Source organism: Paraburkholderia sp. WS6, assembly GCF_030464835.1.
Classification (GTDB): Bacteria; Pseudomonadota; Gammaproteobacteria; order Burkholderiales; family Burkholderiaceae; genus Paraburkholderia; species Paraburkholderia madseniana.
In genome coordinates this window covers 1-48757 of sequence record NZ_JALQCK010000059.1, presented here as the reverse complement: position 1 = coordinate 48757, position 48757 = coordinate 1, and the positions used below count along the sequence as shown (strand labels likewise).

General features: G+C 61.8%; 46 protein-coding genes and 1 pseudogene. 21 read left to right on the top strand and 26 right to left on the bottom strand.

Annotated elements, in window-relative coordinates; translation table 11 throughout:
- Nucleotides 1-85: 85 nt before the first annotated feature.
- Both M0D64_RS40850 and M0D64_RS40845 read right to left on the bottom strand, forming a co-directional pair.
- The gene (locus tag M0D64_RS40850; RefSeq protein ID WP_171928508.1) at nt 86-280 is read right to left on the bottom strand and encodes a DUF2905 domain-containing protein; all 195 of its coding nucleotides are present in this window, start codon (nt 278-280) and stop codon (nt 86-88) included.
- A 22-nt stretch (nt 281-302) separates the two neighbouring features.
- Nucleotides 303-1493: a class I SAM-dependent methyltransferase gene (locus tag M0D64_RS40845; protein WP_266261833.1), complete on the bottom strand. Its 1191-nt coding sequence runs from the start codon at nt 1491-1493 to the stop codon at nt 303-305.
- A gap of 13 nt (nt 1494-1506) precedes the next feature.
- Here M0D64_RS40845 and M0D64_RS40840 point away from each other — a divergent pair, with 13 nt between their 5' ends.
- The 5 genes from M0D64_RS40840 to glmS all read left to right on the top strand — a co-directional run bounded on the left by M0D64_RS40840 (nt 1507) and on the right by glmS (nt 7193).
- Nucleotides 1507-2325, top strand: coding sequence for an SDR family oxidoreductase (locus M0D64_RS40840; RefSeq protein WP_266238872.1), 819 nt, complete (start codon nt 1507-1509; stop codon nt 2323-2325).
- 96 nt (nt 2326-2421) lie between these two features.
- Nucleotides 2422-2817, top strand: a complete 396-nt coding sequence (locus M0D64_RS40835; protein ID WP_074281934.1) for a dihydroneopterin aldolase — start codon at nt 2422-2424, stop codon at nt 2815-2817.
- A 3-nt stretch (nt 2818-2820) separates the two neighbouring features.
- Nucleotides 2821-3819, top strand: coding sequence for a tRNA 2-thiocytidine(32) synthetase TtcA (gene ttcA / locus M0D64_RS40830; protein ID WP_266261832.1), 999 nt, complete (start codon nt 2821-2823; stop codon nt 3817-3819).
- Nucleotides 3820-3953: 134 nt separating this feature from the next.
- Complete coding sequence (gene glmU, locus M0D64_RS40825; RefSeq protein WP_266261831.1) at nt 3954-5315, top strand: bifunctional UDP-N-acetylglucosamine diphosphorylase/glucosamine-1-phosphate N-acetyltransferase GlmU; 1362 nt, start codon at nt 3954-3956, stop codon at nt 5313-5315.
- 60 nt (nt 5316-5375) lie between these two features.
- A complete protein-coding gene (glmS, locus tag M0D64_RS40820; protein ID WP_266261830.1) occupies nt 5376-7193 on the top strand; it encodes a glutamine--fructose-6-phosphate transaminase (isomerizing) in 1818 nt (605 codons plus the stop codon).
- 81 nt (nt 7194-7274) lie between these two features.
- On the opposite strand, the gene M0D64_RS40815 is transcribed toward glmS, so the two are convergent.
- From M0D64_RS40815 to M0D64_RS40805, 3 genes are all read right to left on the bottom strand, one after another.
- Nucleotides 7275-7865 (bottom strand): hypothetical protein, encoded by a 591-nt coding sequence (locus M0D64_RS40815; protein ID WP_266261829.1) that lies wholly within the window; start codon nt 7863-7865, stop codon nt 7275-7277.
- A gap of 97 nt (nt 7866-7962) precedes the next feature.
- Complete coding sequence (locus M0D64_RS40810; RefSeq protein ID WP_054040872.1) at nt 7963-8223, bottom strand: DUF6723 family protein; 261 nt, start codon at nt 8221-8223, stop codon at nt 7963-7965.
- Nucleotides 8224-8436: 213 nt separating this feature from the next.
- Entirely contained in the window at nt 8437-9084 is a 648-nt protein-coding gene (locus tag M0D64_RS40805) for a glutathione S-transferase family protein (RefSeq protein ID WP_266238874.1), read from the bottom strand.
- Between the two features lie 101 nt (nt 9085-9185).
- Between M0D64_RS40805 and M0D64_RS40800 the strand changes: the two genes are divergently transcribed.
- The 4 genes from M0D64_RS40800 to M0D64_RS40785 all read left to right on the top strand — a co-directional run bounded on the left by M0D64_RS40800 (nt 9186) and on the right by M0D64_RS40785 (nt 12874).
- Nucleotides 9186-10169: a YafY family protein gene (locus tag M0D64_RS40800; RefSeq protein WP_266261828.1), complete on the top strand. Its 984-nt coding sequence runs from the start codon at nt 9186-9188 to the stop codon at nt 10167-10169.
- A gap of 193 nt (nt 10170-10362) precedes the next feature.
- Nucleotides 10363-10989 carry a lytic transglycosylase domain-containing protein gene (locus M0D64_RS40795; RefSeq protein ID WP_154566331.1) on the top strand — a complete coding sequence of 209 codons (627 nt, stop codon included), beginning with the start codon at nt 10363-10365 and terminating at the stop codon, nt 10987-10989.
- 167 nt (nt 10990-11156) lie between these two features.
- Entirely contained in the window at nt 11157-11843 is a 687-nt protein-coding gene (locus M0D64_RS40790; RefSeq protein ID WP_266261827.1) for a DUF2242 domain-containing protein, read from the top strand.
- Nucleotides 11844-12622: 779 nt separating this feature from the next.
- A complete protein-coding gene (locus M0D64_RS40785; RefSeq protein ID WP_154566333.1) occupies nt 12623-12874 on the top strand; it encodes a hypothetical protein in 252 nt (83 codons plus the stop codon).
- 34 nt (nt 12875-12908) lie between these two features.
- On the opposite strand, the gene M0D64_RS40780 is transcribed toward M0D64_RS40785, so the two are convergent.
- Nucleotides 12909-13844, bottom strand: coding sequence for a DMT family transporter (locus M0D64_RS40780; RefSeq protein WP_154566334.1), 936 nt, complete (start codon nt 13842-13844; stop codon nt 12909-12911).
- A gap of 159 nt (nt 13845-14003) precedes the next feature.
- Here M0D64_RS40780 and M0D64_RS40775 point away from each other — a divergent pair.
- The 3 genes and pseudogenes from M0D64_RS40775 to M0D64_RS40765 all read left to right on the top strand — a co-directional run.
- Nucleotides 14004-14414: pseudogene (locus M0D64_RS40775) on the top strand (epimerase); the annotation flags it as partial.
- Nucleotides 14415-14521: 107 nt separating this feature from the next.
- The gene (locus tag M0D64_RS40770) at nt 14522-15274 is read left to right on the top strand and encodes an IclR family transcriptional regulator C-terminal domain-containing protein (RefSeq protein ID WP_097390619.1); all 753 of its coding nucleotides are present in this window, start codon (nt 14522-14524) and stop codon (nt 15272-15274) included.
- A gap of 226 nt (nt 15275-15500) precedes the next feature.
- Nucleotides 15501-15713, top strand: a complete 213-nt coding sequence (locus M0D64_RS40765) for a hypothetical protein (RefSeq protein ID WP_054040885.1) — start codon at nt 15501-15503, stop codon at nt 15711-15713.
- 154 nt (nt 15714-15867) lie between these two features.
- On the opposite strand, the gene M0D64_RS40760 is transcribed toward M0D64_RS40765, so the two are convergent.
- Both M0D64_RS40760 and M0D64_RS40755 read right to left on the bottom strand, forming a co-directional pair.
- Nucleotides 15868-16146, bottom strand: coding sequence for a hypothetical protein (locus tag M0D64_RS40760; RefSeq protein ID WP_154566336.1), 279 nt, complete (start codon nt 16144-16146; stop codon nt 15868-15870).
- Between the two features lie 137 nt (nt 16147-16283).
- Complete coding sequence (locus M0D64_RS40755; protein ID WP_154566337.1) at nt 16284-17039, bottom strand: Mut7-C RNAse domain-containing protein; 756 nt, start codon at nt 17037-17039, stop codon at nt 16284-16286.
- 94 nt (nt 17040-17133) lie between these two features.
- Here M0D64_RS40755 and M0D64_RS40750 point away from each other — a divergent pair, with 94 nt between their 5' ends.
- Together M0D64_RS40750 and M0D64_RS40745 are read left to right on the top strand one after the other, a co-directional pair.
- The gene (locus M0D64_RS40750; protein ID WP_266261826.1) at nt 17134-18003 is read left to right on the top strand and encodes an NAD(P)-dependent oxidoreductase; all 870 of its coding nucleotides are present in this window, start codon (nt 17134-17136) and stop codon (nt 18001-18003) included.
- Nucleotides 18004-18197: 194 nt separating this feature from the next.
- Complete coding sequence (locus M0D64_RS40745) at nt 18198-18833, top strand: LysE family translocator (RefSeq protein WP_154566339.1); 636 nt, start codon at nt 18198-18200, stop codon at nt 18831-18833.
- A 281-nt stretch (nt 18834-19114) separates the two neighbouring features.
- On the opposite strand, the gene M0D64_RS40740 is transcribed toward M0D64_RS40745, so the two are convergent.
- From M0D64_RS40740 to M0D64_RS40715, 6 genes are all read right to left on the bottom strand, one after another.
- A complete protein-coding gene (locus tag M0D64_RS40740; RefSeq protein ID WP_154566340.1) occupies nt 19115-19939 on the bottom strand; it encodes an OmpW family protein in 825 nt (274 codons plus the stop codon).
- A gap of 173 nt (nt 19940-20112) precedes the next feature.
- Nucleotides 20113-21360 (bottom strand): DUF2957 domain-containing protein, encoded by a 1248-nt coding sequence (locus M0D64_RS40735; protein WP_266261825.1) that lies wholly within the window; start codon nt 21358-21360, stop codon nt 20113-20115.
- A 100-nt stretch (nt 21361-21460) separates the two neighbouring features.
- Complete coding sequence (locus M0D64_RS40730; protein WP_266261824.1) at nt 21461-22819, bottom strand: DUF2957 domain-containing protein; 1359 nt, start codon at nt 22817-22819, stop codon at nt 21461-21463.
- Nucleotides 22820-23308: 489 nt separating this feature from the next.
- Nucleotides 23309-24256 carry an N-acetyl-gamma-glutamyl-phosphate reductase gene (gene argC / locus M0D64_RS40725; RefSeq protein WP_266261823.1) on the bottom strand — a complete coding sequence of 316 codons (948 nt, stop codon included), beginning with the start codon at nt 24254-24256 and terminating at the stop codon, nt 23309-23311.
- A gap of 289 nt (nt 24257-24545) precedes the next feature.
- Nucleotides 24546-25118 carry a flavodoxin family protein gene (locus tag M0D64_RS40720; protein WP_266261822.1) on the bottom strand — a complete coding sequence of 191 codons (573 nt, stop codon included), beginning with the start codon at nt 25116-25118 and terminating at the stop codon, nt 24546-24548.
- 274 nt (nt 25119-25392) lie between these two features.
- Nucleotides 25393-25995: a YbhB/YbcL family Raf kinase inhibitor-like protein gene (locus M0D64_RS40715; RefSeq protein ID WP_154566345.1), complete on the bottom strand. Its 603-nt coding sequence runs from the start codon at nt 25993-25995 to the stop codon at nt 25393-25395.
- Nucleotides 25996-26259: 264 nt separating this feature from the next.
- Between M0D64_RS40715 and M0D64_RS40710 the strand changes: the two genes are divergently transcribed.
- Nucleotides 26260-26949, top strand: a complete 690-nt coding sequence (locus M0D64_RS40710; protein ID WP_171928498.1) for a response regulator — start codon at nt 26260-26262, stop codon at nt 26947-26949.
- 100 nt (nt 26950-27049) lie between these two features.
- Here M0D64_RS40710 and M0D64_RS40705 read toward each other — a convergent pair whose 3' ends face one another.
- Entirely contained in the window at nt 27050-27736 is a 687-nt protein-coding gene (locus M0D64_RS40705) for an orotate phosphoribosyltransferase (protein ID WP_154566346.1), read from the bottom strand.
- Between the two features lie 412 nt (nt 27737-28148).
- Between M0D64_RS40705 and M0D64_RS40700 the strand changes: the two genes are divergently transcribed.
- Together M0D64_RS40700 and M0D64_RS40695 are read left to right on the top strand one after the other, a co-directional pair.
- Nucleotides 28149-29381: an MFS transporter gene (locus M0D64_RS40700; protein ID WP_266261821.1), complete on the top strand. Its 1233-nt coding sequence runs from the start codon at nt 28149-28151 to the stop codon at nt 29379-29381.
- A gap of 347 nt (nt 29382-29728) precedes the next feature.
- The gene (locus tag M0D64_RS40695; RefSeq protein ID WP_171928496.1) at nt 29729-31999 is read left to right on the top strand and encodes an NADP-dependent malic enzyme; all 2271 of its coding nucleotides are present in this window, start codon (nt 29729-29731) and stop codon (nt 31997-31999) included.
- 183 nt (nt 32000-32182) lie between these two features.
- Here the strand turns inward: M0D64_RS40695 and M0D64_RS40690 are convergent, their stop codons facing one another.
- Together M0D64_RS40690 and M0D64_RS40685 are read right to left on the bottom strand one after the other, a co-directional pair.
- On the bottom strand, nt 32183-32635 hold the full coding sequence (locus tag M0D64_RS40690; RefSeq protein ID WP_266261820.1) for a hypothetical protein: 453 nt from the start codon (nt 32633-32635) through the stop codon (nt 32183-32185).
- A gap of 34 nt (nt 32636-32669) precedes the next feature.
- Complete coding sequence (locus M0D64_RS40685) at nt 32670-36269, bottom strand: indolepyruvate ferredoxin oxidoreductase family protein (protein ID WP_266261819.1); 3600 nt, start codon at nt 36267-36269, stop codon at nt 32670-32672.
- Between the two features lie 349 nt (nt 36270-36618).
- Here M0D64_RS40685 and M0D64_RS40680 point away from each other — a divergent pair, with 349 nt between their 5' ends.
- Nucleotides 36619-36825: a hypothetical protein gene (locus tag M0D64_RS40680; RefSeq protein ID WP_154567282.1), complete on the top strand. Its 207-nt coding sequence runs from the start codon at nt 36619-36621 to the stop codon at nt 36823-36825.
- Nucleotides 36826-36963: 138 nt separating this feature from the next.
- Here the strand turns inward: M0D64_RS40680 and hppD are convergent, their stop codons facing one another.
- Complete coding sequence (gene hppD / locus M0D64_RS40675; protein WP_121108780.1) at nt 36964-38061, bottom strand: 4-hydroxyphenylpyruvate dioxygenase; 1098 nt, start codon at nt 38059-38061, stop codon at nt 36964-36966.
- Nucleotides 38062-38223: 162 nt separating this feature from the next.
- Here hppD and M0D64_RS40670 point away from each other — a divergent pair, with 162 nt between their 5' ends.
- The gene (locus M0D64_RS40670; protein ID WP_054043236.1) at nt 38224-38721 is read left to right on the top strand and encodes an Lrp/AsnC family transcriptional regulator; all 498 of its coding nucleotides are present in this window, start codon (nt 38224-38226) and stop codon (nt 38719-38721) included.
- A 70-nt stretch (nt 38722-38791) separates the two neighbouring features.
- Here M0D64_RS40670 and M0D64_RS40665 read toward each other — a convergent pair whose 3' ends face one another.
- The 8 genes from M0D64_RS40665 to paaA form a co-directional block, all read right to left on the bottom strand.
- Nucleotides 38792-39460, bottom strand: a complete 669-nt coding sequence (locus tag M0D64_RS40665; protein WP_266243286.1) for a GNAT family N-acetyltransferase — start codon at nt 39458-39460, stop codon at nt 38792-38794.
- A gap of 242 nt (nt 39461-39702) precedes the next feature.
- Nucleotides 39703-40311 carry a TetR/AcrR family transcriptional regulator gene (locus M0D64_RS40660; RefSeq protein ID WP_171928491.1) on the bottom strand — a complete coding sequence of 203 codons (609 nt, stop codon included), beginning with the start codon at nt 40309-40311 and terminating at the stop codon, nt 39703-39705.
- 14 nt (nt 40312-40325) lie between these two features.
- Complete coding sequence (locus M0D64_RS40655) at nt 40326-41138, bottom strand: DUF1835 domain-containing protein (RefSeq protein ID WP_154567285.1); 813 nt, start codon at nt 41136-41138, stop codon at nt 40326-40328.
- 154 nt (nt 41139-41292) lie between these two features.
- Nucleotides 41293-42381, bottom strand: a complete 1089-nt coding sequence (paaE, locus tag M0D64_RS40650) for a 1,2-phenylacetyl-CoA epoxidase subunit PaaE (protein WP_154567286.1) — start codon at nt 42379-42381, stop codon at nt 41293-41295.
- A gap of 1 nt (nt 42382) precedes the next feature.
- Nucleotides 42383-42925, bottom strand: coding sequence for a 1,2-phenylacetyl-CoA epoxidase subunit PaaD (paaD, locus tag M0D64_RS40645; RefSeq protein ID WP_266261818.1), 543 nt, complete (start codon nt 42923-42925; stop codon nt 42383-42385).
- A 43-nt stretch (nt 42926-42968) separates the two neighbouring features.
- Nucleotides 42969-43772 carry a 1,2-phenylacetyl-CoA epoxidase subunit PaaC gene (gene paaC / locus M0D64_RS40640; RefSeq protein ID WP_266261817.1) on the bottom strand — a complete coding sequence of 268 codons (804 nt, stop codon included), beginning with the start codon at nt 43770-43772 and terminating at the stop codon, nt 42969-42971.
- 8 nt (nt 43773-43780) lie between these two features.
- Nucleotides 43781-44065, bottom strand: a complete 285-nt coding sequence (gene paaB, locus M0D64_RS40635) for a 1,2-phenylacetyl-CoA epoxidase subunit PaaB (protein WP_007179854.1) — start codon at nt 44063-44065, stop codon at nt 43781-43783.
- Between the two features lie 39 nt (nt 44066-44104).
- Complete coding sequence (gene paaA / locus M0D64_RS40630; protein WP_266261816.1) at nt 44105-45103, bottom strand: 1,2-phenylacetyl-CoA epoxidase subunit PaaA; 999 nt, start codon at nt 45101-45103, stop codon at nt 44105-44107.
- Nucleotides 45104-45319: 216 nt separating this feature from the next.
- Between paaA and M0D64_RS40625 the strand changes: the two genes are divergently transcribed.
- Together M0D64_RS40625 and M0D64_RS40620 are read left to right on the top strand one after the other, a co-directional pair.
- A complete protein-coding gene (locus tag M0D64_RS40625; protein ID WP_266261815.1) occupies nt 45320-46945 on the top strand; it encodes an NAD(P)/FAD-dependent oxidoreductase in 1626 nt (541 codons plus the stop codon).
- A gap of 324 nt (nt 46946-47269) precedes the next feature.
- A complete protein-coding gene (locus M0D64_RS40620; RefSeq protein ID WP_266261814.1) occupies nt 47270-48538 on the top strand; it encodes an SGNH/GDSL hydrolase family protein in 1269 nt (422 codons plus the stop codon).
- Nucleotides 48539-48757: the final 219 nt, after the last annotated feature.

The following is a 48757-nucleotide window of genomic DNA, read 5'->3' as shown; positions in this document are numbered from 1 at the left end:
CCGCACAGGGGCAACGCTAATAGACCACTAACAATTCAAGGAAAGGCCAACACCCCAAGAACACTGACAACAAGTGCCGAGCAGACTACAAAACCCTCGCGATCAGCGACAAAACCATCGAAACCACAAGCGTCGACATAAACGGAAACGGGTACTCCCGCCCGAAGAGGCGCAACGTAACATCACCAGGCATCCGCCCAATCCCGATCTTCCTGAGCCACGGCCAGCAGGCCGACAACACCGCCACCGCAACAAACGTAGTCAACAGCCAGCGGATCATCGCCAATCCCTAAGGCAAAAAATCACAACGTATGTGACCGGTCGCCGCCGGAAAACACCTGCAGCGTGTCATCCAGCCCGCGCGAAAACGCGATCACCTTGAACAGCTCACCCATCTCCGCCTCGGACAACAACTTCTGGACCGCATTCGCCGCAGGCAAAAACTTCGCCGTGTCCGCTGGATCGAGCGCCGACAACGTCTCGGTAATCCCCGCGTTCAACAAGAACCGCGCTTGCGACGTGAACCCCAACAAATCCGCACCAGCCTCGACGCCGGCTTCGGCGATGCCGGTAAATTCCACGTGCGCGGTAATGTCCTGCAAGCCCGGATAGACAAACGGGTCACCATGCGCCCGGTGCCGGTAATGGCACATCAACGTGCCCTGCGCGCGTTGCTCATGGTAGTACTCGTGGCGCGGAAAACCATAATCGATGAAGAACGCCGCGCCACGCGTGAGCATCGTGCAAATGGTCCGCGTGAATGCACGGGCGGCGTCGTGCGTTTCGGTGACGTAGTCGACACCGGTAGTTTCGATCTCAGCCAGAAGCGCAATGTCCGCAGCCTCCGATACCAACCGGTCGTCGAACGCAAAGGCCTCGTCGCGCCACGTCACGCCGCGTTCGTGCCAGGCGCCGCCGGTAAAGGCGAAAAGCCGTACGGGCATCGCGTCCAACACTTCGTTGCCGATCACCACGCCTTCGAATCCTTCCGGCAACGCGTCCAGCCAGCGCACCTTCGCGGCCAGCGCCGGTGCCGTGGCTTCGATCGTCTCGCGTTGGCGTTCGCGCAACTCACCGGACAAATCCACGATCGAGTAGCTGTCGAATTCGACGCCCAGCGCGTCGAGCGCATTCAGCAAGCCGGCGGCGAGTTTCCCCGTACCGGCGCCGAATTCCATCAGCTCGCGCGTGCCGCTCGCCTCCAAGGCCTCGGCGAGCGGGCGCGCCAGCGTCGCGGCGAATAGCGGCGACATTTCCGGCGCCGTGACGAAGTCGCTGCCGTCGTCGCCGCGCAGGCCGAATTTGCGGGCGCCGCCGCTGTAATAGCCGAGTCCCGGCGCGTAAAGCGCGCGCTCCATGTAGCGGTCGAATGGCAGCCAGCCGCCTGCCGCTTCGAGCTCCGCGCGGACCTGTGCGACCAGCGCTTCGGACTGCGCAAGCGCGCTCGGGCCGGGAGCAGGTAAACTATCGGGTTGGTGAGCTTTCGGATTCATCCCCGCATTGTAAATGACCGCCCCTCTGGACACCGCCGCCGCCCGCGCGCCTGAAACGCCGCGCATCGTGCTGATTACCGGCGCCGCCCGCCGCATCGGGCGCTCGCTCGCGCTCGGCTTCGCCGCGCGTGGCTGGGACGTGGCGGTCCACTACGGCGCGTCGCGGGAGGCGGCTGACGAAGTAGTCGCGGAAATCGTCGCCCTTGGCCGTCGGGCGGTGGCTTTGCACGCGGAATTGGGCGACGAGGCCCAGGTCGAGCAGCTTCTGCCCGCCTGTATGGCCGCGCTGGGCCGCCCGTCGTGTATTGTCAACAACGCCTCGCGCTTCGAAGAAGACACGGCGCAGAACGTCGGTTACGACCTTCTGCTGAAGCTGACCGCGATGAATCTCGGCGCGCCGCTCGTGCTGGCGCGTATGCTGTTCGAGGCCACGCCGGAAGCCGCGCGCACCGATGAAAGCCAGCGCGGCGTGGTCATCAATGTGCTGGACCAGAAGCTGTACAACATGAACCCGGACTACCTGTCCTACACGCTGTCGAAAGCAGCGTTGCAGACAGCGACGGTTGCGCTGGCGCAGGCGTTGGCGCCGAAAGTGCGCGTGGTCGGGCTTGCCCCTGGTCTGACGATGCAATCCGCCGATCAAACGCCGGCTGGTTTTGAAGAAGCTCACCGTGCTACGCCTTTGGGCCGCGCGTCGCGGCCGGAGGATATTGTCGCCGCCGCGCTGTATCTCGCCGATGCAGCGGGCGTCACCGGAACGACGCTGGTGGTCGACGGCGGGCAGCACCTCGTGCCGCTGCCGCGCGACGTTATGTTTTTGACGGGCGCCTGAAGCGCGTGCGTACTGGTTGCCGGGTGAACCGGCGGCCGCCCGCGCCTTGAAGCGCCCACTTGAGTGCTCCGCACTCTTTTTTCGACTGGAACGAACATGTTTGCCGCTCTTTCGCATCCCCGGCTCGCCGATTGCCGCCGGCTCTTTCTGCGCAATTACGAAGTGCACATCAACATCGGCGTGCACGACTTCGAAAAGCGCGGCGAACAGCGCGTCGTGATCAACGTCGAACTGTTCGTGCCGCTCGCGCTGTCCACGCCGGTTCAGGACAAATTGAACGAAGTGGTCGACTACGACTTCATGCGCTCGACCATCGCGCGCCGCGTCGAGCAAGGTCATATTCACCTGCAGGAAACCCTCTGCGATGACCTCGTCAAGGCGCTCCTCGCTCATCCGCAGGTGCGCGCCGTGTGCGTGTCGACCGAAAAGCCGGACGTTTATCCCGACTGCGACGCTGTGGGCGTCGAAGTTTTCCGTATCAAAGAGGATTGAGCCATGAATGCTCAGGAAATCCTGAACGACACCGCGGCCCCCGAGGCTGTGCAGGCCGGACACGCCTCAGCGGTCAAAGCGCCGCTCACGCGCCGCGAGCAGAAAGAAGCCTACGAGAACAACAAGCTGTTCAAGCGGCTCGCGCGCCAGGTCGGTGAGGCGATCGGCGACTTCAACATGATCGAGGAAGGCGACAAGGTGATGGTGTGCCTGTCGGGCGGCAAGGACAGCTACGCGATGCTCGAAATCCTGATGCGGCTGCGCGAACGCGCGCCGATCAACTTCGACATCGTCGCAGTGAATCTCGACCAGAAGCAGCCGGGCTTTCCGGAGCACGTGCTGCCCGAGTACCTGAAGCAACTCGACATTCCGTTTCACATCGAGAACCAGGATACGTACAGCATCGTCAAGCGGCTGGTGCCGGAGGGCAAGACAACCTGCTCGCTGTGCTCGCGCTTGCGTCGCGGGATTCTGTATCGCGTGGCGGGCAAGCTCGGCGCGACCAAGATCGCGCTCGGCCATCATCGCGACGACATTCTGCAAACGCTGCTGCTCAACATGTTCTACGGCGGCAAGCTGAAGGGCATGCCGCCCAAGCTGCAATCAGACGACGGCAAGAATATCGTGATCCGTCCGCTCGCTTACGTGAAGGAAACCGATCTGGAAAAGTACGCGGAGTTGCGCGAATTCCCGATCATTCCGTGCAACCTGTGCGGCAGCCAGCCGAACCTGAAACGCGCGGAAATGAAGGCGCTGATCCGCGATTGGGAGAAGCGTTTCCCGGGCCGCATCGAGAACATGTTCAATGCGTTGTCGAACATCGTGCCGTCGCATCTGATGGATCACAAGCTGTTCCCGTTCGCCGGCCTGCGTGCAAGCGGCGAGGCCGATCCACAAGGCGATATCGCCTTCGACGAGGAGCCGTGTTCGACCGATTCCGGCGAGGGCGCAACCTTCAACGGATCGAAGCCGATCTCGATCGTTCAGTTCGACGATATGTAACCAGGCCGTGAAGTGCCCTGAAATCAAAGGTTTCCGGGTGATTCGGCAGGGTAATAAGGCCGCGCGAGCGGCCTTATTCGTTATAGGCCGCATGATAGAATCGTCGGCTCCAAACTTGTCTGATTGCCGACGCCATGAACATCGTGATTTTGGCGGCAGGCACCGGTAAGCGCATGCGGTCCGCGCTTCCCAAGGTGCTCCATCCCCTGGCTGGCCGGCCGCTCCTCGCTCATGTCATCGACACTGCTCGTGCGCTCAAGCCCACGCGTCTGGTCGTAGTGGTCGGTCATGGCGCCGAAGCCGTGCGTGAAGCGGTAGCGGCGCCGGATGTCCAGTTCGCCGCGCAGGAGCAGCAACTCGGCACGGGTCACGCCGTGCAACAGGCGTTGCCGCTGCTCGATCCGTCCGAACCCACGCTGGTGCTGTACGGCGACGTGCCGCTCACGCGCGCCAGCACGCTGCTGGCGCTGACCGATCGCGCGGGCCGAGGCGGCTACGGTGTTCTCACCGTCACGCTCGACGACCCCAGCGGCTACGGCCGCATCCTGCGCGATCAGCACGGCAAGGTGTCGCGCATCGTCGAACAGAAAGACGCAACGCCCGAGCAGCTCAAGATCGCCGAGATCAACACCGGCATCATCGTTGCGCCGACCGAGCGTCTGGGCGCATGGCTCGCCGCGTTAAAGAACGACAACGCGCAAGGCGAGTTCTACCTGACCGACGCGGTCGAGATGGCGATCGAAGCCGGACTCGAAGTCGTCACCACACAGCCTGACGAAGAGTGGGAAACGCTCGGCGTGAATAGCAAGCAGCAGCTTGCCGAACTCGAACGGATTCATCAGCACAATGTCGCCGAGACTCTGCTGGTGGCCGGCGTGACGCTTGCCGATCCGGCTCGAATCGACGTGCGCGGCACACTCGAATGCGGCCGCGACGTCTCGATCGACGTGAACTGCGTGTTCGAAGGCCGCGTCACGCTGGCTGACAACGTGACGGTCGGGCCGAACTGCGTGATCCGCAATGCGACGATCGGCGCCGGTACGCGCGTCGACGCGTTCACGCATATCGAAGGCGCCGAAGTGGGTGCGAACGTCGTGCTCGGCCCTTATGCGCGGCTGCGTCCGGGCACGTCGTTGCAGGATGAGTCGCACGTCGGCAACTTCGTCGAGGTGAAGAACTCGGTGCTCGGTCATGGCTCAAAGGCGAACCATCTGACGTATATCGGCGATGCGGATGTCGGGGCGCGCGTGAATATCGGTGCGGGTACCATCACCTGTAACTATGACGGCGCGAACAAATTCCGCACGATCATCGAAGACGACGTGTTCGTCGGTTCGGACACGCAACTCGTTGCGCCCGTGCGCGTCAAGCGCGGCGTGACGATCGCGGCGGGCACCACGGTCTGGAAGGATGTCGAAGAAGACATGCTGGTCCTGAACGATAAGACTCAAACAAGCAAGTCGGGCTATGTACGCCCGACCAAGAAGAAAAGTTGATGGGCGTGACGCGCGCATGAAGCGCGCTCCCTGAAACCCAGCACTGAAAAGGAATAAGCCATGTGTGGCATTGTCGGCGCGGTTGCGCAACGTAACATCGTTCCCGTCCTGATCGAAGGACTGCGTCGCCTCGAGTATCGCGGCTACGATTCGTGCGGCGTGGCGGTACTCGGTAGTGATGGGCCGCGTCGTGCTCGCAGCGTCGCGCGCGTGGCCGATCTGGATGAGCAGGTGCAGGAGAGCCACCTCGAAGGCATCACGGGTATCGCGCATACGCGCTGGGCGACGCACGGCGCGCCGGTAACCGACAACGCCCACCCGATCTTCTCGAAAGATGCGCTCGCGTTGGTACACAACGGCATCATCGAGAATTACGAGTCGCTGCGCGAAATGCTGCGGTGCAAGGGTTACGTGTTTGTCTCGCAGACCGACACAGAGGTTATCGCTCACCTGATTCACAGCCTGTATCGCGGCGATCTGTTTGCCGCGGTGCGCGAAGCGGTCGGGCAATTGCACGGCGCGTACGCGATCGCGGTGCTGCATAAGGATCAGCCGCATACGGTGGTCGGCGCGCGGCAAGGCTCGCCGCTGGTGGTTGGGCTCGGCAACGGTGAGAACTTCCTCGCGTCAGATGCGCTGGCGCTTGCCGGCAGCACCGAACGCTTCATCTTCCTCGAGGAAGGCGACGTTTGCGAACTGTCGCTCGAGGGCGTGCGTATCGCCGATCGTGACGGTTACGAAGCGCAGCGCGAAGTGCGCCAGGTCGCGGCGTATGGCGGCGCGGTCGAACTCGGCCCGTATCGCCACTTCATGCAGAAGGAAATTTTCGAGCAACCGCGTGCGATTACGGACACGATCCCGCAAGGCGATTCGTTCGACGCGGCGCTATTCGGCGACGGCGCGGGGAAGGTGTTCGCGGACATCGACAACCTGCTGATTCTCGCGTGCGGCACGAGCTATTACTCGGGGCTGACCGCGAAGTACTGGCTCGAGTCGGTCGCGAAGATCCCGACCCAGGTGGAAATTGCCAGCGAGTATCGCTATCGCGAGTCGGTGCCGAATCCGAAGTCGCTGGTGGTGGTGATCTCGCAGTCGGGCGAAACGGCCGATACGCTGGCGGCGCTCAAGCATGCGCAGTCGCTGGGGCATAAACATACGCTGGCGGTGTGCAATGTCGGCACGAGCGCGATGGTGCGCCAGACGGAGTTGTCGTTCCTCACGCATGCGGGTCGCGAGATCGGTGTGGCGTCGACCAAGGCATTCACGACGCAACTGGTGGCGCTGTTCGTGCTGGCAGCGACGCTTGGAAAGCTGCGTGGGCAGGTGAGCGCGGAGCAGGAAGCCGAGTATCTGAAGCAGTTGCGCCACCTGCCGGCGGCGTTGAATAGCGTGCTGGCGCTGGAGCCGCAGATCATTGCGTGGTCGGAAGAATTTTCGCGCAAGGAACATGCGTTGTTCCTCGGGCGTGGCCTGCATTATCCGATCGCGCTCGAGGGTGCGTTGAAGCTGAAGGAGATTTCCTATATCCACGCGGAAGCGTATCCGGCCGGCGAGTTGAAGCACGGGCCGCTGGCGCTCGTGACTGAAGCAATGCCGGTGGTGACGGTGGCGCCGAATGACGCGCTGCTGGAGAAGCTGAAGTCGAATATCCAGGAAGTGCGTGCGCGTGGCGGTGAGCTTTATGTGTTCGCGGATGCGGATACAAAGATCGTCAATGACGAAGGCTTGCATGTGATCCGGATGCCGGAGCACTATGGCTTGCTGTCGCCGATCCTGCACGTGGTGCCGCTGCAGTTGCTGGCTTATCACACGGCTTGTGCGCGAGGCACGGACGTGGATAAGCCGCGGAACCTGGCGAAGTCGGTCACGGTGGAGTGAGGGTGATAGGCCGCTATCGCTCGCATCATGCTGAAAAAACGGTCGCCTGAGGGCGGCCTTTTTTTGCCCCGATAGCGCACCTCACTTCCTCACCACCTCCACCGCAGCCGCCGACACAAACTCCGCGCGCACACTGTCGCCGACTTTCAACTCATCGAGCGGAATGCTCTCCGCCGCCCTCAGTACCTGCTGATGCTTCGGCCCACGCAGCGTCACCATCCGGCTTTTACGGTCGATCTTCAACACCGTCGCGACAACCTGCACCCTATGCGCCGACGATGCGTATCCCGCTGAGGCCGGTATCGCCACCGTCGTCTCGATGCGTTCACGCACGCCTTTGGTCGCCACCTTGTCGACTTGAAGCAGCAGCGCCTGCTGGTACGCAACGTTCAGCGTGTCGCCGACCCGCAGTTTCCTGACATCGGCCAACTGGGGATTGACGTCGACATCCGCAAGATTGCCGCGCGGACCGCGTAGGGTGACGCTGTTGGTGGCCGGGTAGATGGCTACTACGTGGACTTGGGCGTGAACGACTTCGGCTTTGCCGAGCGCCCTCTGACCGGCATTGGCGTCCGACGTCTGGGCGAAGCCGGATTGACAGAAAGCGGCCATCAGCACGGCCGCACTCCCCATGACAGCGGGCAATGAGCCCACTTTGCGCAGACGAGGCATTCGTTGCTCCCGAAATGACCACTTCAAATGACGATTCCGAGTGACTTACCGAGCAATCCGCCTAAGGGACCAAAGCGCAGCCGCCGAGCGCCCGCGCTTACAACTCCGGACGCGCCAGGTCGCTGGTCACGATGTGCTCGCCATATACCTGTGCCGCAGCGACGGCTTCCAGCTTGGTCGCGTAAGGTCCGAGTTCCGGCGCGCCGTCGAACGGGAACAGCACGCGGCCATCGGTGGTTCGAACCACTTTCAACACGCCGAAAAAACGCCGGTAGCCGGCCAGTTTCGACGTCGCCGACACCTCGAAATCGTCCTCCGACGTCGCGGGGACGCTGGGAATGAATACGGTCTTGCTCATACCTGAAAACATCTCTTGTTCAATGGGCTGGCGCCTGCTGAAAAGGTCAAGGCGCGCCCGGTTGTCCCGGGAAGACATTCACCGGCGGGCTTCATTGTCTCAAATCCGGGCGCATCGAGCCGGATGCCGGATCGGCAGGCCGATCAACTGGCCAGCCGGCCAGGCGCCAACATCGCTGATCATCGCAGCATCCCCGGCAGCCCGCCCGCAACATCAAGCCCCTTTGACCGCCGCCTCATGCTCGGCCGCCAGCGCGACATCCCGCTCGCTCACCTTCACGAAGCTCGGCCGCGAGCAGACGCGCTGGGTGTACTCGAGCACGACTGGCGTCTCAGGCACCAGCTTGAACATCATCCCCCAATGCAGCGCGATGCCCCACAAAATATCCGCGGCCGACATCTTGTCTCCGAGCAAATAGGGCGACGCCTGCAGCTGGCTCGTCACCGTCCCGAGCATCGAATCGAAATCGCCATAGGGCGACGTGGCGAGCGGTGCCGGTTCGCGCTTCATCGCCTTGTCGACCAGCGCCGGTTCGTAGCATGCCGCGTAGTACACCAGCCAGCGCAGATACGGGCCGCGCGACGGATCGTCGAGCGCCGGCGCGAGACCCGCTTCAGGAAACAGGTCGGCCAGATAGATAAAGATGGCGACCTGTTCGGTGATCAGCGCGTCGCCGTGAAGAATCGCCGGCACTTTGCCGAGTGGATTGATCGCGAGATACGGCGCCTTGCGCTGCTCGCCGGCCTTCATGTTCAGCACTTTCAACTGATACGGAGCGCCGAGCTCCTCGAGCAGCGTGAGCGCGCTGACGGAGCGACACTGCGGTGAGTGGAACAGCGTGATCGTGCGGTCGGTGGTCATGGGGGAGCCTTCTGGGTGAGCGTCTCGTTGGAAAAGCCAGCGTCCATCTGGCGCCGGATGTCCCTATCCTAAGCGCCTATACCTGTCAGTTTGTGTCAGGTATGACTACACTTGTCCGCATGAGAGCCAGCCGCCTCCTTTCCATCCTGATGACCTTGCAAGCGCGCGGACGCGTAACCGCGCAGTCGCTCGCCGACGAATGCGCGGTCTCCCTGCGCACGATCTATCGCGACATTGACGCTTTGAGCGCCGCGGGCGTCCCCGTCCAGAGCGAACGTGGTGCGGAAGGTGGCTATCGTCTGCTCGACGGATACCGTACGCGTCTGAACGGCCTGTCGTCGCAGGAAGCGGAGGCATTGTTCCTCGCCGGCTTGCCGGGGCCAGTGCAGGCACTTGGGCTCGGCGCCGTCATGGCCGGCGCGCAAACCAAGTTGCTTGCCGCGCTGCCGGTCGAATTGCGTTCGACCGCGGAGCGCATGCGCTCGCGTTTTCACCTCGACGCTCCCGCCTGGTTTTCCGACGCGGACCAGCCCGCGAATCTGCCGTTGATCGCCAGCGCGGTGTGGGAACAGCATCCGCTGCAGATTCGCTATCAGAGCTGGAAGGCCGAAAAATTTCGGCGGATCGACCCGCTCGGCATCGTGCTGAAAAGCGGCGCGTGGTACGTGGTTGGGCGGGTCGGCGCGGACATCCGCATCTACCGCATTTCGCGCATTCTCGAATTGAACGTGCTTGACGAGACTTTCGAGCGACCGCCCGCCTTCGATCTGGCGGCTTACTGGCAAGACAGCACGCAGCGTCTGTCCGAAGAGATGCATGCGAGCGAGGCAACGCTGCGCCTGTCGCCGTGGGGCATGCAGATGCTCGAAGCCTTCACGTCGCCGTTCGCACGCTCAGCCGCGAAAATCGGCGAGCCGGATCCGTCCGACGGCTGGCGCACGGTCACTTTGCCGGTCGGTTCGATAAGGCAGGCATGCGCGGAGTTGCTGCGCTTCGGCACCGAGGCCGACGTGCTGGCGCCGCCGGAATTACGCGCCCGTTTCGCGGAGGTGGCAGCAGCTTTGCATCGCCGCTACGCGGAATGAGAGCGCCGATTCACAGCCGGCGTAGTTTCTCCGAGCGCACTGCCGCACAACTGGGTGCGCCCGACATGCGCTCGCGAAGCACGCGCGGACGCACCAGCCGGCCGTCTTTCCTCAGACGAATTTTGGTTGTTTGGTGCCTATTTTGGGGGCAGAGCTATAATGCGCGAATCCCTTTTCTTTCCCGTCCTCCGTTATGAGCCGGTTACTTTGCCTGATCGTGCTTTCGCTCGGCCTGATGCAAACCGCAACGGCCGACGAAAATAATGACCGCATGTCCGCGTATCTGACGCAGAAATTCGGTCTGGCAAAGGAAAAGGCTCAAAAGATTTCCGACGCGGTGCAGTCCGCCGCTTCGAAATATTCGCTGCCGCCGGCACTGCTGCTGGCGATCATCTCGATCGAATCCCGCTTCAAGGAAAAGGCCAAGGGCGCCAACGGCGCGACCGGGCTGATGCAGGTGGTGCCGGGCGCCCATCGTGGGATGCTGAGGAACGTTAAAGACCTCACAGAGCCGACCACCAACATCGAAGTGGGCTCGGCGATCCTGTACGGCTACATGCGTTCGGCCAACGGCGACATGAACGCGGCGCTCAAGAGTTATGGCGGATCGCAGGCGTACGCGAAGAAGGTGAGCTTGCGCGTCGAAGATTTCGCCGACGTTGCCGGAGCACAGAACATCGCGTCGCACGCGGGCGCACAAGCCAGCATGTGCGAAGCCGACCGTTGCCCGGCGCCGGACAACTGGGCCGACGCTTTTACGATACCGGCGGGCAACGCCGCGGCGGCGCTGCCAGGCGCATCGCCTGCCATGCCGCACTGAGCGGCAACTCCGTCGTATTTTTCCTCTTTGTCGTGGTCCCGCGCTGAAGCCGCGGAATTGAGCCGTCACGTCGTGTAAGGCGGCGCTGCGCACTTTTTACGCACACCTGGCAACCGCTCTACAATGCATTCCCATTCGAGCTCACGCCGCGCCTCTTCCGATCGATCATGTTCACCTCGTTTTCCAAAGCCACTGCCACCGCGCTTTTCGGCCTGCTGACACTTGCCGCCTGCAGCAGCGCCCCGCAGCCGAAATTCCAGCAGGAATTGTTCGAAACGGGCGCGAGCCATTACGCCCGAAATTTCAATTCGAGCGTCACGGATACCTGCGAGGCCGCGCGCCGCGCACTGCTGAGTCAGGGCTATCTGACAACGATGACGCGCACCGATACCGTCGACGGAACGAAAAATTTCCAGCCGACCGGCGATACGCACATCGTCGTCGAGTTTCATGTGGTGTGTACGCCGGGGGAAGAGGCGAGCGATACGAGCATCGTCTACGTCAATGCTGTGCAAAACGGCTTTGCGTTAAAGAAAAGCGATACGTCGGCGAGCGTCGGGTTGAGCGTGCTGGGTTCGCTGTCGTTGCCGATCCGTTCGAACAGCGATGCGATGGTCAAGATTTCAAGCGAGACCATCCCGTCGGGCAAGTTTTACGATCGTTTCTTCGGCCTTGTCGATCACTATCTGCAAACCGTGGTGCGCACGCAGCCGGTTGTGAACAACCGCATCGAAACGCGCCTGTTGCCGGTGCCGGTCGAAGCGACCATTCCAGCGTCGCCTCCTGAAATGCCTGATGCGATCGACAAGGCTGCTGCCGTGCAACGTGCAAGCGGACCAAGCGTCGCGCCTTGATGCATGTATTAATGCCGCGGGGTTTCGGCTGATCAAGAGCTGATCAGCCTTCGATCTCATCACGCAGCCGTACTTATCCTATGTTTTTTACTTCATACGTATATATATGTAGTAATAGTTAACAAGGGTTAACCCCGTCTGTGGATAACTCTCAAATCCCCCGTCACATCAACGTCATGCGAAACCCATAACCCTGCGGAACACGACTGTAGAAAAACTACAAAGCTGGGATAACTTTGACAGGGCTTGCCTGGCAGCGCGTCTTATCAAGATTTCGCACACAGGCTGTCCGATGCGCTATCCCGAAGTTATTCATAGGCAATTGTGGATAACTTGCGCATCCGGGCATATGCCGCCCGAGCGGCGGCCCGGCTTTTTCATCGATGCCATCCGCTCGCCAGCGTACAGACCGCCCTTCCCCGAACGTGCACATTGAAGCTGGAAGGTACAAAGATTGCGTCTATTTTTTTGCAAGCGCAACTGTTGCTATTTAGTCAAAATCATTTCAGCAACGCCCTATCCAGGCATAGAGTTAAAGTGTTTTCTGAAGTTATTGGTGCAGTGCGGGGGTGTGCAATGAAACGCAGAACAGCACGACAACTAGTCCGTCTTCTCTCGGATATCAGACATGCCAGCCACTGCACGACGCTGCGGGCGGCGGCCACTAACCGGGCCATATCGCTTGCATCCTCCGAGCATGATGAGGAAGGCACCGAAAACGACGAAAGCAACGACGCGACACGCGAGGCGAGTCACGACAAACCGGCCCGGAGCGGATCATGAGAGCCACAAGCGAACAATCGCTGCGTTTTCTGGTCGAGAAATGGCTGGCGCCGGGGCCTTCGGTTCCGGTTCACGTGACCGAATTCAGCCGCACCCGTCTGGGCGGCAGGCGCTACGTGCGGGTCGAGACTTCTCAGGAAGGTGGATCGCGCGGCCTTTTTTTCTTTCGACACGACGACGGCTGCTGGTGTGTGTTTCCGCCCACTGCCGATACACCCAAACTCTTCGCGCAGCCGCGTGCCGCTTAGCCGAGGCGGCACGCCCGGGCGACTGACTAAACCCTCACGCTTCATGAGGCAAGCGATCAGGTTCACTTCCGCGTCGCGAGGCTGGTCCCACCTGACACACGATCAAACCCGCGAGCATCAGCGCGCATCCAAATAGCGCGCGCGCTGACAGCGTTTCGCCGAGCACGAGCCACCCGGCGAGCGCGGCGAACACGCCTTCCATACTGAAGATCACCGCAGCATGCGACGGCGCCGCGTACTTTTGCGCAACCACCTGAATCGTATAGGCGACGCCCACCGACAGCGCACCGCCGTACAGAATCGTCGGCGCGGCGCGCTCGATCACAGCGAGACTGACCGGCTCGATCACGAGACCGATGGCCAGACACACGAGCCCGCAAGTCACGAACTGCACGAGCGCCAGCATGAGGGTGTCGTGCCGCAGCGCGAAGCGGCCGACCAGCATCATCTGTACGGAAATCACCAAGGCGCCGGCAAGCTGATACCAGTCGCCGTACAGGATCGAGAAGTGCTCGTTGACGCTCAGAAAGTACATGCCGATCGCTGCCAGCGTCGCACCGAGCCACGTGCCGAATCCCGTCCGATGACGAAACAGCACGCCCAGCAGGGGCACGAGCACCACATACAACGAACTGATGAAGCCGGCGTTGGCGACCTTCGTGTATTGCAGGCCGATCTGCTGCAACGAAATCGACGCCGACAGCACGACACCGAGCAGCACACCGGCACCGAGCAGTTCGCGTGCGCCGCCGGGTTCTCGTTTCGTCAGCTCAGCCAGCGCGGAGCGCCGCACGCAGACGATCATCGTCAGCACGACCAGCGCGCCGAGCAGGAAACGCAGTCCGGTAAACAGGAACGGTCCGATCGCATCGAGGCTTAAGCGTTGTGCGACGAATGCGGAGCCCCAGATGATCGCCGCGACCAGCATCAGCAGATTCGCGCGAAGGTGTTGACGTGTGTCAGGTTTCAAAGGCGGTTTTTCGAATTCGGTTGTTCTAACAAGGCGTTGTATCCGGTGCCGATTCTATCCGGGCGCACGCGTGCGGGATACGCCGCGAACATTCGCGAACACTTGAACACAATTGTGCACACATTCCCCCAACTTCAGGACAGACGCGGCGAGGCAGCGTCCCTAGACTGCGCCCGTGCGCTCGCGCTGCTGGCGGTGAAGCCGTCGCTGGCTTTCGATACGTATCACGTGTCGGCGGGTTCGGAAGCGCCGACCATCGGTCAGATCATCAGCGCCATGGACGAAGCCATCGGCACCTCGGGCAGCCGTTATTCGATGTGCCGCGTGCGCGACTTCGGCAAGATCGCACGCGAGGTGGTGGGCCGTGACCGTTGCAGCAGCGGCCGCCTGATCGAGCACGCGCTGCGTTTGTACGCCGGTTTCGCGGAGCTGGACTACGCGTTCGACAACCGCCGTCTGCGTGACGAGATCGGCTTCGAGCCGCTGCCGTTCACGGACTATGTGAGCGAATGTGTGCGGACCTCGCGCGGGGTGGGGATCGCCGAGCAGATGCGCTGGGACTTCAAATGAGTCTTCAACCGCGTGCACAGCGAGCGACTCGCGCGATAATCGCGCAACGGCCTCATGGATCAGGACACGAGTGACCCCCAGAGCAGGCCGACTTTCAGGCAGACGCAATGGACGAGAAAGACTGGATCGCCGGCGCCGCGAAGGCGCTGGCGATCATCGAAGCATTCGACGAAGAGCACGCGCGCATGACGCCGACCATGGTGGCCGCCCGCGCCGGGCTCTCGCGCACGGCGGCGCGCCGCTATCTGCTGACGCTGCGCGAACTCGGCTACGTGGATACCGACGGCAAGCTGTTCTGGCTCGCGCCGCGCGTATTGCGGCTCGGTCAGTCGTATCTGGATTCAGCACGCTTGCCGCGCACCGTGCAGCCATTTCTTCAGCGCATCACCGCGACGGTGCAGGAAACCGCGCTGGTCGCGATTCTCGATGAACACGACGTGGTCTACGTTGCGCGCAACGGCGTCAACCGCGCGATGGCGGTCGGTTTCGTGCTCGGCTCGCGGGCGAGTGCGCCGCTGTCGTCGGCGGGGTTGATCCTGTTGGCCTTCCAGCCGCCGGAAAGCATCGAGCAGTGGCTGGCGTCCTATCCGATCAAGGTATTCACGCCACATACGTATTCGACCACGGAGCGCCTGCGCGAAGTGCTGGGCGAAATCCGCCGCGATGGTTATGTCGTCACCGATCAACAACTGGAGCTGGGCATGCGTGGTGTTGCGGTGCCGTTGCGTGACCGGCATGGCTCGGTCGTGGCAGCGATCAGCGTAAGCATGCCGATCGGCCAGGAGTCGGCGAATGCGGCGCTGCATCGGGTGCTGCCGACCCTTCAGGAAACCGCCAGTTTGCTGCGGAATCTGGTCTAGAAGCGGGCCTAGGTAATCGCCCTGATACGGCATGCTTAATGAGTGAAAGCATATCGAAAGCAAGCTGTCTCGCGGAAAATACATATCGAGTTTTGCGCATGACAAACCGCCTACGCTGCGTAATACTCTCCCGCGGGGAGCGGTAAGGCGCCTCAAGCCTTGTCTGCTTCACCGTTTAGCTATTTCATTCACACTGACTCAGTCGTCCAGGTTTGGGGAACAACACATGAAAAAATTCATCGTCTCGCTCGCAGCCGCATCGATCGCGCTGGTCTCCGTTCAAGCTTTCGCACAGGCATCGGACGCAGCAGCGCCGGCCGCTGCAGCTAGCGCGCCGAAGAAGCACCACATCAAGAAGCTGAAGACGCACGGCAAGCGCGCTCCGGTTTCGGCAGCAGCTTCGGCAGCCGGCACGAACGACAAGGGCGCGGCAAACTAAGCTCACGCTTGGTTTCGCCGGGCGAACCCTGCCGGTTCTCTTGTGCGCGCCGCTTGTCGGCGAGTGCAGCGCAGTTCCGGTTAAATGTCGCCAGCAAAAAGGCCAGAGCTTCTGCTCTGGCCTTTTTGTATCGGACGGTGACTTTGGGCGATGTTTAGCCCGCGAGGCCGCGCTTGATGACCTCGTTCAGCAGCCCGCTCATACCTTCCGGATGCGTGGCGGCCCGTTCTTTCAGCTCCGCGACCAGGTCGCCATTCAGCTTGCAGGCGAACGCGACGAGGCCCTGCGCCTGATCGAGCTTGCGTTGTTCGCGGCGGTCGAGCTTCGGGTCGGCGGCAGCGGCTTTGCCGAAGCGGTCGGCGGTCGACAGTTTCATTGCGTTGTTCAGCTTGAGTGCCTTGTTCTTTTCAAGGTCGGTCTTTTTCATCGCCATACGGAAGGCCTCTGCCAGATAAGTAATCCCGCATTGTACGCATCGCGCCGCGCGACGAGCGAGCGGCGCCGATTCCGCACCCGAGTGGCGTTGGCGCGGTGCTCAGACCGTGTGGCGTCTGAGACGTCGAGCGGCGTTCAAATCGGCGGTTCCGGCGCGCCGGCCACGCTGTCCATCAGCGCACGCATGCGTTGCCAGTGCGTGCCTTCCCAGAACACTCGGCGGCACACGTCGCAGGTGACGAACTGGTTATGCCGTTCCAGCACGCCATCGGGCGCCCGATCGCCGACTTCATCTTTGGCGATACGCCGCAGCGGCGCATTGCACATCAGACACAAACGGAACGGCTGCGCGCTGCCGGCCAGATCGAGCCGTTCAAACACTTCGCGCAATTGCTCACGCGGCCGCAGTGTGCGTACGTAGCAGCCATGCGTGATGGCGCGGCGTTTTAATAGCTCCCGATCGCGTGTCAGTACGATGCGCTGTTGTGCTGCGGCGAGCGCTTCGATATCTGCGTCGGGATAGTGGTTGTCGTACAGCGTGTCGAAGCCGGCAAGCCGTAGCAGCGGTGCGAGACCGCCCAGATGCGCATCGGCAATGAAGCGCACCACGCGCAGCGGATGTTCGCGCACGCGCAATAGTGGCTGGATGTCGAGCGCTTCAAACTTCGGATAAACGGCGATGCGATCGCCGTCCGAGAGCGGATGATTGAAACCGACCGACTCGCCGTTCACCAGAATCAGTTCGACCTCGGTATGCGGCACGCCGAGCACTTCGATCATATGTTTCGCGGTCGCGCCGCGCGCGCAGGCGCAACTGAACGCGCGCCGGCGCAGGGGCCGGGCGAGAAAATCGTTCAGCTCCTCATAGAAGCGGAATGTCGCTGTGACCATCGCATCAGTATCGCACCGTGTTTAATTGCGTGCTGTCCTGCACGTGTCGCATGGGTGTGCTTTACTTCCAGTTCTTTAGAAGACGGAGCGACAGATGGACATCGGTTTTATCGGTCTCGGCGAGATGGGCGCCGCGATGGTTGCAAACATTTTGAAAGCCGGGCATCAGGTGCGCGTGTGGAACCGCTCGCCGGAACGCGCGCAGCCGCTCGCCGACGCAGGTGCGCGGATCGTCGCGACGCCCGCCGAAGCGTTTGCGGGCGACGCCGTGTTCTCGATGCTCGCCGACGATACCGCACTGCGCGAAGTCATCACCGCATCGCTGCTGGAACACGCCCCGCGCGGCCTGATCCACGTGAACATGGCGACGATCTCGGTGGCGCTGGCCGAGGAACTGGCGACGGCGCACGCCTCGCGCGGCGTCCATTACGTCGCCGCACCGGTGATGGGGCGGCCCGACGTCGCGGCGGCGGGCAAGCTGACGATCGTAGCGGGCGGCCCGGCCGAGTCGATCGACCGCGTGCAGCCGATTTTCGACGCCATCGGCCAGAAAACCTGGCGCATCGGTTCGCTGCCGCAACAGGCGAACGTGATGAAACTCGCGGCTAACTTCATGTTGGGCGCGGCGGTCGAGACGCTCGGCGAGGCGGCCACGCTCGTGACCGGCCACGGCCTCGCAATGCAGGATTTCCTCGACGTCATCACGAGCGGCCTGTTCCCGGGACCGGTCTATTCGGGCTACGGCAAGTTGATCGCGGAGCAGCGCTACGAGCCGGCCCTGTTCAAGGCGCGCCTCGGGCTGAAGGACCTCCGCCTCGCGCTGGCGGCCGCGGACGCGGTCAACACACCGCTGCCGATTGCGAGTGTCGTGCGTGACAGTCTGATCGAAGCGATAGCGCATGGCGACGGCGAGAAGGACTTCGCGGTGCTGGGCCAGGTGGCGGCACGGCGGGCAGGGCGCTGAGCGGGAGCTTGGGGCGCCGCGCTTAACGGCGCGCCCCGGCTTTCGTAGCGGAGCCCGGACTCGGCTGCTGGGCTGGCGTGCTTCGCCGTAAGGTTGCAGCGCTTGCGCGCCGAGATTCGCGCGATGGGAGTGTCGCTGCGGATTCGCCTAGGCGGGCATAATGGCCGTCCGATCCCTATTCACTTCGATTCCAAATGAGCCTGCATACCTGGTGGCTGTTCGTCGCCACTGTTTTCGTCGTTTCCGCGATTCCCGGTCCGAACATGCTGCTGGTGATGACGCACGGCGCCCAGCACGGCCTGCGCCGTTCCAGCGCGACCATGGCCGGCTGCCTTTCGGCGCTTGTGTTGATGCTGGCGGTGTCGGCGGCCGGCCTCGGCGTCTTTCTCGCGGCTTGGCCGACGATGTTCAACGCACTGCGGATGATCGGTGCGGCGTACCTCGTCTATCTGGGCATCAAGGCGTGGCGGGCGCCGGCTGACGAAGGTGCTGCGGGCGCGGTCGACGAACTCTCCGTCAAACCCGCGCGTTCGCGCTTCGCTCTGTTTCGCAATGGCTTCCTCGTGGCGGGCAGCAACCCGAAAGCCATCCTGTTCGCTGCCGCGCTGCTGCCGCAATTCATTGATGCCGCGCAGCCCAAGCTGCCGCAGTTCGGCGTGCTCGTCGCTACTTTCGCGGTCATCGAGGTGAGTTGGTACCTCGTGTACGCCGGTTTCGGCACGCGAATTGGGGCCAGGTTGAAGAGCCGCAGCGTTGCCAGGATGTTCAATCGTCTGACGGGTGGAGTGTTCGTCGGCTTCGGCGCGATGATGGCGCTGGTGCGCCACTAGGCGAACGGCTGACTCGCGCGTGCGCAGTCAACGCCGCTCGCAAAACGTTGCGAGAGTTGTTGTGCCTATACAACGCCGAGGGTCAACCCTAATTTGTATGTTGCGACGCACCAAATGATTTGCTATAGTTCGTCTTGTCTCCTCCATGTCTCCTCTGATATGGATTCAGCCCGCCGGCTTAGGCGGGCTTTTTTTTGCCCTGAATTTCCAGCGTCCCCCAGAAAAGACAACGCCGGCTGACCCTCCGCGGGGCCGCCGGCTTTGTCGTATCTGCGTCGAACTCAGAACTTGTAGGACACGGCCAGGAACGAAATGATCGGATCGGCTTTCAGCTCTGCCTTCGAGACACCCAATTCCGTGCCGTCCGCCGCCTTGATGATGACCGACGAGGTGGTCTTCAGCGGAATGTACGTGACCGAAGCCACAAGGCCCCAATGATCGGTGATGTTGTACGAGAGACCCGCATTGAACACCGGCTGCCAGGACGACGACGCCTTCGCCGACACCTGCGTCTGTCCGGGCTTGCCCGCGCCGGCGGCCAGCACTGAGCCGAGATTGTTCTGCGTCGCGGTCACGAAGTTCTGGCTCAGTTGAACGTCGGAGAACCAGTTATACGACACGCCGATACCCACGAACGGCCTGAAATGGGCCGTCGGCGCATTGAAGTAATACTGGAACAGCAGTGCCGGGCTCCATTGGCGCACGCTCTTCACGATCGGATTGGCCTGCGGATCGCCCAGGTTCTGCTGACCGAGTGCGCCTGCCGGTCCCGGCGGCTTGACGGTGCCGTGCCCGTAGAGCTTGAAAACCGGTGGTACGCCCGCCACTGTCGACACGGCGATGTGATCGGTGAGGTAGTGGCTGAATACGAGGCCGACGGTATTGGCCGTACTGGTCGACAACCCCGTGCCGGAAGACGTGAACGAGCTCGGCAGACGCAGCGGTGTATTGATTGGCGTCGGGGCGACGGTGGTGGTCAGCGGCGTGCTCGAATCCTGCGGCATGACGTGGAACCAGCCGAGCACGGCGACGTTGTCGCCGGCGTGTTGTGCGTGCGCACTGACCGACAGGCAAGCGGCCAGTAGCGCGAAATAGATTTTTTTCATGTTGTTCCTCCCTGGGGCGCGCGTTGCGTTCGTCTCGCGCGGCGAGCGATGGCGGCCTCGCGGCCCAGCCGGTGCGCTGGATACTGGGTGGGCGCCGGCTGCTGCGCTATTGCTGTGCGCAGCAGCCGGGACGCGAACGCCTCGTTGCGTGTCGGCGGCGCGTGCTGCGTCCATTACTGGACGAAGGCGCCGATCGTGAAGTACGGCGAGGCCGCGTTGGTCAGATCGAGGTAGCCGAACACGCCACCCGTGAAGATCATCTTTCCGGTCGGCGTGGTGCCCGTCGAGGCACCCACTTGCGTTGTCGTCACGACACCCGGCACGGTCTGCGTGAAGCTCAGATTCAGCGCCGTCGCGAGCGATGCCTGCGATGGGTTGAACGGATCGAGCAGCGTGGCCTGCACGCCTTCGAGTGCGGTGGTGCGATAGTCGAACTGGCTATCCACGCCGATGTACTCGCCGTTTTGTGAGTTCACCGCGATCGAGCTTTGCGGCGCCAGAATCGAGATGCCCGATTCATCGTCCGCGTACGGGCCGAGTTCGCCATTCACCGGCGTCGTCACCGACGAGTTCGCCGCGCCGGTTCGCACCAGGATCGGCACCACCTGATTGCGCAGCTTGCCGACGATCATGTAGCCGCGAGCCTTGGGCGTCGTGGCGAGCGTCGGTTTGGCCTGGCCCAGGAACTTGTCGGTTTCGAATGCGCCGCTGCCGTCCGACGACTGCACGAAGTTCGTACCCGGCTGCTGGCAACTGCCCGCGTTGACACCGGAGTTGTCGCACTCGGTCCATGTGCCGTCCGCGTTGATCGTGATCTTCGTATCGACCGCGACCGGCGCGAAGTTCTGCGACGGAACCTGGTGATAGCCGAGCTGGTTGTAGGTGCCGGCCACGTTCGCGAGATTCGTTTCAATCGACGAGAAGCCGATGAACGGGTAGTACGGGAACTTGGTGTCGGGTACCGCGCCCACGCCGAGAATCCCGCCGAACGAAATTTCCGCCCCCGGGATCGTGCCACCCGCCACGCCTTCGCCCACAAAAATCCGCGCCGGACGATTCGGGTCGAGGCTCGCGCCGTTCAGGCGGAAGGCACACTGATTGAGCTTGTTGGTCGGCAGCTGGGTTTCCTGCGTCAGCGTGCCGCTTGCGCTCTGGCCGGCGCGAGTCGGTGCGACGGTGCCGGTGGTCGCCGGAATCGGCGACTCGATGTAGTTGATCTGCCAGGTCATCTTGGTCGTGTCCATCTGCAGCTTGACCAGTTCACCGTCACCGCCGCCGCCCGTGAACACCGTGCCGTAGTCGAGCGACGCAGGACACAGGCGAACTTCCGTTACCGGTCCATCGCCGTTGCCGCCACCACCACTGCATGCCCCCAGTAACGGTGCTGCAAGAGCGAGCACCGAAAGGATTCTCCATTTCATACCGCCTCCAGAATTTTCTCGTTGTGTGTGGCCGGCTCCCAGTCCTGCCACCTTTTGCTCTATTTATGTCTCGTGCTGCGAATAGCCGGTCCTTCGTTCCTTATTTGCTGATCTGAGCGCCGATGCCGAAGTAGGGGGCGTTAGGCGTATCCGAATTGGCCGACGTCGACGTGATGCCGCCGTTGACGGTCCCTTGAATTTCGATCGCGTACAGTCCGCCCGAGGCGATCGCCAAACCGGTCTGGCCGTTTGCTTGCTGGACGCCGACCAGTCCAGGGCTCGGCAGACCGTAGCCCAGGCCGAAGCCGTCTTCCGCCGCGGAAGTCGACGGATTGATGAAGGTGCCCACGCCTCCCTGGATCAAAGTCGCGGTCGACTTGAAGTTCGAATCCGCGCCGACATAACCGCCGTCGAAGCCGCCCGACGCGAGCGGTGTGGCTGCGGCGAGCATTGCAATACCTGATTCGTCATCGACCGACAGGGTGGCGATTCTGACGTGCCCGGTGCGAACCACCAGCGGCACTGTTGCGCCATTGACCTGACCGATGATCATGTGAGCTGTGCCGGATTTGTCGGTACGCAGCGGCGCTGGATTGCCACCATTGACGATTTGCGGCGGAGTCGCGCTGTCGAAATAGCCGTTGCTGTTGAGTGTGAGTGCGGCGCCAGTCGTCAGACAGCCACTTGAACTCGACGATGTACAGTTACCGCTCGCATCGAACGTCTCCACCGAGGTGGTGGCAACGGTTTCGTAATTCGCGGTCGGCGAGAGGTGATAAAGCAGGCCGTTGTAAGTGCCTGGCAGCTTCGTGATATCGGTTGTGGTGCTGGCGAAGCCGAGGAACGGGTAAAAGTCGAAATGACGCTTGTTCACGGCGCCGATGCCTAAGCCCAGTGCGCCGGCGTATTGCACCGTTGCGCCTGGAATGCCGCCGCCGGCTACGCCTTGGCCCACGAGGATCGTCGGCGGATTCGGATTGTTCACGAAGTCGGGCGTCGTGTAAGTGGTGCCATCGGAGGCGGTGCCGGTGCCTTTGCCAAGAATGAATGCGCAACGCGTCTGTTCCGCGGTCGGCAGCGCGCCGGTCGGCGGGTGGATCACGGCGCCCGTGATTTGCGTACCGGCTCGCGTGACTTCGACGCTTGCACTCGTCAACGGAATCGGCGACTCAAGCCACTTCAGCGTGTACGTCATCGCAGTCGCGTCGATGTTCACCTGCACGACTTCGCCACTACCCGCGCCACCGAGATACGTCGTTTTAACGATGTCGGCAGTAGCCGGACACAACGCCGTAGTACCGGCGTTCGAAGTCGGCGGACCTTGCACGCCGCAGCTCGAGCCCGAGCATTGCGGTGCGCTGATCGTGCCGGGATTGTCGGCCTTGCCGCCGCCACAAGCGATGAGGAATGGGGCCGTGGCGATGGCCATCGCCAGGCCTCGAGTAATGCCGTGCGACATGCTGCTGTCTCCCTTCATGTAATTGTGCGAACTAATTTCGCTGCGCAGTTAATGCCTGTCAATTGAATGAGCCGTCTAAAAAGACCGATTCAAACAGTGCATTTTTTGCCGGACGCGCACTACGCGGGGCCCGGGGGCCCTTTTAAACAAAAAAGGAATTTTTGCTTCGACGGCGGCGCCGTTGCTTCGCCGCACATCCTTGCCAGGTAAGCGTTACAGCAAAATGGCTCTATCATCTTCGAACGACCGTTCGAGAAAATATCCGGAGTTTCCCTATGTGGAAAACTATGCTGTGCGGGTCAATTTGAGGAATGAATTACCGTCAGTTGATGAGCAGTCCGATTTTTCTTTTTAAAGTAATGCGGGCTACTACTGATTAACTGCGAAAGAGGAATTCTGAAGGCGGGTTTTTAAAACAGAAAAGCCGGTCTGGAAAGACCGGCTTTTTTAGCGGATTGACAGCGGATGCCGTCTGTATCTCGAACTTGCTCAGCGTTTCAAGCCCATTTCTTCGGCGGCGCCGATCGCGAGGTTCATGCACTGGATTGCCGCGCCCGATGCACCCTTGCCGAGGTTATCGAGGCGCGCGACCGTCACGAAGCGCTCTTCATTGCCGAACACGAACAGGTCGACACGGTTGGTGTCGTTGTTCGCCTGTACGTCGAAGAAGCCGCTGTCGAGGTTCGCTTCCGCGTCGAACGGCGCGACGTTCACGAATGCCTCACCCGCGTAGTACTCGGCGAACAGCGCCTGTACGTCTTGCGGCTTGGCCTTCTTGGCCAGTTGGTTCGGCGAGAAGAACGTGGTGACCGCGAGACCCTTGTAGAAGTCGCCGACGATCGGCGTGAACACCGGCGCCGACTTCAGGCCCGTATGCGCCGCCATTTCCGGCAGATGCTTGTGCGTTAGACCGAGTGCGTACGGGCGCGGGCTCTTGAGCTTGTCGTTACCGCCGGCTTCGTAGTCGGCGATCATCTTCTTACCGCCGCCGCTATAACCGGTGATCGAGTAAGCGTGCGCAGCGAACTCCGGCGCCACGACGCCTGCTTCGACAAGCGGACGCATGGCCAGTACGAAGCCCGATGCATGGCAGCCCGGCACGGCTATGCGTTTCGCCGTGCGCAGACGCTCGCGTTGCGAGTGGGCCAGTTCGGGCAGGCCGTAGGCCCAGTCGGCTGATGTGCGGAAGGCCGTGCTGGCATCGATCAGCACGGTGTGGTCGTTCTCGACCAGCGAGGCCGACTCGCGCGAGGCGACATCCGGCAGGCACAGGAATGTGACGTCCGATGCGTTGATGAGACGACGGCGTTCTTCGAGGTCTTTGCGCTTCGCTTCTTCGATACGCAGGATCTCCACGTCGGCGCGTTGCGACAGGTATTCGAAAATCTTCAGGCCGGTCGTGCCTTCCTGTCCGTCGACAAAAACTTTCGTGCTCATCTCGATCTCACTGGCTTGCTGGAAACGGGGCGCGACACCGCGCCGGAACGCTATTTTAAGACGTGATGGCAGTGGGTGTGCGAAACGGGGTGAAAAAACGACGATGCGCGCCGAAAATGACATCGGCATGACCGGTTACGCGACAGATGCAAGCCGATGCTAGTGGGATCCGAGCAAATTAGCGGCGCTTGCCAAGGGCCGCACAGCACGCATTCTGGCGAGCGCCACGCCCAACTCGAGTGCGTGCGATTTGGCTGCGCCTTCCCGGCGCGAGCCTTCGTACGCAGCGTTATCGAACCCCCGCGTTCCACCGCGCCGTCACGTCGGCAACGCGCTTGCCGAACATCCGGGCCGTTTCCAGATCGCCGGCGGGCGGCGCTTCTTCCGGCGACGCATCCGCGGGGGACTGCGCCAGCAGGCCGGTAAAGCCGCCCACGTAGTTCAGGTCGTTCCGCGTCGCCGCCTTGGTGTTCGACGGCATCATGCCGGTGCCCACCCAGATCATGCTGTGTTGCATCGCCAGCGTGACGAAGTACTGGATCGTCGAAAACTTGTCGCCGTTCATGGTCGCCGAGTTGGTGAAGCCAGCCGCGATCTTGTCCTTCCACGTCTGGCCGAACCACGGTTTCGAACTCGCGTCGGCAAATTTCTTGAAGTCGGCGGACGGGCCGCCCATGTAGGTCGGCGCGCCGAAGATGATGGCGTCGGCGGCCGCCAGTTCTGCCCAGGCCGCGTCGTCGATCTCGCCGACCGGCATGAGTTTCGCGTCCGCGCCGGCTTCGAGCGTGCCGGCCAGCACGGCTTCGGCGACTTTCTTCGTGTGGCCGTAGCCGCTGTGATAAACGATGACGATTTTCGACATAGCACTCTCCGGCAAGATGAAAAAGCAGAGGTAAGTACGGCAACGGTGCAAGCGCATGTAGCGACGCGACATCGACAAGCATCGCCTGCGCCGCCCTGTTGCACATTAGCGTGCGCGGATGACAGAAATTCCGCGGCGGCAATACGATGCAAGCCGTGCGCCCATCAATGTGTCGACCCACGGCGCGACTTGCCCGGGCGCGGCACCCGGCGCCGTGTGAGTCGCGTGTCGGCTTGCAGCCGATGCAGTTCGAGTCAGATGTCGACGGGCGCTGCTACCGCCCGTAGCTCACCACCATCCGCGCACTGCCGAGCGTGGCGGTGCTGATCTCGTGATCGAACATGAGCGCCGGGCGTCCTTGAGCGAGGCGCAGGTCCGCGGTGCTGAGCGCATAAACGGTGACGGTATAGCGATGAGGTTTGCCGGGTGGCGGGCAGGGGCCACCGTAGCCGTCGATATCGAAGTCGTTGCGTGCTTCGACCGCGCCGAGTTTCTTCAGGAAGCCCGACGAGCTGGCGTTTTCCGGCAAGCTGTCGACGGTGGCCGGAATGGCCGCCACGGCCCAGTGCCACCAGCCGCGGCCGGGCGCATCCTGGTCGAATATCGTGACCGCGAAGCTGCGTGTGCCGGCCGGCGCATCGTGCCACGTCAATTGCGGCGAGCGATTGCCGCCTTTGCAGTCGTCCTGATTGAAAACCTGAGCCGTATCCACGGTACCGCCCGCGCGGAAGCTGGCGCTGGTCAGCGTGAACACACCCTCGGCGAATGCGTCAGGACAATGCGCCGCGAATAGCGCGAGACCCAGCATCGCGCAGGTGAGGGACGGCATACGGCGGAATGGTGAAGCAAGCGAAACAACCAGGCAACGCGAGCGCATGTGCCGGTTCTCCTGTCAGGGCGCGAGGCGGTTGTCCTCGCGAGGATTATTGTCCCTATTTTGTGCCCCAGGGTCGAATCAAGTCTAACATTCGCTTTGCGACGGATCATTGTTGCCGCCGGCGGGCTTGGCGGACGCGAAATCGGCTATAGTCGGAGGAATTATTCGCGCGAATACAGGCGCGTTCCCGATCAGCTCAAGTACCAAGAATAGAAAGGTATGTCAGAAGTTTTGGAGAGTGGTTTATCTGTCGAGGGGAGGCCAATGCAAGATCCAGTCAGGGTCGTGGTCGCCGACGACCATCCGGTGATTCTGTTCGGCGCCGAACAAGCTTTGCTCAAGTTTCCAGGCCTGCAGGTCGTCGCGCGCGCGCGACAGTCAACCGAACTGGTCAAGGTGCTGCAAACCGTTGCGTGCGACGTGCTCGTCACGGATCTGGCCATGCCAGGCGGCCAATACGGTGACGGTTTGCCGTTGATCGGCTATCTGCGCCGCAATTTTCCCGACCTTCCCATTGTCGTGCTGACGATGCTGGAAAACGCCGCGCTGCTTAAACGGTTGAGCGAACTCGGCGTGACGTCGGTCGTCAACAAATCGGACGATCTGAGCCACATTGGGCTCGCGGTGCAGCACGTCAGTCGCAACCTGGAATACATGAGCCCGTCGGTCAAGGCGTCACTCGATACGCTGCGCATGAATGCCGGCGGCAAGAACGAAGAAGTGATGCTGTCGCGGCGCGAACTCGAAGTGGTGCGCCTGTTCGTGTCCGGCATGACGATCAAGGAGATTGCGGAGCAGCTCAATCGCAGCATCAAGACGATCAGCACGCAGAAGAACACGGCAATGCGCAAGCTCGGCATCGATCGCGATTCGGAGTTGTTCCAGTACGCGCAGAGCAACGGCTTGCTGAATCTGTCGTCGCATTCGGTCGACGATACCGGCAGCGCGCCCTAGGCGCGGTCGTACTTTCGTCCGGCCGGACGAGCTCGATAAAAAAGGCCGCCTGTCCATCGACAGGCGGCCTTTTCATTCCATCCGGGTCAAGCGGCTGCGCTTACTGCGGCGTCGCGTTGGCGCCGCCGTGTGCCGCGGACCATTCGGCCGGCGCGTGCAGGAATTTTTCCACTTCGTCGAGTGTCTTGGCATCGAAGTAGTTGTTGGCCTTGGCGACCCGCAACACGTCCCACCACGTGGCAAGCGCGTGCAGATCGACGTCGATGTCTTTCAGCACCGACACGCTTTCCTTGAAGATGTTGTAGTGGAACAGCACGAAGCAGTGGTTCACCGTTGCGCCGGCAGTGCGCAGCGCGTTGATGAAGTTGATCTTGCTGCGGCTGTCCGTGGTCAAGTCTTCGACCAGCAGGACGCGTTGACCTTCGGTCAGCAAACCTTCGATCTGCGCGTTGCGGCCGAAACCCTTCGGCTTCTTGCGCACGTATTGCATCGGCACCATCAGGCGGTCGGACAGCCATGCCGCGAACGGGATGCCGGCGGTTTCGCCACCGGCGACCGCGTCGATCTGCTCGTAGCCGACGTCGCGCAGAATGGTGGCTTCGGCCATTTCCATCAGGCCACGACGCACGCGCGGATACGAGATCAGCTTGCGGCAGTCGATATAAACCGGGCTCGCCCAGCCGGACGTGAAAATGTACGGTTTCTCCGCGTTGAAGTGCACTGCTTGCACTTCCAGCAGCATCTTGGCGGTCGTGTCGGAGATCGTCTGGCGATCGAAGCCTGTCATGGGCGGATCCTTGGGTGTGAGCGAGGAGAAGCGGGCGCGAGGCCCGGTGGCGCAGCAAGCTGGGTATACCGCGCCATGATGGGCGGCGCCTTGATAGGCAAATACGCAACTGGTCAGTGGAGTGCAGGCCAGTTTTTGCTGCGCGCGTAGCCCGACATTTTACCCGAAACGGCCCCTCCCGAGGAGGCCGTCGTGCGTGCCGGCAGCGAATGACGGTCATAAAGGCGGCGCTGAACAGGGCTTGTGCGGTTCGTCCAGAGCCCTATTGCTGCTGCGTTCCGGGCTGTTTTTCGGTCTGCTTTTTGGCCTGCTTTTTGGCCCGCTTGTGAGCGGCCTGGCGCGCCTTTACACTCACGCGAATTTGCTGGGCGCTTGCAGGGTTGCTGCCTCCATGTCCTACGGAATGCTTTCAATGACTGTCGCTTCTTCTGCCACCGAGACCCGTGAACCCGCCAGGAGCGGCTATGCCGGCCGCGCGCTGGTCGCTTCGGTACTTGGTTACGCGATGGACGGCTTCGATCTGCTGATCCTCGGTTTCATGCTGCCGGTGATTGCCGCCGATCTGCATCTGAGCTCGGCGCAGGCAGGCTCTCTCGTGACGTGGACGCTGATCGGCGCGGTAGCGGGCGGCCTGATTTTCGGCGTGTTGAGCGACTATTTCGGCCGCGTGCGGATGTTGACGTGGACGATTCTGATCTTCGCCGTCTTCACCGGACTGTGTGCGCTGGCGCAGGGTTATACCGACCTGTTGGCCTATCGGACCATTGCAGGCATTGACCTCGGCGGCGAGTTCGGCATCGGCATGACGCTGGTGGCCGAGGCGTGGCCAGCGTCGCAGCGGGCGCGCGTGTCCTCCTATGTCGGGCTGGGGTGGCAACTCGGGGTGCTGGCGGCCGCGTTGCTGACGCCGCTCCTGCTGCCGGTGATTGGCTGGCGCGGCATGTTCGCGCTTGGATTGCTGCCTGCCGTGGTGTCGTTTTTCGTGCGGCGCAGCGTCGAGGAGCCGGCGCTTTTTACCGAGCGCGTCGCACGTGGAATGCGCAAGCTGCCGCTCAAATTGCTGGTGGCCGACGGACGTACTACGCGCGCCAGCATCGGCGTTGCGATTCTGTGTTCAGTACAGAACTTCGGCTATTACGGTCTGATGATCTGGCTTCCGAGCTATTTGTCGAAGACGTTCGGTTATTCGCTGACCAAGTCCGGCGTGTGGACCGCCGTGACGGTGCTCGGCATGGCGTGCGGTATCTGGCTGTTCGGCATGGCCGCCGACCGTTTCGGCCGCAAGCCGACGTTCCTGTTCTACCAGGTCGGCGCGGTGGTGATGGTATTCGTCTACGCCCATCTGACCACGCCGATGACGCTGCTGATCGGCGGCGCGGCGATGGGCGTGTTCGTCAACGGGATGATCGGAGGCTATGGTGCGCTGATCTCCGAGCTTTATCCGACCGATGCGCGCGCCACCGCGCAGAACGTGCTGTTCAACGTCGGCCGGGCGGTCGGCGGTTTCGGGCCGGTGGTCGTAGGCGCATTGGCCGCACGCTATTCGTTCGGCGCCGCGCTCGCTTTGCTCGCGTCGATCTATCTGCTCGACATCTTCGCGACACTCTTTCTGATCCCCGAACGACGCGGCGCCGAGCTCGAATGACATGTGCGTGACTCTCGCCTGGCCCATGCTTGACTTGGACATGCGGCACGTGGGGCCATCCGCTCAATGACCGGTCCAATGCCCGCCAGATGCGGCGCTGCAGCATTGCTGGCCGGTGTTTCGCCGATGGCGAGCCATGTTAACCACTCAGTGCATCGACGCGTTCGGGGTGTACACTAACCGACCCGCGTAGCACTCCGCACCGTCTTGCCCTCCGCTGAGGTTTGACGCCGCGCTCAACCGGCGCATGCGAAAACCGCCGCAGTCGATTATCCGTTCGATAGATGCAAGCGATGCCAACGGTGCGGTGTGCCGGGCCCAATTACTTACGTCTCGCAGGCTAAAAAATGGACGAACAACTTAAGCAAAGCGCTCTCGCCTACCACCAGTTTCCGAAGCCCGGCAAGATTTCGGTCACGCCTACCAAGCCACTGTCGAACCAGCTCGACTTGTCGCTCGCGTACTCGCCGGGCGTCGCCGCGGCCTGCATGGCGATCTACGAAGACCCGCTCGACGCGCAGAAGTACACCTCGCGCGGCAACCTCGTCGGTGTGATCACGAACGGTACAGCCGTGCTCGGTCTCGGCAATATCGGCCCGCTCGCCGCGAAGCCGGTGATGGAGGGCAAGGGTTGCCTGTTCAAGAAGTTCGCCGGTATCGACGTGTTCGACATCGAACTCTCCGAGTCCGACCCGGACAAGCTGGTTGAAGCGATCGCGATGCTCGAGCCTACGTTGGGCGGTATCAATCTCGAAGACATCAAGGCGCCTGAGTGCTTCTACATCGAAAAGAAGCTGCGCGAGCGCATGAAGATTCCGGTCTTCCACGACGATCAGCACGGCACCGCGATCATTGCTTCGGCGGCGATCCTGAACGGCCTGAAAGTGGTCGGCAAGAAGCTCGACGAAGTGAAGCTGGTGTGTTCGGGCGCGGGCGCGGCTGCCATCGCGTGTCTGGATCTGCTGGTGAATCTGGGCCTGTCGAAAAAGAACGTGCTGGTCACGGACTCGAAAGGCGTGATCTACGAAGGCCGCGGCAATCTGGATCCGTCGAAGGAACGTTACGCGGCGAACACCGAAGCGCGCACGCTGGCTGACGCGATTCGCGGCGCCGACGTGTTCCTCGGCTGCTCGAGCGCCGGCGTGCTGAAGCCGGAAATGGTCGTCGAGATGGGCACCCAGCCGCTGATTCTGGCGCTGGCGAATCCGGAACCGGAAATCCGCCCGGAAGAAGCGAAGAAGGTGCGTCCGGACTGCATCATCGCAACGGGCCGTTCGGACTACCCGAACCAGGTCAACAACGTGCTCTGCTTCCCGTTCATTTTCCGCGGCGCGCTGGATGTCGGCGCAACCACGATCACGGAAGAAATGAAGCTCGCGTGCGTGCGTGCGATTGCGGAGCTGGCAGAAGAAACCGACCAGGGCGATGAAGTCGCCAAGGCGTATGAAGGTCACTCGCTCGAATTCGGTCCTGACTACCTGATTCCGAAGCCGTTCGATCCGCGCCTGATCATCAAGATCGCGCCGGCTGTCGCGCAAGCCGCGATGGACTCGGGCGTTGCGACCCGTCCGATCAAGGATATGGACGCGTACCGCGAAGAACTCGGCACGACCGTGTACCGTACCGGCATGGTGATGCGTCCGGTGTTCGCCGCGGCGAAGTCGGAAGTGGCGCGTATCGTGTTCGCCGAAGGTGAAGACGAGCGCGTGCTGCGCGCAGCGCAATTCGTGCTGCTGGAAAAGATTGCCAAGCCGATTCTGGTCGGTCGTCCGTCGGTGATCGAGATGCGTCTGAAGAAGATGGGCTCGAAGCTGAAGTGCGGTGAAGACTTTGAGGTTGTCGATCCGGAAGACGATCCGCGCTATCAGCAATGCTGGCAGGCGTATCACGAACTCGGCGCGCGCGAAGGCGTCACGCCGGACGTCGCGAAGGCCGCGATGCGCAAGTTCAACACGCTGATCGGCGCGATCCTCGTGCGCCTTGGCCAGGCCGACGGCATGATCTGCGGGATGATCGGCCAGTACCACGCGCATCTGAAGTTCATCGAACAGGTGCTGGGTAAGGCAGACAACGTGCAGAACTTCGCTGCAATGAACCTGCTGATGTTGCCGGGCCGCAATCTTTTCATCTGCGATACGTACGTGAATGAAACGCCGACCGCCGAACAGCTCGCCGACATGACGATGCTGGCTTCGCGCGAAATCGAAAAGTTCGGCATCACGCCGAAGGTTGCGTTGCTGTCGAATTCGAATTTCGGCAGCGCGCCGTCTTCGTCGTCACAACGTATGGCCGCAGCTCGCAAGCTGATCGCTGAACGTGCGCCTTCGCTCGAGATCGACGGTGAGATGCACGGCGACGCGGCATTGTCGGAAGCCGTCCGCAAGGCCGCATTCCCGGGCACGACGCTGACCGGTGAAGCGAACCTGCTGATCATGCCGAACGTGGAAGCGGCAAACATCACGTACAACCTGCTGAAGATGATCGGAGGCGAAGGCGTGACGGTCGGTCCGTTCCTGCTGGGCGCGGAAAAGCCGGTGCACGTTCTGACGCCGGCTGCGACCGTGCGCCGGATCATCAACATGACCGCAGTGGCTTCGGCAAACGCACGCAAGGGGTGAGCGCGCAGTCATGCGGACAGGTTGATGGTTGAAGCGACGCCGCGCGCATTGCGGCGTTTGCGGTAAGTCTGTGAGAACGCCACGGAAGTTGATTCCGTGGCGTTTTTTTATGTGTGCATTCTTGTTCTGATGGCCGTTCGTCTGAGAAATTCTTATGGAGCTAAGCGAGCTTTAAGAATGCTCCTATTCGATTCGCTGTGACACTTTTGTAAAGTTACTTCTGAGGCGCAGCACAACGCGATGGCAACGGAACAGTCGGCTGGTCAATCCTTTGCATCGAGTCAGGCGCTGCGTTTCCTCTGGTGTTGAGAAGTTCGTAGTGGCTGTAGTAGTTCTGATGGTGAAGACAGTAGTACCAATGGGTTGCAGTACTGGTAGTAAGTGTGTGTTGTTGTAGTTGGTGGTTGGTAGTTGAAGTAGCGGTTGGTAGTTGAAGTAGCGGTTGGTAGTTGAAGTAGCAGTTGGCGGTTGAAGTAGCAGTTCGTAGTTGTAGTAGCTGTCTGGTAGTTGTTTGTTTTTGGTTGGTTGTTGTTGTGTTGTTGGAAGGAGCAGTACCGCTTGTTCTTGTACACACGCATCACGTGGCGAAACAGGCAAAAAAAGGCGACTGTCCGCGAGGACAGCCGCCTTTTCCATTTCAGGCCAATGTCGGCCGGTCAAGCCGGCAAGTTCATGCCGCGTACTGCGTCTTCCCCGCTTCCGGCGAACGCCAGCGCGTCAGCAAGTCATTCCACTTGACCCGCACGCCTTTCAGGTTATTTTCCTTCACGTGCCCGTAGCCGCGGATACCGTCCGGCAGATTCGCCAGTTCGACCGCCAACTCACGCTTCTGCGCGGTCAGGCCACCGATCAGCTCGCGTACCAGCGCCTCGTACTCGACGATCAGCGCACGCTCCGTGCGACGCTCCTCCGTCTTGCCGAACACGTCGAGCGCCGTCCCGCGCAGGAACTTGAGTTTTGCGAGCACGTGCATGGCGCTGAACACCCAAGGTCCGTACTTCTTCTTCACCAGATGACCTTGTGCGTCTTTTTTCGAGAACGTCGGCGGCGCGAGGTGAATGTGCAGCTTCCAGTCGCCTTCGAAATTCGCCTTCAGTTTTTCGATGAACGCGGGGTCGCTATAGAGCCGTGCGACTTCGTACTCGTCCTTGTAGGCCATCAGCTTGTGCAGATTCTTCGCGACCGCTTCAGTCAACGGCAACTGGCCGTCGATCGAATCGAGTGCCGATTCCGCCACGCGCACTTGCGACACCAATGCACGATAACGGTCCGCATAAGCGGCGTCCTGGTACGCGGCAAGATAGTCAGCGCGCTTGTCGATCAGCGTGTCGAGCGCCTTCGGTGTGTGCAGCGAGATGATCTTGCTGCTCGTCGTTTCCGCTGCGGCACCGCGTCCTTGCGAGTGCGCGAGCGTGCGCACCGAGGCCAGGTCGTGCGCGGCACGACGGCCCCATTCGAAAGCCGCACGGTTCTTCTCGATCTGCACGTTGTTCAGCTCGATTGCGCGCATCAGCGATTGATACGTCAGCGGCACCCAGCCGCGTTGCCACGCGTAGCCGAGCACGAACGGATTCGTGTAGATCGCATCGCCAAGTAGCGCGACGGCGAAGTGATTCGCATCGACCATATCGATGCCGTCGTCGCCCGCACCGGCACGCACGTCCGCTTCGGTGCTGCTGCCCGGAAAGCGCCAGTTCGGGTTCTTGATGAGTTCGGCGGTCGGCGTGTGCGCGCTATTGAGCACGACACGGGTCCGGCCCACCTGCATCCGCGAAACGCATTCGTCGCTGGCGGTCACGATCGCGTCGCAGCCGATCACGAGACTGGCTTCGCCCATTGCGATACGGGTCGCGTGAATGTCGCCCGGGTTCTGCGCGATCTGCACGTGGCTCATCACGGCGCCGCCCTTCTGCGCGAGACCGGTGACGTCGAGCACCGTGACGCCCTTGTTTTCCAGATGCGCGGCCATGCCGAGCAAGGCGCCGATCGTTACGACACCCGTGCCGCCGACGCCCGTCACCAGCACCCCATAAGGGCGCGCGATCGACGGTAGTTCGGGTTCCGGCACCGGTGGCATCGCGTCACCGACAATGCCGGAAGCCGCCTTCGGCTTGCGCAACTGACCCCCTTCGACGGATACGAAGCTCGGGCAGAACCCGTTCACGCACGAGAAGTCCTTGTTGCACGTCGACTGATTGATCTGGCGCTTGGTGCCGTACTCGGTATCGAGCGGCTCGACAGACAGGCAATTCGACTTCACCGAGCAATCGCCGCAGCCTTCGCACACCGCTTCGTTGATCACGACACGACGCGCCGGATCCGGATACGTGCCGCGTTTCCTGCGGCGGCGTTTCTCCGTCGCGCAGGTCTGGTCGTAGATCAGGATCGTGGTGCCGGAAATCTCGCGAAGCTGACGCTGAACTTCATCGAGCTTGTCGCGATGGTGAATGTCGATGCCTGGCGCGAGACCGACGTTCGCGGAGTATTTCTCCGGTTCATCGGTGACGATCACGATCTTCGTCGCGCCTTCTGCGGCGAGTTGATGCGTAATCTGCGGCACGGTCAGCACGCCGTCGACCGGTTGCCCGCCCGTCATCGCGACTGCATCGTTATAGAGAATCTTGTAGGTGATGTTCGCCTTCGACGCGATCGCCGCGCGAATCGCGAGCAGACCCGAGTGGAAGTAGGTGCCGTCACCGAGGTTGGCGAATACGTGCTTATCGTTGGTGAACGGCGCCTGGCCGATCCACGCGACGCCTTCGCCGCCCATCTGGCTGAAGGTGCTGGTGCTGCGGTCCATCCACACGGTCATGTAGTGGCAGCCGATGCCGGCCATCGCACGCGAACCTTCCGGCACGTTCGTCGACGTGTTGTGCGGGCAGCCTGAACAGAACCACGGCTTGCGCTCGGCTTCGACGCGCGGACGCGCCAATGCTTTTTCCTTCGCTTCGATGACCGCAATGCGCGTCGCAATGCGCGCACGCACGTCGGACGGCAGGTCGAACTTGTCGAGCCGCGTGGCGATCGCCTTGGCGATGATCGCCGGTGAGAGTTCGTAGTGCGCCGGCAGCAGCCAGTTGCCCATCGGCACGGACCATTCGCCACCCGCGCCGTCCTTTTCATCGAACTTGCCGAACACGCGCGGACGCTGCGCATCGGGCCAGTTGTACAGTTCTTCCTTGATCGCGTATTCGAGAATCTGGCGCTTTTCTTCAACCACCAGAATTTCATCTAGACCGCGTGCGAAGGCTTGCGCACCTTGCGCCTCGAGCGGCCATACACAGCCGACCTTATACAGACGGATACCAATGCGCGAACAGGTTTCGTCGTCGAGACCGAGATCGGTCAGCGCCTGACGCACGTCGAGGTATGCCTTGCCGCCGGTCATGATGCCGAAGCGCGCATGCGGCGAATCGATTTCGACGCGGTCCAGTTTGTTCGCGCGCACATAGGCGAGCGCCGCGTACCACTTGTAGTCGAGCAGACGCGCTTCCTGCACCAGCGGCGGATCCGGCCAGCGAATGTTCAGGCCGCCTTCGGGCATGGCGAAGTCGTCCGGCAGAACGATTTTCGTGCGGTGCGGATCGATGTCGACCGAAGCGGACGATTCGACCACGTCGGTCACGCACTTCATCGCGACCCACAGTCCGGAATAGCGGCTCATCGCCCAGCCGTGCAGGCCGAAATCCAGATATTCCTGCACGTTCGATGGGAACAGCACCGGCAGGCCGCAGGCCTTGAAGATGTGTTCCGACTGGTGCGCGAGTGTCGAGGATTTGGCGGCGTGGTCGTCGCCGGCGAGCACGAGAACGCCGCCGTGTTGCGCAGAGCCGGCCGAATTGCCGTGCTTGAAGACGTCACCGGAACGGTCGACGCCTGGGCCTTTGCCGTACCACATCGAGAACACGCCATCGTATTTTGCGCTCGGGTACAGATTGACCTGCTGCGAACCCCACACGGCGGTCGCCGCGAGGTCTTCGTTGACGCCGGGCTGGAACACGACGCGATGCGCGGCGAGATGCTGTTTCGCCTTCCACAAGGATTGGTCGAGTCCGCCGAGTGGCGATCCGCGGTAACCGGAGATGAAGCCGGCGGTATTGAGCCCGGCCGCCTGGTCGCGTTCCTGCTGCAGCATCGGCAGACGAACCAGCGCCTGTATGCCGCTCATGTACGCGCGGCCGCGTTCGAGGGTGTATTTGTCGTCGAGCGTGACGGAAGATAGCGCGGCTTCGAGCGAGGCTCGCTGACCTGCGTCTAGCGGGGCATTCATTATGTGTACTCCTCCAACCAGTTTGGGATCACCAAAACTTTTTTTGGCCGCGGCATCTTGTGAACGCTTGGGGCCGGGGTCGCCATATTGACGTGTTTTAAGTGATGGTAGCACTGGTGAAAACCCGCCGCAGCGTGCCAGAAATACGGCATCGCAGCGCCGAACTTGCGCTGAACGCGTCGGGCGACTTCCTGCGGCGCAATTCCCCTGTAACAAGCTGTAAAAACTACAAATATGAGGAACCGCAGTTGAAATGTCTGTCTAACACCCCACCTGCGAGCAATGTCTGCGCAACGCTCCGCATTCGGTGGAGCTTCAGGACAGCAGGGCAGTTAGAAAAGGAGTACGCATGAACACTAGAAACATCCAGACCTTCCTGATGGTTTCGGCCGCATTCTTCGCCATGAGCGCGCCGGTGCGCTCGAGTTCCGGCTCGAACAGCGCAGGGACGCTGTCGAACGCGATCACCAGCACGGCGCAAGTCGCGCCCGCGCGCATTGCGGTGGAGCGCATTGCACGATCCACAAAGGCCGACGAGGAAGACCAGAATTCGTGATGCAGCGCTGAAGCCGCGCATCGGTTGAAAATCGGCCGTTGTCCAAGCTTCGGACAACGGCACATACGACGAAGGGCGAGGATCGCAAGATCTTCGCCCTTTTTTCTATCTCCCAGGTTCCGCGTGGGCCGTTAGTCGTTAGGCCTTGTCCTGGACCACGCCACGGCGGATCTGATCCAACTCGATCGATTCGAACAGCGCTTTGAAGTTGCCCTCGCCGAATCCCTGATTGCCCTTGCGCTGGATGATCTCGAAGAAGATCGGCCCGATCTGGTTTTCGGTGAAGATCTGCAGCAGCAAGTCGTCGGGGGCGCCGTCGATCAGGATCTTGCGCTTACGCAATTCGTCGAGCGGCTCACCGTGGTTCGGCACGCGGCGATCGACCAGTTCATAGTACGTGTCGATCGTATCGAGCAGCGAGATGTTCGCCGCGCGCAAACCGTCCACGGTGCGGTAGATGTCGTTGCTGCCCAGCGCGATGTGCTGGATGCCTTCGCCGTGGTACTGGTCCAGATACTCCTGGATCTGACCGGCTACGTCTGAGCCTTCCTCATTGATCGGAATGCGGATTTTGCCGCACGGCGAGGTCATCGCCTTCGATTTCACGCCAGTCACTTTGCCTTCGATGTCGAAGTAACGCACTTCCCGGAAATTGAACAGGCGCTCATAGAACTCCGCCCATTCCTGCATGCGTCCGCGATGGACGTTGTGCGTCAGATGGTCGATGTAGGTCAGACCGTGGCCGACGGGGTTCGGATTCGCGCCCGGAATCGGTTCGAAGTCGACGTCGTAAATATCGATGTTGCCGATCGTGCCCGGCTCAGCACCGTTCTTGCCGCGCCAGCGGTCGACAAAATAGATCAGCGAGTCGCCGATGCCCTTGATCGCCGGAATGTTGAGTTCCATCGGGCCGGTCTTGTTGTCGAAACCCCAGGCGCCTTTTTCCAGTGCCTGTTGGTAGGCCTTCGCAGCGTCCTGCACACGGAACGCGATCGCGCAGATCGACGGGCCATGCAGGCGCGTGAAACGTTGCGCGAACGAATGCTGTTCCCCGTTGACGATGAAGTTGATTTCGCCCTGGCGATACAGCGTCACGTCTTTGTGACGGTGCCGGGCAACGGCGGTGAAGCCCATCTGTTCGAACAGCTTGCCGAGCGCCTTCGGATCGGGTGCGGTGTATTCGATGAATTCGAAGCCGTCCGTGCCGACCGGGTTTTCCCAAGTTGAAACCTGCATTGTCTGTCTCCTTCCTATTAGCGCCGGCGCGGGGCGTACGAGTTAGCGCAACTGAATGACGCAAGTGTAAAGGCCGGCTGGCGACGAAAACTTGCGAACTTAATCGCGCGCCGATACGCTTGGGCTATTTTCTAGCTCAATTTATGACATGGACGGCAGGAAATGGCCAAAATAGAGATAGACGCCATCGACAGGCGCATTCTGGCAATCCTTCAGGAGAATGGCAGACTGTCGAATCAGGAGATCGCCGAGCGCATCAACCTGTCGCCGAGCCCGTGTCTACGGCGTATCCGTCGGCTGGAAGAGAGCGGGGTGATTCGCGGCTATGTCGCGTTACTCGATGCGCAAAAGCTTGGGCTTGATCTGCTCGCCTACGTCAACGTGCGACTGGAAAAGCGCAGCGGTCCGGGGCTTAGTCCGCGCGGCGACACTACGCATGCCGATCTGTTTCGCGCGGCAGTGCAGACGTGGCCGGAAGTGGTCGCCTGTCACGCGATGACGGGCGACATGGATTACCTGCTGCGTGTGCAGGTCGAGGATATGGCGCACTTTTCACGCTTCGTGCAGGACCAGTTGCTGCACCATCCCTCTGTAATCGACGTGAAGACGAGCTTTTCGCTCGAGAAGTTCAAGGAAACAACGGCGCTGCCGATTTTGTGAGCGCCAGGCCGGGACAAACACAAAGGGCGGCCAGAAGGCCGCCCTTGTGCTTCGCCGAAGCGCAGACCGGTTAAGCGGCCTCAGCAGTCGGCATAAACGATTCGAACAACTTCGACGCCTGACGTGCCTGACGCTTGAGTGCGTAGTCGAACACGGCGGCTTGTTCCTGCAGCATTTCAGCGATGATGCTCGTCTGGTCCGCTGGCGACAGCGTCAGATAGGCATCTGCTTCGCCGTACGCGTATTCGATCTTCATGCCGGCCTTCTTCGCGATGTGCATCATGGTCGAATTGCGCGACAGGCAATGCATGTAAAGCGTGGTGACATGTGTATTGCGGCTGCGAATGGCTGCGCGCTCGAAGAGCTTCGAGCCAATACCTTGCCCGCGGACGCTTTCCAGCACGGACACGCCGAATTCGGCGGTGCGCTTGTCGCCTTCGGCCGGCAGATACGCCAGATGGCCGACGCCGGTGAGTTGCAACTGACTGTCGAACACGCCGAAGACCGTGTCGCGCGTGAAATCGATCGCGCGGACGTAGTTTTCAATGACGTGGTTCGGTACAACCTGGCCGAAGCGCAGAAGGCGGTCGTCTTCGCCGAGCGCGAGGAAGTGGGTCAGCAGTCGTTCGCGATCGATGGCGGTGAGCTCGCGGACCAGAGCAGGCGCACGACCGCCTGGCTGCAACGGACGATCGTGCGCGACGATCGGCTCAGCGGCGCGGGGTGTAATCATGTTCATGGTCGGGTTCTCCTTTTAATCGAGCGGCATGGTGCACCGCAAAAACGATTTTAGCGGATATGCCGATCCCGCACTAGGGAAAACCCGTATCAAAAACTGAGGGCAATGTCTAGAAAGTTAGCGCCCTATTTTTAATGCATTGATTATTAATGAAAATTAAATTGAACGAGCGTTCGTGACAAGTTGTCGCGCCTAGGCAACTCGTGGCAATTACTTCCTCTGAACAATGCTGCCGTGCGCAATCACCCTCGGGCAGAAGTCAGTCCGTGATCCACCATATCGACCACCTGCTCGGCGAATTCCCGGTAGCCCATCCGGCCGTCCGGCTTGAGCCAGGTGAACGTCCAGTTGATCATGCCGAACACCATCATCGTGAGCGCGGTCTGGTTTTCGCGTGTGGCGCGTTCCGGATAGGCGCGCGCCAGTTGCCGCGCAAATGCCGCGACAACATCGCGCTGGCGGTTGAGGATGACCTCGCGCTGGGTATCGACCAGATACTTCACGTCGTTCAGGAGCGCGACGTGCCGACTGTGTGAGGTCTCGTACTCGGATAGGAACGCACGGATCAGCTCGGCGAAAGTGTCGCGCTCGGACAGTCCGCGGCGTTGGCTCGCGCCTTCCACCTCCGCGATGATCAGCATCAGCCGCTTTGTGTAGCGGTCCAGCAGATCGAACAGGATCGCTTCCTTGCTCGCGTAATAGTGGTACAGGCGCGCTTTCGAGGTGCCGCTCGCGGCCGCGAGATCGGCCATCGAGGTGCTCGGGTAGCTGGTCTGGGCGAATTTCTCCGCGGCGAGTTCGAGAATCTGGTCGCGTTGGGTTTCGTGGTCGGGGGCTCGGGTACGGGCCATGGTCGTCTATTTTATTAGTGTGGACAGGGGGCAAGCGCCGCAGACAGTTCCAGCGTGCGCCATGCGCTCGCGTCGCCACGCAGCTTGATGCGACGGGTCGCGGCCAGTTCGCGGAAGCGCCACAGCACGATGCTGTCGCTCACCAGATAACAGAGTTCAGCGGTCATCAGTTCCGCTGCAACGCGCGCGGCGGGCTGCCAGTCGCCCGTGGCGTGCTCGAGAATCAGCGCGTCCAGATCGGCGAAGTTGCCGCTTGTGAAAGTGTTGTCGCGCCAGCGGCGCGTCTCGCCGTTTGCGTGCTTGGCTTCCTGCCATTCGAGCGCGAGTCGGCTGATGCGCAGAACCGAAATCGGCGCCGCGTCATGCAGACGCCCTTGCAGGACAGTCGGCGCGAACATGCCGACGGACGTCGCGCGATCTTTGCGGCTGTGCGCCCAGGCGCCCGGGTCGGTGAGGTCGCGAATCGACAGGCGCACTTCATTCAGCCGTTGCGGGCTGTTGCGCAGGTGATAGCAGACGCGGCGCAGCATCAATTGATCGGCCGCGCTTTCGCCGTGCCAGATCACCAGATTCGCGTCGCCCCGCGCGATGTTCTCCAGCGTTGCCGCCTGCTCGCGGAATTCACGAAGAAAATCGCGCCGGGTGTCCGCGCTGACACGGTCCCAGAACTCTGCTCGCACGTCGGGTCCGTCGTCGATGCCGCGCAATGGGCCGACCGCCAGATCGTCGCGCAGTGCGTGCACGCGATCGTCGCGGGCCGCCTCGGCTAGCGCGGCGCGCAGTGATTCGGCGGCGACATCGCCGTTGGTGAGGTGGATGGTGCTCATCGGCAGTGGCTTGGGCTGGCAAAAAACGCAAATAACGAAAGGGGCCGCTCATCGATCGGGACTGACGTCCGATCGCGAGCGGCCCCTAGTGTAAGCGCATCGCGGACCTGCTGAAAGCGTTGCGGGCGTCGCATGGCCACCCGTCGCGCGCGACTCAACGCTCGTCGTAACTCACCACCACGCGATCGCTGATTGGATGGCATTGGCAGGTCAGCACGTAACCGTCGCGGATTTCGTGTTCTTCCAGCGTGTAGTTCTTTTCCATCTTGACCTCGCCTTCGAGCACCTTCGCGCGGCAAGTGCAGCAGACGCCGCCCTTGCACGCATACGGCAGCGCGAGGCCGGCACGCAGGCCGACGTCGAGCACGCTCACGCCCTGATACGGCAGGCGCAGCTTGCGCCTTTTCCCGTCGAGGACGATTTCGAGGTCGGCGGCCGGGGTGTCGTCGGTGATTTCGACCGGCGGCACGCCCGCTTGCGGCAGCGGCGAACCGAAGCGCTCCACATGCACTTTTTCCGAAGGCACGCCCGCGGCTTTCAGCGCGGCCTCGGCCGCATCCATCATCGGGCCGGGACCGCAGATGAAGGCTTCGTCGATGGCATCGGCCGGCAGCAGGTTGTCGATGAAGGCGGCGCACTTCTCCTGGTCGAGCACGCCGTTGAACAGCTCGACGTCCTGCAGATCATCCGACAGCACGTGATAGAGCACGAAGCGGTTCATGAAGCGGTTCTTCAGGTCTTCGAGTTCTTCCGCGAACATGATCTGATCGACGCTGCGGTTGCCGTATACCAGCGTGAAGGTGCTGCGCGGCTCGACTTCCAGCGTGGTCTTGATGATCGCGAGCACCGGCGTGATGCCCGAGCCGCCGGAAAACGCGATGTACTGCTGGCCCTGGTCGGCATTGAGATGCGTGAAGAAGCGGCCGTCCGGCGTCATCACGTCGATGGTGTGGCCGGGTTGCAGCGTGTCGAACGCGAAGTTCGAGAAACGGCCGCCGCGCACGCGCTTGATGCCGATGCGCAGTTCGCCGTCGCGGTCGTAATCGGTGACGCCGACGCAGATCGAGTACGAACGGCGCGTTTCCTCACCGTCGATGTGCGTTTTCAGGGTGACGAACTGGCCCTGCGTGAAGCGATAGTGTTCGCGCAGTTCGACAGGGACTTCGAAGGCGACCGAGACCGCGTCGGCGGTTTCGGGCCGCACTTCGCGGATACGCAGCGGATGAAATTGCGGGGTAGCCATATCAGTATGGTTTGAAGTAGTCGAAGGGTTCGCGGCAGTCGATGCAGCGGTACAGGGCCTTGCAGGCCGTCGAGCCGAATTGCGCGAGACGCTCGGTGTGCGCCGAGCCGCAACGGGGGCATGACGGCGCCGGTAGCGCGCGCGGCATGAAACGCAGCACTTTTTCCTGCGACGGAGCGGCTGAACCGCAATTGCCCGTGGGCGGCGCGATGCCATAGGCGCGCAATTTTTCGCGCGCGTCGGCGGTCATCCAGTCGGTGGTCCAGGCTGGCGCCAGTACAGTGGAGATCCGATACGGCTTCAGTTCAGCCACGTCGAGCGCATGGGCGACGTCTTCGGCGATCTGCGACATCGCCGGGCAACCGGAATAGGTTGGCGTGATCACGACTTCGAGCGTGCCGTCGGCGGTGCGTCGCACGTCGCGCAGAATGCCGAGTTCACGAATCGATACCACCGGGATCTCCGGATCAGGCACCGTTTCGAGCACGGCCCATGCGCGCTCGAGCGTGGCGTCGGGGGTGGGCATGGCAGTCGAGGTCGTCATCTTAAAGTTCCGTTGGGTTCCGGTTGAGCGCTCGGGTGCGTGCTTACCAGGTGGCGCCGGGATGCTGGCGCGCGAGGCTTTGCATTTCGGCCAGCACGAAGCCCATGTGCTCCGAGTGCTCGCCATGCTTGCCGGCCGTGATGTGCTTGACCGCTTCGGGGAGCTTGAGCGTGGCCGGGTCGAGCGTGGCAGCTACGTCTTCGAGCCATGCTGCCTCGAGGTCCGACGTCAGCGGCCCGATGCCGGCGGCGGCGATGGCTTCCTCCACGGCGTCCGCACTAAAAAACTCACGCGTGTACGGCAGCAGATAGTCGAGCGCAGCTTGCGCGCGGCGATGCGACTCGTCCGTGCCGTCGCCGAAACGAATCAGCCATTCGCCCGCATGGTGCACGTGATAGCTGGTTTCCTTGATCGACTTCGAGGCGATCGCTGCAAGCTGTTCATCCTTCGACGTAGTGAGCGCGGACCACAGATGCGCCATCAGCGTTGAGTACAGGAAATTGCGCACGATCGTGACCGCGTAGTCCTTCTCGGCTTGCGCCGTGCCGGCGAGCGGGCCGTAATGCGGCAACTCGGCCAGCGTGTAGTTGGCGAACTCACGTTCCGCGCGGAAGTATGCGTAGTCGTCTTCCGTGCGGGTTTTGCCGGTGAGTTGCTGTTCAAGCGAGGCGGCGTGCGTGTACAGCAGGCGCGCCTGGCCTATCAGATCCAGACTCATGTTCGACAGCGCGATGTCCTCTTCGAGGATCGGGCCGTGACCGCACCACTCGGCATTGCGCTGACCGAGGATCAGCGCGGTGTCCGCGAGGCGCAGCACGTACTGCAGATGTTGGGGCGTGATGGTCATGGCCGCGCTTACATGTGGTTGACTTCGTCGGGGAGCGTGTAGAACGTCGGGTGGCGATAAATCTTGTCGCCAGCCGGTTCGAACAGCTCAGCCTTGTCTTCCGGCGCGGATGCCGTGATCGCCGACGACGGCACCACCCAGATGCTCACGCCTTCCTGGCGGCGCGTGTAGACGTCGCGCGCCATGCGCAGCGCCATCGGCGCGTCGGCGGCATGCAGGCTGCCGCAGTGTTTATGGTCGAGTCCCTGCTTGCTGCGCACGAAGACTTCCCAAATCGGCCATTCCTTGTTCATTGCTGATCTCCTGATACTTTGTCTGGCTTGTCGCTGCGGTTAGGCAGCTTGCTGTTGTGCGCGCTGGCGCTGCTTTTCGGCGTGGGCGAGGGCGGCTTCGCGCACCCAGGCGCCGTCGTCGTGTGCTTTCACGCGGGTCGCGAGGCGTTCGCGGTTACACGGGCCGTCGCCATTCACGACGCGCCAGAACTCTTCCCAGTCGATGTCGCCGTAGTCGTGCTGGCCGCGCGCTTCATTCCACTTCAGGTCTGGGTCCGGCAGCGTGACGCCGAGCACCTTGGCCTGATCGACGGTTGCGTCGACAAATTTCTGGCGCAGATCGTCGTTCGAGATGCGCTTGATGCCCCATTTCGACGACTGATTGCTGTGGATCGAGTCTTTGTCGCTCGGGCCGAACATCATCAGCACCGGCCACCACCAGCGGTTCACGGCTTGCTGGACCAACTCGCGTTGCGCGTCGGTGCCGCTCATCATCGACATCAGCGCGTCGAAGCCCTGGCGTTGGTGGAACGACTCTTCCTTGCAGATGCGGATCATCGCGCGGGCATAAGGGCCGTAAGTGCAACGGCACAGCGGAATCTGATTCATGATCGCCGCGCCGTCCACCAGCCAGCCGATTACGCCGACGTCCGCCCACGTGGGCGTCGGGTAATTGAAGATGCTCGAATATTTGGCTTTGCCCGAGTGCAACGCGGCGATCAACTGATCGCGCGACGCGCCGAGCGTTTCGGCCGCGCTATATAGATAGAGGCCGTGGCCGGCTTCGTCCTGCACTTTGGCCAGCAGGATCGCCTTGCGCTTCAGGCTGGGCGCGCGTGAGATCCAGTTGCCTTCCGGCAGCATGCCGACGATTTCAGAATGCGCGTGCTGCGAGATTTGCCGGACCAGCGTCTTGCGGTAGGCCTCAGGCATCCAGTCCTGCGCTTCGATCTTGCCGTCGGCGGCCATGACCGCGTCGAATTGCGACTGCTCGGGCGAGCTCGCTGCAGCGTCGAGCGGGGCGACATTGCCGGGGATATCCAGGGATTGCGTGTACATGGGGACGCTCTCAGCGGAAGTTGTCTGTGTGTGCGCAGTATAAACCAACCGACCGGTCGGTTAATAAATTTTTTGAGACGACAGGCCGTTTTCGATAGGGACACCTTGGGTTCGTCGCCAAGGTGTTTCGCGAGCGTCGCCGCCCCGCGCCGACACATAACCTATAAAATAGCGAATTGGCCGCGATTTGCGGCCTTCATGCATCCCCCGGTACTCATGTTACGTCTAAGCGAAATTAAACTCCCGCTCGATCACCCCGAGAGCGTTCTCGAAGCCGCCGTCCGCGCGCGTCTCGCTGAACTCGGCGTGGGCGACGACGGGCTCATCCGATACACCGTGTTTCGTCGCGCGCATGACGCCCGCAAGCGCACTGACATCAAGCTCACTTACATCGTCGACGTCGAGGTGAAGGATGAAGCGGCCGCGCTCAAGCGACTCGCCGACGTGCCCCACTGCGCTGTGACGCCGGACATGACGTACCGTTTTGTCGCTAAAGCGCCGGCGCAGATGACTTCACCGCGCCCGGTTGTGATCGGCATGGGGCCGTGCGGCCTGTTTGCCGGGCTGATCCTCGCCCAGATGGGCTTTCGTCCGATCATTCTCGAGCGCGGCAAGGCCGTGCGCGAGCGCACCAAGGACACTTTCGGGCTGTGGCGCAAGTCGGTGCTCAATCCTGAATCGAATGTGCAGTTCGGTGAAGGCGGCGCGGGCACATTCTCGGACGGCAAGCTTTACAGCCAGATCAAGGATCCGAAGCACTACGGCCGCAAGGTGCTCGACGAATTCGTCCGCGCGGGTGCGCCGGAAGACATTCTCTATCTGAGCCGGCCCCATATCGGCACGTTCCGCCTCGTCAGCATGGTCGAAAAGATGCGCGCGGCCATTCACGAGCTGGGCGGCGAGGTGCGTTTCGAGACGCGGGTCGACGATATCGAGATCGATCAGGGCAAGGTGCGCGGGCTCAAGCTGTCGACGGGCGAGCATTTGCGCTGCGACCACGTGGTGCTGGCGGTCGGCCATAGCGCGCGCGATACCTTCCAGATGCTGAGCGACCGCGGCGTCTATATCGAAGCGAAGCCGTTTTCACTCGGTTTCCGGATCGAACATCCGCAAGGGTTGATCGATCGCAGCCGTTTCGGCAAGTTTGCGGGCCACAAGCAACTGGGCGCCGCCGACTATAAGGTTGTGCACCACTGCAGCAACGGGCGCGCGGTTTATAGCTTCTGTATGTGTCCTGGCGGCACGGTGGTCGCGGCGACTTCCGAGCCGGGCCGCGTGGTGACCAACGGCATGAGCCAGTATTCACGGGCCGAGCGCAATGCCAACGCTGGGATTGTCGTCGGCATCACGCCGGACGATTATCCGGGCGGCCCGCTAGCCGGCATCGCCTTCCAGCGCAAATGGGAAGAGCGGGCGTTCGAGTTGGGTGGCGGCAACTATATGGCGCCGGGCCAGCTTGTTGGCGACTTTATTGCCGGGCGGCCGTCCACGTCGCTGGGTTCGGTGGTGCCGTCCTACAAACCGGGCGTCCATCCCACGGATCTCAGCACGGCGCTGCCGGATTATGTGATTGAAGCGATCCGCGAAGCGCTGCCGCAGATGGACAAGAAGATTGCTGGTTTTGCCATGCATGACGCGGTGTTGACAGGTGTTGAGACGCGAACGTCGTCACCGATTCGCGTGCGACGCCGGGATGACTTTCAGAGCATGAATGTCGAGGGCCTGTATCCGGCGGGTGAAGGCGCGGGGTATGCCGGCGGGATCTACTCGGCGGCCATCGACGGGATCGAAGTGGCCGAAGCGCTTGCGTTGAAGATGGTTGGGGTTCCGGCGGCGGTCTGACGAGTGATGGGTCTGTGCAAGCACTGAATGGCTGTTGCCCAGACGGGTTCACGGGGGCGAAGCGCTCGCGATGCATCGTCATGCGGATAACTGCTTCGCCGACATCGCGCCTGGAGTCCCGGTGAGGGCTCTCTAGTGCCGGGCGGGCTGAATACGTCCGGTTGCGCGCAGTCCGCCGAGGACCCATACCGCCACTCGCGGTACGTTCGACGACGCAGCCCCGCGACCAGGTGCGGGTGACCGCACGATAGCGTTCGCGCGGTCCGCCGCGACAGAGATGGCGATCGGGCACAATGCACGTTTCGCCTCGAACTGACCACCCGAATGACCATTCGCACTCTGGCTGCCGCATATAGCGCGGCGCTGCTCTGCCAATTCGCCGTTTCCCCGACTGTTTTTGCCGCCGACGCCCCGATGCACTGGGTCACCGCATGGGCGACGGCGTTGCAACCCATTCCCCAACGGTCGGAATTGCCGCCCCTGTATCGCGCCCCGGAGGTAGCAGGGCGAACAGTTCGCCAGATTGTCTATCCGACGCTGGCCGGTAAAACCGCACGAGTCCATCTCAGCAACGAGTACGGCAAGACGGCGCTCGTCATCGAGGAGTTGCGCATTGCGCGCTCGGCCGGCGGCGCGGCTGCGCTGGGCAATGGGGAGGCGCGTGTGACGTTCGGCGGCAAGAGTTCGGTGAGCGTACCACCGGGCGCCGAGTTGGACAGTGACCCTGTCGCAATCGACATCGCCGAGGGCGCACCTTACGCGATCAGTGCGTTCACGGGGCCGGAACAGCGGATTGTGGCGTGGCATCGGGTCTCGAATCAGTTGAATTACGTTTCCGCCCCGGGTGATCACACTGCAGATACTTCCGCTGACTCGTTTCGTGGCCGGTTCACGCAATATGTGTGGGTGACGGGTTTGTCGGTGGATGCGCCGTCATCGGCTGCCGTCGCCGCGATCGGCGACTCGATCACCGACGGTATGCGCTCGAGTCTGAATAAGAATCGACGCTGGCCAGACGCGCTGGCTCGCCGGTTCGCCAGCACTGGCGACCACTCGACGGCGATCGCCAATCTTGGCATCAGCGGTAATCGCTTGTTGAGCGACTCGCCCTGCTACGGCGACGCGCTTGTCCGGCGTTTCGACCGGGACGTGCTGGAGCGCCCGGGCGTCAAGACGGCGATTCTGCTGATCGGAATCAATGACATTAACTTCGCGGAGATGCCGGCGCGTAGTGGACTCGACTGCGACTTTCCGCATACCTCGGTGACAGCCGCTGACCTGATCGCCGGCTACCAGCGCGTGATTGCGGACGCGCGGCACCGTGGCGTGAAGGTGTTCGGCGCAACGCTGACGCCTGCATCGCTACCTGCGCCGCGGGAAACTATCCGGCTGGCGGTCAACCAGTGGATTCGAAGCAGCCACGCTTTCGACGGTGTTGTCGATTTCGACGCTGCGCTACGCGACCCAGCGCAACCGAGTCGTCTGCAGCGCGCCTTTGACAGTGGTGACCATATCCATCCCAGCGATGCCGGGTACGCCGCAATGGCTGAAGCGGTTCCGGTGGCTGCTGTAGTGAATTCAACCCGGAAGTGAGTCGCCAAAAAAGATTTTCGTCAAACCCTTGTCACATGACTGATGTTCGCCTATAGTTCGCCTCCTCGTTTGCGAACGAGAGCCGCGGCGGAAACCAGCGGTTGTACCGTCAACAAGGTTTTAAGCGAAAGCGAAAAAATGTTGTTGACGAAACGAAAAAGAGCCTTCATAATCTCGTTTCTCTGCTGCTGATGCAGCGACGCAGAACGAAGCGGTGCC

Bases quoted from the DNA above. Each gene is read 5' to 3' on its own strand.
- M0D64_RS40850 (WP_171928508.1), bottom strand. From the start codon at position 280: ATGATCCGCTGGCTGTTGACTACGTTTGTTGCGGTGGCGGTGTTGTCG.
- M0D64_RS40845 (WP_266261833.1), bottom strand. From the start codon at position 1,493: ATGAATCCGAAAGCTCACCAACCCGATAGTTTACCTGCTCCCGGCCCG.
- M0D64_RS40840 (WP_266238872.1), top strand. From the start codon at position 1,507: ATGACCGCCCCTCTGGACACCGCCGCCGCCCGCGCGCCTGAAACGCCG.
- M0D64_RS40835 (WP_074281934.1), top strand. From the start codon at position 2,422: ATGTTTGCCGCTCTTTCGCATCCCCGGCTCGCCGATTGCCGCCGGCTC.
- ttcA (WP_266261832.1), top strand. From the start codon at position 2,821: ATGAATGCTCAGGAAATCCTGAACGACACCGCGGCCCCCGAGGCTGTG.
- glmU (WP_266261831.1), top strand. From the start codon at position 3,954: ATGAACATCGTGATTTTGGCGGCAGGCACCGGTAAGCGCATGCGGTCC.
- glmS (WP_266261830.1), top strand. From the start codon at position 5,376: ATGTGTGGCATTGTCGGCGCGGTTGCGCAACGTAACATCGTTCCCGTC.
- M0D64_RS40815 (WP_266261829.1), bottom strand. From the start codon at position 7,865: ATGCCTCGTCTGCGCAAAGTGGGCTCATTGCCCGCTGTCATGGGGAGT.
- M0D64_RS40810 (WP_054040872.1), bottom strand. From the start codon at position 8,223: ATGAGCAAGACCGTATTCATTCCCAGCGTCCCCGCGACGTCGGAGGAC.
- M0D64_RS40805 (WP_266238874.1), bottom strand. From the start codon at position 9,084: ATGACCACCGACCGCACGATCACGCTGTTCCACTCACCGCAGTGTCGC.
- M0D64_RS40800 (WP_266261828.1), top strand. From the start codon at position 9,186: ATGACTACACTTGTCCGCATGAGAGCCAGCCGCCTCCTTTCCATCCTG.
- M0D64_RS40795 (WP_154566331.1), top strand. From the start codon at position 10,363: ATGAGCCGGTTACTTTGCCTGATCGTGCTTTCGCTCGGCCTGATGCAA.
- M0D64_RS40790 (WP_266261827.1), top strand. From the start codon at position 11,157: ATGTTCACCTCGTTTTCCAAAGCCACTGCCACCGCGCTTTTCGGCCTG.
- M0D64_RS40785 (WP_154566333.1), top strand. From the start codon at position 12,623: ATGAGAGCCACAAGCGAACAATCGCTGCGTTTTCTGGTCGAGAAATGG.
- M0D64_RS40770 (WP_097390619.1), top strand. From the start codon at position 14,522: ATGGACGAGAAAGACTGGATCGCCGGCGCCGCGAAGGCGCTGGCGATC.
- M0D64_RS40765 (WP_054040885.1), top strand. From the start codon at position 15,501: ATGAAAAAATTCATCGTCTCGCTCGCAGCCGCATCGATCGCGCTGGTC.
- M0D64_RS40760 (WP_154566336.1), bottom strand. From the start codon at position 16,146: ATGGCGATGAAAAAGACCGACCTTGAAAAGAACAAGGCACTCAAGCTG.
- M0D64_RS40755 (WP_154566337.1), bottom strand. From the start codon at position 17,039: ATGGTCACAGCGACATTCCGCTTCTATGAGGAGCTGAACGATTTTCTC.
- M0D64_RS40750 (WP_266261826.1), top strand. From the start codon at position 17,134: ATGGACATCGGTTTTATCGGTCTCGGCGAGATGGGCGCCGCGATGGTT.
- M0D64_RS40745 (WP_154566339.1), top strand. From the start codon at position 18,198: ATGAGCCTGCATACCTGGTGGCTGTTCGTCGCCACTGTTTTCGTCGTT.
- M0D64_RS40740 (WP_154566340.1), bottom strand. From the start codon at position 19,939: ATGAAAAAAATCTATTTCGCGCTACTGGCCGCTTGCCTGTCGGTCAGT.
- M0D64_RS40735 (WP_266261825.1), bottom strand. From the start codon at position 21,360: ATGAAATGGAGAATCCTTTCGGTGCTCGCTCTTGCAGCACCGTTACTG.
- M0D64_RS40730 (WP_266261824.1), bottom strand. From the start codon at position 22,819: ATGTCGCACGGCATTACTCGAGGCCTGGCGATGGCCATCGCCACGGCC.
- argC (WP_266261823.1), bottom strand. From the start codon at position 24,256: ATGAGCACGAAAGTTTTTGTCGACGGACAGGAAGGCACGACCGGCCTG.
- M0D64_RS40720 (WP_266261822.1), bottom strand. From the start codon at position 25,118: ATGTCGAAAATCGTCATCGTTTATCACAGCGGCTACGGCCACACGAAG.
- M0D64_RS40715 (WP_154566345.1), bottom strand. From the start codon at position 25,995: ATGCGCTCGCGTTGCCTGGTTGTTTCGCTTGCTTCACCATTCCGCCGT.
- M0D64_RS40710 (WP_171928498.1), top strand. From the start codon at position 26,260: ATGCAAGATCCAGTCAGGGTCGTGGTCGCCGACGACCATCCGGTGATT.
- M0D64_RS40705 (WP_154566346.1), bottom strand. From the start codon at position 27,736: ATGACAGGCTTCGATCGCCAGACGATCTCCGACACGACCGCCAAGATG.
- M0D64_RS40700 (WP_266261821.1), top strand. From the start codon at position 28,149: ATGACTGTCGCTTCTTCTGCCACCGAGACCCGTGAACCCGCCAGGAGC.
- M0D64_RS40695 (WP_171928496.1), top strand. From the start codon at position 29,729: ATGGACGAACAACTTAAGCAAAGCGCTCTCGCCTACCACCAGTTTCCG.
- M0D64_RS40690 (WP_266261820.1), bottom strand. From the start codon at position 32,635: ATGGAAAAGGCGGCTGTCCTCGCGGACAGTCGCCTTTTTTTGCCTGTT.
- M0D64_RS40685 (WP_266261819.1), bottom strand. From the start codon at position 36,269: ATGAATGCCCCGCTAGACGCAGGTCAGCGAGCCTCGCTCGAAGCCGCG.
- M0D64_RS40680 (WP_154567282.1), top strand. From the start codon at position 36,619: ATGAACACTAGAAACATCCAGACCTTCCTGATGGTTTCGGCCGCATTC.
- hppD (WP_121108780.1), bottom strand. From the start codon at position 38,061: ATGCAGGTTTCAACTTGGGAAAACCCGGTCGGCACGGACGGCTTCGAA.
- M0D64_RS40670 (WP_054043236.1), top strand. From the start codon at position 38,224: ATGGCCAAAATAGAGATAGACGCCATCGACAGGCGCATTCTGGCAATC.
- M0D64_RS40665 (WP_266243286.1), bottom strand. From the start codon at position 39,460: ATGAACATGATTACACCCCGCGCCGCTGAGCCGATCGTCGCGCACGAT.
- M0D64_RS40660 (WP_171928491.1), bottom strand. From the start codon at position 40,311: ATGGCCCGTACCCGAGCCCCCGACCACGAAACCCAACGCGACCAGATT.
- M0D64_RS40655 (WP_154567285.1), bottom strand. From the start codon at position 41,138: ATGAGCACCATCCACCTCACCAACGGCGATGTCGCCGCCGAATCACTG.
- paaE (WP_154567286.1), bottom strand. From the start codon at position 42,381: ATGGCTACCCCGCAATTTCATCCGCTGCGTATCCGCGAAGTGCGGCCC.
- paaD (WP_266261818.1), bottom strand. From the start codon at position 42,925: ATGACGACCTCGACTGCCATGCCCACCCCCGACGCCACGCTCGAGCGC.
- paaC (WP_266261817.1), bottom strand. From the start codon at position 43,772: ATGACCATCACGCCCCAACATCTGCAGTACGTGCTGCGCCTCGCGGAC.
- paaB (WP_007179854.1), bottom strand. From the start codon at position 44,065: ATGAACAAGGAATGGCCGATTTGGGAAGTCTTCGTGCGCAGCAAGCAG.
- paaA (WP_266261816.1), bottom strand. From the start codon at position 45,103: ATGTACACGCAATCCCTGGATATCCCCGGCAATGTCGCCCCGCTCGAC.
- M0D64_RS40625 (WP_266261815.1), top strand. From the start codon at position 45,320: ATGTTACGTCTAAGCGAAATTAAACTCCCGCTCGATCACCCCGAGAGC.
- M0D64_RS40620 (WP_266261814.1), top strand. From the start codon at position 47,270: ATGACCATTCGCACTCTGGCTGCCGCATATAGCGCGGCGCTGCTCTGC.